This window comes from Bacillus sp. 491mf, from assembly GCF_900112415.1.
GTDB lineage: Bacteria > Bacillota > Bacilli > Bacillales > Bacillaceae_G > Bacillus_A.
In genome coordinates, this window is sequence record NZ_FOLV01000003.1 from 173,014 (window position 1) to 230,684 (window position 57,671).

At 34.8% G+C, this 57,671-nt stretch carries 51 protein-coding genes, 1 pseudogene and 1 other annotated feature (2 of these 53 only partly in view); of the genes and pseudogenes, 28 read left to right on the forward strand and 24 right to left on the reverse strand.

The genetic code is table 11. The features are described 5' to 3' along the window. Positions 1 to 99 (reverse strand) — a binding site (T-box leader); it reaches 118 nt to the left of the window's first position. A 45-nt stretch (positions 100 to 144) separates the two neighbouring features. Continuing rightward, positions 145 to 414: a DUF3899 domain-containing protein gene (locus BM211_RS05400; protein ID WP_081904981.1), complete on the reverse strand. Its 270-nt coding sequence runs from the start codon at positions 412 to 414 to the stop codon at positions 145 to 147. Positions 415 to 997: 583 nt separating this feature from the next. On the opposite strand from BM211_RS05400, the gene opp3b reads away from it, so the two are divergent. From opp3b to BM211_RS05425, 5 genes are all read left to right on the forward strand, one after another. Next, positions 998 to 1,927 (forward strand): oligopeptide ABC transporter permease, encoded by a 930-nt coding sequence (gene opp3b / locus BM211_RS05405; RefSeq protein WP_035437241.1) that lies wholly within the window; start codon positions 998 to 1,000, stop codon positions 1,925 to 1,927. Next, complete coding sequence (gene opp3C, locus BM211_RS05410; protein WP_035437238.1) at positions 1,924 to 2,940, forward strand: oligopeptide ABC transporter permease; 1,017 nt, start codon at positions 1,924 to 1,926, stop codon at positions 2,938 to 2,940. The genes opp3b and opp3C overlap by 4 nt, the downstream gene beginning before the upstream one ends. A gap of 21 nt (positions 2,941 to 2,961) precedes the next feature. Next, on the forward strand, positions 2,962 to 4,008 hold the full coding sequence (locus BM211_RS05415) for an ABC transporter ATP-binding protein (RefSeq protein WP_035437235.1): 1,047 nt from the start codon (positions 2,962 to 2,964) through the stop codon (positions 4,006 to 4,008). After that, positions 3,998 to 4,933: an ABC transporter ATP-binding protein gene (locus BM211_RS05420; RefSeq protein WP_035437234.1), complete on the forward strand. Its 936-nt coding sequence runs from the start codon at positions 3,998 to 4,000 to the stop codon at positions 4,931 to 4,933. The genes BM211_RS05415 and BM211_RS05420 overlap by 11 nt, the downstream gene beginning before the upstream one ends. A gap of 317 nt (positions 4,934 to 5,250) precedes the next feature. Beyond that, positions 5,251 to 6,891: a peptide ABC transporter substrate-binding protein gene (locus BM211_RS05425; RefSeq protein WP_035437232.1), complete on the forward strand. Its 1,641-nt coding sequence runs from the start codon at positions 5,251 to 5,253 to the stop codon at positions 6,889 to 6,891. 41 nt (positions 6,892 to 6,932) lie between these two features. Here BM211_RS05425 and BM211_RS05430 read toward each other — a convergent pair whose 3' ends face one another. Continuing rightward, positions 6,933 to 7,136 carry a hypothetical protein gene (locus tag BM211_RS05430; RefSeq protein ID WP_035437230.1) on the reverse strand — a complete coding sequence of 68 codons (204 nt, stop codon included), beginning with the start codon at positions 7,134 to 7,136 and terminating at the stop codon, positions 6,933 to 6,935. A gap of 420 nt (positions 7,137 to 7,556) precedes the next feature. Between BM211_RS05430 and spx the strand changes: the two genes are divergently transcribed. After that, positions 7,557 to 7,952: a transcriptional regulator Spx gene (gene spx / locus BM211_RS05435; RefSeq protein ID WP_035437228.1), complete on the forward strand. Its 396-nt coding sequence runs from the start codon at positions 7,557 to 7,559 to the stop codon at positions 7,950 to 7,952. Positions 7,953 to 8,282: 330 nt separating this feature from the next. Here spx and BM211_RS05440 read toward each other — a convergent pair whose 3' ends face one another. Next, the gene (locus BM211_RS05440) at positions 8,283 to 8,951 is read right to left on the reverse strand and encodes a TerC family protein (protein ID WP_035437225.1); all 669 of its coding nucleotides are present in this window, start codon (positions 8,949 to 8,951) and stop codon (positions 8,283 to 8,285) included. A gap of 581 nt (positions 8,952 to 9,532) precedes the next feature. Between BM211_RS05440 and mecA the strand changes: the two genes are divergently transcribed. From mecA to pepF, 4 genes are all read left to right on the forward strand, one after another. Next, positions 9,533 to 10,201 carry an adaptor protein MecA gene (gene mecA / locus BM211_RS05445; RefSeq protein ID WP_035437223.1) on the forward strand — a complete coding sequence of 223 codons (669 nt, stop codon included), beginning with the start codon at positions 9,533 to 9,535 and terminating at the stop codon, positions 10,199 to 10,201. A 75-nt stretch (positions 10,202 to 10,276) separates the two neighbouring features. After that, on the forward strand, positions 10,277 to 11,821 hold the full coding sequence (gene cls / locus BM211_RS05450) for a cardiolipin synthase (protein WP_035437220.1): 1,545 nt from the start codon (positions 10,277 to 10,279) through the stop codon (positions 11,819 to 11,821). A gap of 185 nt (positions 11,822 to 12,006) precedes the next feature. Then, on the forward strand, positions 12,007 to 13,248 hold the full coding sequence (locus BM211_RS05455) for a competence protein CoiA (protein WP_090995530.1): 1,242 nt from the start codon (positions 12,007 to 12,009) through the stop codon (positions 13,246 to 13,248). A gap of 242 nt (positions 13,249 to 13,490) precedes the next feature. Next, positions 13,491 to 15,317 carry an oligoendopeptidase F gene (gene pepF, locus BM211_RS05460; protein WP_035437216.1) on the forward strand — a complete coding sequence of 609 codons (1,827 nt, stop codon included), beginning with the start codon at positions 13,491 to 13,493 and terminating at the stop codon, positions 15,315 to 15,317. A gap of 312 nt (positions 15,318 to 15,629) precedes the next feature. Here pepF and BM211_RS26350 read toward each other — a convergent pair whose 3' ends face one another. The 4 genes from BM211_RS26350 to BM211_RS05480 form a co-directional block, all read right to left on the reverse strand. Beyond that, the gene (locus tag BM211_RS26350; protein ID WP_090995533.1) at positions 15,630 to 15,803 is read right to left on the reverse strand and encodes a hypothetical protein; all 174 of its coding nucleotides are present in this window, start codon (positions 15,801 to 15,803) and stop codon (positions 15,630 to 15,632) included. Between the two features lie 230 nt (positions 15,804 to 16,033). Continuing rightward, the gene (locus BM211_RS05470; protein ID WP_090995536.1) at positions 16,034 to 16,927 is read right to left on the reverse strand and encodes a ClpXP adapter SpxH family protein; all 894 of its coding nucleotides are present in this window, start codon (positions 16,925 to 16,927) and stop codon (positions 16,034 to 16,036) included. Continuing rightward, complete coding sequence (locus BM211_RS05475; RefSeq protein ID WP_035437210.1) at positions 16,927 to 17,322, reverse strand: globin domain-containing protein; 396 nt, start codon at positions 17,320 to 17,322, stop codon at positions 16,927 to 16,929. The genes BM211_RS05470 and BM211_RS05475 overlap by 1 nt, the downstream gene beginning before the upstream one ends. A 330-nt stretch (positions 17,323 to 17,652) precedes the next feature. Then, positions 17,653 to 18,231, reverse strand: a complete 579-nt coding sequence (locus BM211_RS05480; protein WP_090995539.1) for a CYTH domain-containing protein — start codon at positions 18,229 to 18,231, stop codon at positions 17,653 to 17,655. A gap of 143 nt (positions 18,232 to 18,374) precedes the next feature. Between BM211_RS05480 and BM211_RS05485 the strand changes: the two genes are divergently transcribed. The 4 genes from BM211_RS05485 to BM211_RS05505 all read left to right on the forward strand — a co-directional run bounded on the left by BM211_RS05485 (position 18,375) and on the right by BM211_RS05505 (position 21,558). Further along, the gene (locus BM211_RS05485) at positions 18,375 to 18,746 is read left to right on the forward strand and encodes a UPF0738 family protein (protein WP_090995542.1); all 372 of its coding nucleotides are present in this window, start codon (positions 18,375 to 18,377) and stop codon (positions 18,744 to 18,746) included. Positions 18,747 to 18,946: 200 nt separating this feature from the next. Then, complete coding sequence (locus tag BM211_RS05490) at positions 18,947 to 19,582, forward strand: GTP diphosphokinase (protein WP_035437198.1); 636 nt, start codon at positions 18,947 to 18,949, stop codon at positions 19,580 to 19,582. 21 nt (positions 19,583 to 19,603) lie between these two features. After that, positions 19,604 to 20,401: an NAD kinase gene (locus tag BM211_RS05495; RefSeq protein WP_035437195.1), complete on the forward strand. Its 798-nt coding sequence runs from the start codon at positions 19,604 to 19,606 to the stop codon at positions 20,399 to 20,401. 269 nt (positions 20,402 to 20,670) lie between these two features. Continuing rightward, on the forward strand, positions 20,671 to 21,558 hold the full coding sequence (locus BM211_RS05505) for an RluA family pseudouridine synthase (RefSeq protein ID WP_090995546.1): 888 nt from the start codon (positions 20,671 to 20,673) through the stop codon (positions 21,556 to 21,558). An 18-nt stretch (positions 21,559 to 21,576) separates the two neighbouring features. On the opposite strand, the gene prpE is transcribed toward BM211_RS05505, so the two are convergent. Together prpE and BM211_RS05515 are read right to left on the reverse strand one after the other, a co-directional pair. After that, entirely contained in the window at positions 21,577 to 22,317 is a 741-nt protein-coding gene (prpE, locus tag BM211_RS05510) for a bis(5'-nucleosyl)-tetraphosphatase PrpE (RefSeq protein WP_090995549.1), read from the reverse strand. 75 nt (positions 22,318 to 22,392) lie between these two features. Then, positions 22,393 to 23,556 (reverse strand): FtsW/RodA/SpoVE family cell cycle protein, encoded by a 1,164-nt coding sequence (locus BM211_RS05515; protein ID WP_090995551.1) that lies wholly within the window; start codon positions 23,554 to 23,556, stop codon positions 22,393 to 22,395. 432 nt (positions 23,557 to 23,988) lie between these two features. Here BM211_RS05515 and BM211_RS05520 point away from each other — a divergent pair, with 432 nt between their 5' ends. The 8 genes and pseudogenes from BM211_RS05520 (at position 23,989) to fabI (ending at position 29,188) form a co-directional block, all read left to right on the forward strand. Then, positions 23,989 to 24,324, forward strand: coding sequence for a hypothetical protein (locus BM211_RS05520; protein ID WP_141771588.1), 336 nt, complete (start codon positions 23,989 to 23,991; stop codon positions 24,322 to 24,324). Positions 24,325 to 24,358: 34 nt separating this feature from the next. After that, positions 24,359 to 24,481 carry a hypothetical protein gene (locus tag BM211_RS26935; RefSeq protein ID WP_256216863.1) on the forward strand — a complete coding sequence of 41 codons (123 nt, stop codon included), beginning with the start codon at positions 24,359 to 24,361 and terminating at the stop codon, positions 24,479 to 24,481. 39 nt (positions 24,482 to 24,520) lie between these two features. Further along, a pseudogene (locus BM211_RS05525) lies at positions 24,521 to 25,113 on the forward strand (glycosyltransferase family protein). Positions 25,114 to 25,156: 43 nt separating this feature from the next. Then, a complete protein-coding gene (locus BM211_RS05530) occupies positions 25,157 to 25,894 on the forward strand; it encodes a sugar phosphate nucleotidyltransferase (protein ID WP_090995557.1) in 738 nt (245 codons plus the stop codon). A gap of 8 nt (positions 25,895 to 25,902) precedes the next feature. Continuing rightward, positions 25,903 to 26,448 (forward strand): dTDP-4-dehydrorhamnose 3,5-epimerase, encoded by a 546-nt coding sequence (rfbC, locus tag BM211_RS05535; protein ID WP_090995559.1) that lies wholly within the window; start codon positions 25,903 to 25,905, stop codon positions 26,446 to 26,448. Between the two features lie 15 nt (positions 26,449 to 26,463). Beyond that, the gene (gene rfbB / locus BM211_RS05540) at positions 26,464 to 27,435 is read left to right on the forward strand and encodes a dTDP-glucose 4,6-dehydratase (RefSeq protein ID WP_090995562.1); all 972 of its coding nucleotides are present in this window, start codon (positions 26,464 to 26,466) and stop codon (positions 27,433 to 27,435) included. Positions 27,436 to 27,446: 11 nt separating this feature from the next. Further along, on the forward strand, positions 27,447 to 28,301 hold the full coding sequence (rfbD, locus tag BM211_RS05545) for a dTDP-4-dehydrorhamnose reductase (RefSeq protein WP_090995564.1): 855 nt from the start codon (positions 27,447 to 27,449) through the stop codon (positions 28,299 to 28,301). A gap of 110 nt (positions 28,302 to 28,411) precedes the next feature. Continuing rightward, positions 28,412 to 29,188 (forward strand): enoyl-ACP reductase FabI, encoded by a 777-nt coding sequence (gene fabI, locus BM211_RS05550; RefSeq protein ID WP_090995569.1) that lies wholly within the window; start codon positions 28,412 to 28,414, stop codon positions 29,186 to 29,188. Between the two features lie 272 nt (positions 29,189 to 29,460). Here fabI and BM211_RS05555 read toward each other — a convergent pair whose 3' ends face one another. The 3 genes from BM211_RS05555 to BM211_RS05565 all read right to left on the reverse strand — a co-directional run bounded on the left by BM211_RS05555 (position 29,461) and on the right by BM211_RS05565 (position 35,002). Beyond that, complete coding sequence (locus BM211_RS05555) at positions 29,461 to 30,837, reverse strand: sugar phosphate nucleotidyltransferase (protein WP_090995573.1); 1,377 nt, start codon at positions 30,835 to 30,837, stop codon at positions 29,461 to 29,463. Between the two features lie 667 nt (positions 30,838 to 31,504). After that, a complete protein-coding gene (locus tag BM211_RS05560; RefSeq protein WP_141771589.1) occupies positions 31,505 to 33,022 on the reverse strand; it encodes a hypothetical protein in 1,518 nt (505 codons plus the stop codon). 279 nt (positions 33,023 to 33,301) lie between these two features. Then, positions 33,302 to 35,002, reverse strand: a complete 1,701-nt coding sequence (locus tag BM211_RS05565; protein ID WP_090995581.1) for a DUF4214 domain-containing protein — start codon at positions 35,000 to 35,002, stop codon at positions 33,302 to 33,304. A 775-nt stretch (positions 35,003 to 35,777) separates the two neighbouring features. Between BM211_RS05565 and BM211_RS05570 the strand changes: the two genes are divergently transcribed. Continuing rightward, entirely contained in the window at positions 35,778 to 36,524 is a 747-nt protein-coding gene (locus BM211_RS05570; RefSeq protein WP_090995584.1) for a sulfotransferase family 2 domain-containing protein, read from the forward strand. Between the two features lie 520 nt (positions 36,525 to 37,044). Here the strand turns inward: BM211_RS05570 and BM211_RS05575 are convergent. From BM211_RS05575 to BM211_RS05605, 7 genes are all read right to left on the reverse strand, one after another. Next, positions 37,045 to 38,778 carry a DUF4214 domain-containing protein gene (locus BM211_RS05575; RefSeq protein WP_177206882.1) on the reverse strand — a complete coding sequence of 578 codons (1,734 nt, stop codon included), beginning with the start codon at positions 38,776 to 38,778 and terminating at the stop codon, positions 37,045 to 37,047. A gap of 132 nt (positions 38,779 to 38,910) precedes the next feature. Then, complete coding sequence (locus BM211_RS05580; protein WP_177206883.1) at positions 38,911 to 40,038, reverse strand: DegT/DnrJ/EryC1/StrS family aminotransferase; 1,128 nt, start codon at positions 40,036 to 40,038, stop codon at positions 38,911 to 38,913. Between the two features lie 83 nt (positions 40,039 to 40,121). Next, positions 40,122 to 41,096: a GDP-mannose 4,6-dehydratase gene (gene gmd, locus BM211_RS05585; RefSeq protein ID WP_090995595.1), complete on the reverse strand. Its 975-nt coding sequence runs from the start codon at positions 41,094 to 41,096 to the stop codon at positions 40,122 to 40,124. A gap of 207 nt (positions 41,097 to 41,303) precedes the next feature. Continuing rightward, positions 41,304 to 42,431 (reverse strand): glycosyltransferase, encoded by a 1,128-nt coding sequence (locus BM211_RS05590; RefSeq protein WP_090995597.1) that lies wholly within the window; start codon positions 42,429 to 42,431, stop codon positions 41,304 to 41,306. After that, positions 42,418 to 43,599, reverse strand: coding sequence for a sulfate adenylyltransferase (sat, locus tag BM211_RS05595; protein WP_256216868.1), 1,182 nt, complete (start codon positions 43,597 to 43,599; stop codon positions 42,418 to 42,420). The genes BM211_RS05590 and sat overlap by 14 nt, the downstream gene beginning before the upstream one ends. Positions 43,600 to 43,610: 11 nt before the next feature. Then, complete coding sequence (cysC, locus tag BM211_RS05600) at positions 43,611 to 44,216, reverse strand: adenylyl-sulfate kinase (RefSeq protein WP_090995603.1); 606 nt, start codon at positions 44,214 to 44,216, stop codon at positions 43,611 to 43,613. An 88-nt stretch (positions 44,217 to 44,304) separates the two neighbouring features. Next, positions 44,305 to 46,098 (reverse strand): SLC13 family permease, encoded by a 1,794-nt coding sequence (locus tag BM211_RS05605; protein ID WP_090995604.1) that lies wholly within the window; start codon positions 46,096 to 46,098, stop codon positions 44,305 to 44,307. 676 nt (positions 46,099 to 46,774) lie between these two features. On the opposite strand from BM211_RS05605, the gene BM211_RS05610 reads away from it, so the two are divergent. Next, positions 46,775 to 48,049, forward strand: a complete 1,275-nt coding sequence (locus BM211_RS05610) for a glycosyltransferase family 2 protein (RefSeq protein ID WP_090995607.1) — start codon at positions 46,775 to 46,777, stop codon at positions 48,047 to 48,049. A 364-nt stretch (positions 48,050 to 48,413) separates the two neighbouring features. Here the strand turns inward: BM211_RS05610 and BM211_RS05615 are convergent, their stop codons facing one another. The 4 genes from BM211_RS05615 to BM211_RS05630 all read right to left on the reverse strand — a co-directional run bounded on the left by BM211_RS05615 (position 48,414) and on the right by BM211_RS05630 (position 52,078). Then, positions 48,414 to 49,385, reverse strand: coding sequence for a CgeB family protein (locus BM211_RS05615; RefSeq protein ID WP_090995610.1), 972 nt, complete (start codon positions 49,383 to 49,385; stop codon positions 48,414 to 48,416). A 66-nt stretch (positions 49,386 to 49,451) separates the two neighbouring features. Beyond that, positions 49,452 to 49,757 carry a CGEA protein gene (locus BM211_RS05620; RefSeq protein WP_371261855.1) on the reverse strand — a complete coding sequence of 102 codons (306 nt, stop codon included), beginning with the start codon at positions 49,755 to 49,757 and terminating at the stop codon, positions 49,452 to 49,454. Positions 49,758 to 50,046: 289 nt separating this feature from the next. Continuing rightward, positions 50,047 to 50,571, reverse strand: a complete 525-nt coding sequence (locus tag BM211_RS05625) for a hypothetical protein (protein ID WP_090995612.1) — start codon at positions 50,569 to 50,571, stop codon at positions 50,047 to 50,049. A gap of 235 nt (positions 50,572 to 50,806) precedes the next feature. Continuing rightward, complete coding sequence (locus BM211_RS05630) at positions 50,807 to 52,078, reverse strand: glycosyltransferase (protein WP_090995615.1); 1,272 nt, start codon at positions 52,076 to 52,078, stop codon at positions 50,807 to 50,809. Between the two features lie 451 nt (positions 52,079 to 52,529). On the opposite strand from BM211_RS05630, the gene BM211_RS05635 reads away from it, so the two are divergent. From BM211_RS05635 to BM211_RS05650, 4 genes are all read left to right on the forward strand, one after another. Next, positions 52,530 to 53,186 (forward strand): acetyltransferase, encoded by a 657-nt coding sequence (locus BM211_RS05635; RefSeq protein WP_090995622.1) that lies wholly within the window; start codon positions 52,530 to 52,532, stop codon positions 53,184 to 53,186. A gap of 381 nt (positions 53,187 to 53,567) precedes the next feature. Next, positions 53,568 to 54,758 (forward strand): DegT/DnrJ/EryC1/StrS family aminotransferase, encoded by a 1,191-nt coding sequence (locus BM211_RS05640; protein WP_090995625.1) that lies wholly within the window; start codon positions 53,568 to 53,570, stop codon positions 54,756 to 54,758. A gap of 39 nt (positions 54,759 to 54,797) precedes the next feature. Beyond that, the gene (locus tag BM211_RS05645; RefSeq protein WP_141771591.1) at positions 54,798 to 55,763 is read left to right on the forward strand and encodes a glycosyltransferase family 2 protein; all 966 of its coding nucleotides are present in this window, start codon (positions 54,798 to 54,800) and stop codon (positions 55,761 to 55,763) included. 73 nt (positions 55,764 to 55,836) lie between these two features. Further along, on the forward strand, positions 55,837 to 56,772 hold the full coding sequence (locus tag BM211_RS05650) for a glycosyltransferase family protein (RefSeq protein ID WP_090995631.1): 936 nt from the start codon (positions 55,837 to 55,839) through the stop codon (positions 56,770 to 56,772). A gap of 447 nt (positions 56,773 to 57,219) precedes the next feature. Here the strand turns inward: BM211_RS05650 and BM211_RS05655 are convergent. Then, on the reverse strand, positions 57,220 to 57,671 hold part of the coding region annotated (locus BM211_RS05655; protein WP_305728495.1) for an exosporium glycoprotein BclB-related protein (this coding region is incomplete at its 5' end). Its footprint extends 175 nt past the window's final position; 452 of 627 annotated nt are visible.

Sequence of the window (57,671 nt, forward strand, 5' to 3'; positions counted from 1 at the left end):
CTCAAAAGCCCATTCCATATTGGACAATTACTTGTTCGCACCAAACACAAGCTCTCTGAAATTGCTTCAATATGTACTCTTCTTTCTCATTGCATACGTATAAAATTTTTGTACTATTATAACACATAATAAATAGTTTGCAAATTACTTAAGAACGGTGTAACTAATAATTGTTGATAATGTTCCTAATATGATACCAGTAATCACGATAGGGTATGTCCATACAAAGGAATAAGTTCGATATAATAGTTCTTTCGGATCGCGTTTTTCTTCTTCTTCAATTAAAGATTCAAACTTTTTATTGGACCGACCTAATTTTTTAAAAGCATATATTGTTACATTGAAAAAGCCGCGTTGAAATAGAAATACAAATCCTCCGATAATAATGAAGAGTAAAGCGATATAAAACATCATATTGACAAAATTTAATAAAAAAGAATTAGAAAATATAACAGCATATGCGCCAGAAATCGCAATTGTACTTCCTGTTAATATACTAATACGTGAAAAAAATGTATTCAAATGCTTCCCCTCCGCAAAAATATTACTAGAATTATTATACTATAAAAGTTATAATATGTACTATAAAGAATTTTTAGAAAAAAAATACGATTGCGCATTTTCCTTTAATTAGATAACTTCAATGTTAAGTCTTGTCTTTACAAAAAATATATAAAATACACTGTAAATTAAAAATTTTAACAAAAAAACAAAAAATTATATTCACAATCGTCTCATTCTATGTATAATGAAAATTGTAGAAACTTGGAGATTATTCTTTTAATTCTAAATCTTTACAGGTGAAGCTACATAATGCGCAATTGGAGAATTTCAAGATTTAATCTCATAAGTAAATAGTTTTTAGTAATAATGTGATTTATTCCATCGGTTTCAAGGGTATATGCCTATGATGGGCGTATGCTCTTATTTTTAAAGATAATAGTAAGAATATTTAAAACTATCTTATTGCTTTTGAAAAAATGGGGAGGTGCTATTTATGGGACGTTATACACTACAACGTTTCGTGTACATGGTCATTACATTATTTTTAATCACAACTTTAACATTCTTTTTAATGAAGTTGTTGCCGGGTTCTCCGCTTAAAAATCAGGAGAAGTTATCACCAGCACAAAAAGAAATCATTTTAGACAAATATGGATTAAATGATCCGCTACCAGTGCAATATGCACGCTACATGGGGAATTTAGCTAAAGGGGACTTAGGGGTATCATTCCAATATGATAACCGTCCGGTAACAGAGATGATTGTTGACCGCATTGGTCCATCTGCACAATTAGGCTTTCAAGCAATTGTTTTAGGAACTTTTATTGGATTATTACTAGGTATTGTTGCAGCGTTACGTACGAATACATGGGCCGATTACGGGGCGACCTTTATATCGGTACTCGGGATGTCGGTACCGGGATTCGTTTTTGCGGCACTACTACAATATTATGTAGCGGTAAAATTAGGTTGGTTACCAGTAGCATTCTGGAAAGGATTTGAATACACAATCCTACCAACGATTGCATTATCAGTAGGTGTAACAGCAACAATTGCTCGTTTTGCACGTACAGAATTAATTGAGGTTATGCAAGCAGATTACATTTTAACAGCGAAAGCAAAAGGGATTAGTCAAAGTGTAATTATTGTAAAACATGCATTGCGAAATGCTCTTATTCCAATCATTACGGTTTTAGGTCCGATGGTCGCTGGTATAATGACAGGAACCCTTGTTATTGAGCAAGTATTTGCTGTACCAGGTTTAGGGGAACAGTTCGTTAAGTCTATTCCATTAAACGACTATACAATTATCATGGGTACAACAATGTTCTATAGTGCAATTTTCATTCTTGTTATCTTTATAGTCGATGTACTATACGGTGTAGTTGATCCTCGTATTCGTTTAGCGGGAGGGAAAAAATGATGAAAGATGTACAAAAAATATCGCCAGATTTATTTCAACCAGCAAATCGCAGCCATACGGATAATGAAGTTATTGCCCGCCCAAGTGTAAAGTTTTGGGAAGATGTAAGAAGACGCTTGTTTCAACATAAAGGCGCAGTTTTTGGGATGGTTATACTCGCTCTCATTACACTGTTAGCGATTTTTGGTCCAATGATGAGTAAATATTCTTATAAAGATCAAGATTTAAACCGTGCGAAAATACCACCGAAAATACCAGTTTTAGAGAACATTCACTGGTTGCCTTTTGATGGTGTAGACCAATATGGTGTAGACCAGTATGAGAAACGTGATATTAAAGATTATTTCTGGTTTGGTACAGATGATCTTGGTCGTGACATTTGGACAAGAACGTGGGATGGAACACGAGTATCTTTATATATCGCATTATTAGCAGCAGCAATCGATTTAATTATTGGGGTTGCATATGGTGGTATCTCAGCATTCTACGGAGGCCGTGTTGATAACTACATGCAACGTTTCGTTGAAGTATTAAATGGTATTCCGTACTTAATTATTGTAATATTAATGGTAATTGTAATGGATCCTGGTATTCTATCAATTACATTTGCGATGGCTCTTACAGGATGGATTGGAATGTCACGTGTTGTGCGTGGACAAGTATTGAAAATGAAAAATCATGAGTATGTATTGGCATCACGTACACTTGGAGCAACAAATACACAATTAATTGTAAGACATTTAGTACCAAACTTAATGGGTTCTATCATTGTTATGACGATGTTCACAATTCCAAGTGCAGTGTTTGGAGAAGCTTTCTTAAGTTTCATCGGTCTAGGAATTCAGCCACCGTTAGCATCATTAGGTTCTTTAGTAAGTGATGGATATAAATCAATTCAAACATATCCACATATGATGTTTATTCCAGCGTTTGTAATTAGTATGTTGATTTTAGCATTTAACTTATTAGCAGATGGTTTACGTGATGCATTAGATCCAAAAATGCGTAAATAAAGCGGGGAAGGAGATGGAATGATGAAAACTTTGTTAGAAGTAAAAGATTTACAAGTTTCGTTCGACACACATGCTGGTGAAGTACAAGCAGTGCGCGGAGTTACTTTTGATCTGAAAAAAGGAGAAACGCTAGCAATTGTGGGGGAATCTGGTTCTGGTAAGTCCGTTACGTCTAAAGCGCTAATGGACTTAATTCCAAAGCCACCAGGACGCATTAAGAATGGGGAAATTATTTTTGACGGCCGTGATTTAACGAAGTTGTCTGAAAAAGAAATGCAACAAATTCGCGGAAAAGAGATTGCGATGATTTTCCAAGATCCAATGACATCTTTAAATCCAACGATGACAATTGGTAATCAAATTATGGAAGGTCTTATTAAGCATCAAGGAATGAGTAAAGCTGATGCTCGTAAAGTTGCGTTAGAGCTGATCGACCTTGTAGGGATTCCGAATCCAGAAGCACGTCTTAAGCAATATCCGCACCAATTTTCAGGTGGTATGAGACAGCGTGTTGTTATTGCGATGGCGCTTGCTTGTAATCCGAAATTATTAATTGCCGATGAGCCAACAACTGCGCTTGACGTAACAATTCAAGCACAAATTTTAGAGTTGATGAAAGACATTCAGCAAAAAACAGAAGCGGCTATCATTTTTATTACGCATGATTTAGGTGTTGTTGCCAATGTAGCGGACCGCGTAGCTGTTATGTATGCAGGGAAAGTTGTAGAGATTGGAACAGTGGATGAAATTTTCTATAATCCGAAACATCCGTATACATGGGGATTATTAGCTTCTATGCCAAGCCTAGAAGGTGGGGAAGATGAATTATATGCAATTCCGGGAACGCCGCCAGACTTATTAAAGCCGCCAAAAGGTGATGCATTTGCAGCGCGTAATCCACAAGCGTTAAAGATTGACTTTGAAATGGAACCACCTTTATTCAAAATAAGTGATACGCATTATGCAGCAACGTGGCTGCTTCATGAACAAGCTCCGAAAGTGGAGCCGCCTGAAATTGTCCAAAGACGTATTCGACAAATGAAAGCGGGTGAACAGCATGACAAATAATCGTGAAAAATTAATTGAAGTGAAAAATGTAAAGCAATATTTTAACGTGAACGGCGGAGTTGTTAAAGCAATTGATGATGTGACATTCGACATTTACCGCGGAGAAACATTCGGCCTTGTAGGTGAGTCTGGTTCTGGTAAATCAACAACGGGAAGAACAATCATTCGTTTATATGACGCAACGGCGGGCGAAGTGTTGTTTGATGGGAATAATGTACACGGTAAAAAATCACGTGCGGAATTAAAGAAATTTAACCGTAAAATGCAAATGATTTTCCAAGATCCATACGCATCGTTAAATCCGCGTATGAGCGTTGGTGATATTATTGCAGAAGGAATTGATATTCACGGTCTTGCTAAAAACAAAGAAGATCGTATGAAGCGTGTGTATGAATTACTTGAAACAGTTGGTTTGAACCGTGAGCATGCAAGTCGTTTCCCGCATGAATTCTCTGGTGGACAACGTCAGCGTATTGGGATTGCAAGAGCGTTAGCAGTAGAACCGGACTTTATTATTGCCGATGAGCCGATTTCAGCACTTGACGTGTCAATTCAGGCGCAAGTAGTTAACTTATTGAAAAATCTACAAAAAGAAAAAGGCTTAACATACTTATTTATTGCCCATGATTTATCGATGGTAAAATATATTAGTGATCGCATCGGTGTTATGCATCACGGGAAAATCGTGGAACTTGCAACAAGTGAAGAGTTATACGAGCATCCAATTCATCCGTATACAAAATCACTACTATCAGCAATTCCGCTTCCAGATCCAGATTATGAGCGCAATCGTAAACGTATCGTGTACGATCCATCTCAGCATCAATATGGAAATGAAGAACCGCAAATGCGCGAAGTTCGTCCAGGACATTTCGTTCTTTGCTCAGAAGCTGAGTATAAGAAGTATAAAGAAATCTATCAATAAGAGAAACCGAGCACGTGGAAAATGTGCTCGGTTTTTCGTTGTTTAAAAAAATGAAAGTATTTTGTACAAAATATATATTATAAAAATCTTTAGATTATATTCAGATAATTTAAATTAATTTAAAAATAACAAAAAATCGATGAAAATATTGATATTAAAGCAAAGTAGAATAATGGGATGTTAACAGAAAATTTTTATAAAATAGAAAAATAAATATACAAATAATCAATTTGTATGTATAATATGAATTATTAGAACTTAATTACTTTTTATTATTTTCAATGAAAGAGCTAACATTTTGGAGGAGGGTATAATACATGAAGAAAAAGGTGCCGATGCTACTTGCATCAACATTGACAGTCAGCATGATTTTAGGGGGATGCGGATCTTCAAAAGATGATTCGAAGGCGAAAGCAAAAGGGGACACAAGTAATGCGAAGCAGGTAATCAATATGATTGAAACAGCTGAGCTTCCGACGATGGATACAACATTAACAACAGACTCAGCATCTTCAAGCGTAATGAACAATGCAATGGAAGGATTATATCGTCTTGGAAAAGATCAAAAGGTAGTTCCAGGTGTAGCTGAGTCGTATCAAAAATCAGAAGATGGAAAGAAATATACGTTTAAATTACGCAAAGATGCAAAATGGTCAAATGGCGACCCTGTAACAGCAAAAGATTTTGTGTACGCTTGGCAACGAGCAGTAAATCCAGATACAGCTGCAAAGTCTGCTTACATTATGTTTGATGTGAAGAATGCAGAAAAAATTAATATGAAACAATTGCCAGTAGACCAATTAGGTGTAAAAGCAGTTGATGATTATACATTCGAAGTAGAACTAGATAATCCGGTTCCGTATTTTGTGAATTTAACAGTATATCCACTGTTCTTCCCACTTAATGAAAAATTCGTAAAAGAACAAGGGCAAAAACATGGATTAGAAGCGAATACAACATTATATAATGGTCCATTTGTATTAAGTGAATGGAAACATGAGCAAAGCTACCAATTAAAGAAAAATCCATCTTATTGGGATAATAAAGCAGTTAAATTAGAAGAAGTAAACTTTAATATCGTAAAAGAAACAGGAACAGCAATAAATTTATATGAAACAAAAGCAGTTGACCGTGTTCTTTTATCGGCAGAATTTGTAGATAAATATAGAAAAGATAGCGGTTTTAAAACGACAAGTGATCCAACAGTATTCTTCTTACGTTTAAATGAAAAGAATCCTGCTTTAGCAAATAAAAATATTCGTAAAGCGATTTCTTTAGGGTTTGAGCGTAAAGGTATGATCAATACATTGTTAAATAACGGTTCAAAAGCAGCTGGCGGCTTAGTTCCGGAAGACTTTGTTAAGAGTTCTGACGGGAAGGACTTCCGTAAAGAAAATGGAAATCTTGCAAAAGTGGATCTAAAAGAAGCGAAAAAGTATTGGGAAGCTGGTAAAAAAGAACTTGGAAAAGACACAATTGAATTAACGCTATTAAACTCTGATACAGAATTAGCGAAGAAAATTAGTGAGTTTTTAAAGGGTGAATTAGAAAAGAATTTACCAGGCTTAAAACTAAATGTGAAAGTACAACCTTTTGCACAATTATTAAAATTAGAGAGCAGCGGTGATTACGATATTTCATATAGCGGCTGGGGACCAGACTACCCAGATGCAATGACATTCCTTGATTTATTTGTAACAAACGGTGCACAAAATAAAATGGGTTATTCAAATGCTAAGTATGATGAGTTGATTACAAAGGCTAAGAAAGAAGGATCTGATGTAAAAGGACGTTGGAATGACCTGTCGAAAGCAGAAAAAATCCTATTCGATGAAGCGGCGATTGCACCAATCTATCAACGTGGAAGAGCATTCTTAGAGCGTGAAACAATAAAAGATCTTTATGTCAATAAATATGGCCCAGAGTTAAGCTTTAAGTGGACTTCTGTAGGAAAATAGTACGTATGAAAAAGAAGCAGGATTCGAATCCTGCTTCTTTTTTAATACGTATGTTTTTTATAAATCCCTTTACCACCAACTTGATTCCAGCCCGTTTGCACTTCTGCAGATTTATTTACGAATTTCATTTTGTCTTTACGACCAAACAATTTTTCGCCAATCCCATTTGTAATAATTCCAATAGTTGCGGTGATCCCAATGACTAATGCTGCAACGATTACAAAATCAAGAAAAAAAGCTCCCATATGTAATCCCCCTTTGCACAAGTATATTTCTATTGTATGTCGAAAAAGACGAAAAATAAAGAATTGTTCAACAAAAAGAATGTGTTTGTAAAATTTGTATAGACAGCAGGAAAGTAGTTTGATAAAATAAATTGAGAACAGGTGTTCTTTTGTTTTGTACATATTTTTCTTACAAAATGCACATCTTTTGCATAACTTTTATGTATATTATGAATAAAAATTGTTGTATATTTCTGTTCTGTTCTATTGTATAATGATTATAGAAGTTACTTATTTAAAATAATTATTTTTTTAGAGAAGTTCGTTTATAAGTTTTGAAGTTCTTTATTTTTAGATGAGTAATACAAAATTTGTTTGAGTATCATTATAAAAATGTGAAATAGTACAGAATTTGTACTTTTTAAGGAGAGTGAGTAATGTATGGTAACACTATATAGTTCTCCAAGTTGTACGTCTTGTAGAAAAGCGAAATTATGGTTAGAGGAAAACCATATTCCTTATACAGAACGTAATATTTTCTCAGATCCATTATCGATCGAGGAAATTAAAGAGATTTTACGTATGACGGAAAGTGGAACAGATGAGATTATTTCGACTCGTTCTAAAGTTTTTCAGGAATTAAATATTAATTTAGAGTCTTTACCTCTTCAAGATTTATATAATCTTATTCGTGATTACCCAGGCATTCTTCGTCGTCCTATTATCATTGATGAAAAACGCCTACAAGTTGGTTATAACGAAGATGAAATTCGTCGTTTCTTACCACGAACAGTGAGAACGTTCCAATTACGAGAAGCGCAGCGCCTTGTAAATTAATATAATATGACAAAAGAACTGATTCCTAATCCTGATTGAGCAGAATGTGTGAATCAGTTCTTTTTTATTTTGTGCAAAGCAGATACTGTATATTTCGTCAAACGACCGATATTGTATGTAAATCCATTCCGATTTTTTCAGCACTACAAGTTGGTGCTATGAAAAAACAACATACCCACCCCTTGCATTCTCCCTATGTTTAAAAGCCAGCCCGTGGCAGAAAAAAGCTCTGACCGTTACTGCGCAAGGCCAGCAGCTCACGCCCCCCTTAAAAAAGAGTTTTTTAGGTTTTTTCTTTATATTTACTAACCCTGTTCAGTGATAAATCGCTCAAGTATTCCGCAGCTTTACCTGGTTTACAACAACTCCAACTAGTAACACTGTAATCATAAAAAGAAAAGGAATGCTTGCTGTGAAAAGTGGTTTTGCCTCGAAAAATGTTCTAAGATTCTCTTCATGCATTACCATGCGACCGGCTGTGTAAGCTAAGATTGAAGCGCCGATATAAACGAGAAGAGGGAATCTTTCCATGCATAATAAAATAAGTTTACTTCCCCAAATAATAATAGGAATAGAAATGAGTAATCCGATAATAACTAATGTAATATCTCCATGAGAAGCTCCTGCGATTGCTAGTACATTATCAAATCCCATAACAAGATCTGCAAAAACGATTGTTCGTACAGCTTGGAATAATGTTGTCTTTGCCTTAATATTAGACATATTATGGCTATTATCTGTAAGAAGATTGATTGCAATGAAAGAAAGTAAAATGCCACCTGCTAATTGCAAAAAGGGAATATTAAGTAAATAAACGGCCATTATTGTGAGTAGGATCCGTAATACGATGGCTAAACCAGTTCCTAAAATAATTGCTTTATTCCGTTCTGCTTCTGGCAAGTTTCGGCTAGCGAGTGCAATGACAATGGCGTTATCGCCGCCTAATACAACATCGATACCAACGATGATAAAGATGGATGTGAGAAAGTCTAAATCCATTCAAATTGCCTCCATTTACTCAGTCCTAATAGGAAGAAATATCGTCTATTAGGAGCGGATTTGTTTTCATTCACGTCATATGTAACAGAAGGATTTTATTTAAGCATCGTAAGCTTGTTTCGTTTACATCATATGCAGGAAAAAAGAATATAGGACAATCAATTCCAGCGAAAGCATGTCCAATGTTTTTGGAAGGGAGAAGAGAGCGTAATAATTGGAATCCATTTTAATTTTTCAATATTAATAGTTGTTGCTATGAAGAAACAGCAAGCTCACTACTTGCATTCTCCTTATGTTTAAAATCCCGCCCAGGCAGAAATAGGTCCTGACCGCTACTATGCATGGTCAGATGTACTGGCCCACCTAAAAAAAGTGGGCTTTTCATTCAGTTTTCAATTCATACTTGCTGCTATGTTAACTCAAAAATTAGGTAAATAACTGTTTTTTTAGCAAATAAGGTGATTTTATTTCCATTCTGGCGCATCTTATCATAAAATGAGAGTACAAGATTCTAACTTTTTTTGTAATATGATTGGGGAGTCCCTTCATAACCATTCCAAATAGGAAGGGAGAGGTGCATTATGGATATTGAAAGAGTTAATGATCATACGATGAAATTTTATATCTCGTACATTGATATAGAAGACCGCGGATTTGACCGCGAAGACATTTGGTATAATCGCGATAAAAGTGAACAATTGTTTTGGGAAATGATGGATGAAGTGCGTGACCATGATGACTTTTTTATAGATGGGCCACTTTGGATTCAAGTGCAGGCGCTTGAAAAGGGAATTGAAGTACTTGTAACGAAAGCGCAGCTTTCAAAAGACGGGCAAAAACTAGAGTTACCAATTGGTCTTGATAAGATTATTGATATTCCTTTAGATGAGCAAATTGAATCGTTATTTGAACAGGAATTAGAAGAGGTAGGAGCCATTTTTAATGAAGATGGCACATTCGGTTTTTTAATTAAATTTGACGATTTTGAGCACGTTATTTCATTAAGTCATCGACTTATATTTGAAGAGGTAAAAGATGAGTTATATTCATTTGAAGACCGCTATTATGTATATGTCGAGTTTGATGAGGTAGTGCACGATGAAGAGGAGATTGACCGTATCTTAAGTGTGATCTTAGAATATGGAGAGGAATCTGCTTTAACAATTTATCGTGTTCGTGAATATGGAAAGCAAATTGTTGCTGAACGTGCACTTGAAACAATTCGTCAGCATTTTTCTCTTGGAATGTAGGCCGATTTCCTTATAATGAAATCGGCTTTTTAAATGCGTATATACGAACAGTGATTGTAAGTAAGGGGGGCGGATATGAAAAATACGTTGAAGCTATTGTTCTTTTTAATTGGTTTATTTATGGTATTTATTTCGTTGCGTTTATTTATTGATGTAACATTTTATTCAGATGTAATTGGCATTAAAGATATTTCGTTTTTAGGAATTATAAGTATTTTATTTACAATATCAGGGTTTTTAATTGGCTTTGTCATTTTTTTAGAAAATCGCCAGCCCTCGAAAACATTAACTTGGTTAATTGTACTTGGAATTTTTCCGGTAATTGGATTTTTTGCATATCTTCTGTTTGGACAAAATTTTCGAAGGAAACGAATGTTTCAAAAGAAAGCACTTCTAGACGAACAAGCATTTTTACAATATAAAGGGCATGAGTACGATCAAAATCGTATATTGAAAAAGCATGGACATCAAGAATTGTTATTTCGGTTAGCTGATCGGCTAGGGGCATTAAATATTTCGTTTCATACGGAAACGAAAGTATTAACAAATGGAAAAGAGACATTTCAAGCAATTTTAGATGGATTGAAAAAGGCAAAGCATCATATTCATATGGAATATTATATTGTGCGTGATGATAAAATTGGCACAAAAATTAAGGATATCCTTATCGAAAAAGCAAAAGAAGGTGTGGTCGTTCGATTTTTATATGATGCGGTAGGAAGTTTTAAACTTTCAAACACATATATTGAGGAATTGAACAATGCCGGCGTGGAAATGGTTCCGTTTTTTCCAGTACGGTTTCCGATTTTAAATGACAAAATTAACTATCGAAATCACCGGAAAATTATTGTTGTTGACGGAAATGAAGGATTTGTTGGTGGTTTAAATATCGGTGACGAGTATTTAGGAGAAAATAAATATTTTGGTTTTTGGCGAGACACGCATTTATATTTACGAGGCGAAGCAGTGCGAAGTTTACAACTTATCTTTTTACAAGACTGGTTTTATATGACGGGAGAAGCGGTATTAACTCCTGATTATTTACAGGTGGATGTTGTAAAAGGAGAAGGACAGGGAGGCGTGCAGCTCGTTGCAGGCGGACCTGATAATAAGTGGGAAACGATTAAACATTTATACTTTGCGATGATTGCTTCAGCGCGAAAATCGATTTGGATCGCAACGCCATATTTTATTCCCGATGATGATATTTTGTCAGCGTTAAAAGTAGCAGCTTTAGCAGGGATTGATGTTCGCTTGTTAATGCCGAGTAAACCAGATAAGAGGACTGTATTTTATGCGTCTCGCTCCTATTTTCCCGAATTGTTAGAGGCAGGCGTTAAAGTATATGAATATGAAAAAGGATTTTTACACAGTAAAGTTGTAATTGTTGATTCTGATATCGCATCAATTGGAACGGCAAATATGGATATGAGAAGTTTTCATTTGAATTTTGAAGTGAATGCCTTTTTATATGATACAAACAGTATTCGCAAACTTGTGACCGATTTTGAAGAGGACTTACAGGTGTCGAATGAAATTCATGTTGATCGTTTTAATAACCGTCGCCTTGTGATGCGAATTGTGGAATCGACATATCGTTTATTATCTCCGTTACTTTAAAGGCTCATGAAAATGAGTCTTTTTTTGTCCCGCTAATTTAGGGTAGTATATTTAAGCACTTCACGGCCCGATTGGTGGGAGCTTTCCTTCAGAAAAAAACCTAACTGAAGGAAGCTTCACTTTATTTCAGCAGGAACTTTTTCGTTGGTGTCGAATAGTCTAGTGCGGAAGAAAGGAATGATGTTATGTTTGTTGCAAAGAGAGAAAATGGAGAAGAAATTCATCTTCTTCATGGCTGGAAGGAAAAGCAACTAATGATGTTGCGGAAGAATGAGCGCTTTTTCTGTCCCATTTGTCACTTCGAAGTCCAGCTGAAATTAGGAAAACAAAAACAATGGCATTTTGCTCATAAGAAATCACATAACTGTAAAATTGAGTTTGAAAATGAATCGGCGTATCATATGCGGGGGAAAGAGCAGTTATATAGGTGGTTTCAGTCACAAGTTTGTTCGGTAAAATTAGAGCACTATTTACCAGCAATTCAGCAACGACCTGATTTGTTTGTCACAATTGATAATCGGCAAATTGCGATTGAATATCAATGTGCTACTTTATCAGAGCAGCAGTTGTTAAAACGAACAGAAGGGTATTGGAAAGAAGGGATTCAAATATTATGGATTTTAGGAGGGAATCAACTCAAACGTCACGGAGCATATTGGCTGTCACTTTCCTCTTTTCATTCCTGCTGTGTGCAATATCATCCCAATCCATATCTCCTCTATTTTTGCCCCGATGCAAAAGCTTTTTTCAAATGTAATCTTCTTTTACCTTTTTCCTCGTCTATCGTTTTTTCACATGCAATTTATTTTCCTCTTTCTATCACTACATTCAAAAACCTTCTTACAACATCACCTATTTCCATTGAACGTTTAGAAAAAGAGTGGATGAATAAAAAACAGCGCTTTAGGGCGAATAGCATTCATATGTGGAAACGGGGCGAGCGTTCTTTTTTAGAGCTTCTTTATGAGCATCGCATATCCCTTTCTTGTTTTCCTGCTGAGGTCGGTGTTCCAGTACCGTCGCTTTTGGCATTTCGTACCCATCCTTTCATATGGCAAGCTTATATTTTAATTGAGCTATTAGGAAAATTTGCGGTAGGAGACTATTTTTCGTTGCATACTGTTTTTCAGTATGTTGACCGGCACATAGGGATTCGGAGGCGCTTTTTGCCATATTTCCCGCAAATATTTTGGCAGCAGGCAGTGAGAGAGTATATGCAATTTTTATGTGTAATTGGGGAAATTGAGCAAGTAGATGTTTACAAATATCGAAAACTGCGTTGTTTTATTGTTCCTAAAACAGAAGAGGAAGTGAGGAGATTTGATCGTTTATTTTTAACAGAATCTCTTATGCTTCTGAAAGCAAAATACAACATGAGTGAAGGGAAAACGGATATAATAGAAAAGTACCCAGAAGGAATTACATAAGAAGAATCGAATTGTACTATATAAATACGAATTGAAAAAATAACATAAAACCCTTTCCTTTTTTAGGTAGGCGGGAGCCTCTGGCCATGCATAGCAGCGGTCAAGACCTTTTTCTGCCACAGGCGTGATTGTAAACAAAAGGAGAATGCAAGTAGCGGGTATGTTGTTTCTGCATAGCAGCGACTTATATGTTGAAGAATCAAAACGGATTTATGTAGGATCTGATTAAGGAGGGTTTATAAATGAATGAACAAAAAACAGCAAAGGCATTGCCGGCGCGTAGTGAAATTGAAGTAGAAAATACGTGGCGCTTAGAAGATATTTTTCAAACAGATGCAGAGTGGGAAACAGAATTTCAAGCGGTGAAAGAGCTATTACCAAAGCTGACGGAATTTAAAGGAAAACTTGGCGAATCAGCAGATGCATTGTTAGAGACGCTGCAGTATGAAGATGAAATATCAATGCGTCTTGGTAAGCTGTATACATACGCACATATGCGCTATGACCAAGATACAACAAATTCAGCTTATCAAGCGTTGAATGACCGCGCGACAAGTTTGTATTCACAAGTATCAAGTAGCATGGCGTACATTCTGCCAGAAATTTTAACAATCGCAGAAGAGACACTGCAATCATTTTTACAAGAAAATAAAGAACTAAAGGTATACGAGCATGCATTAGAAGAAATTACGCGTCAACGTCCTCACGTATTATCAGAGGCGGAAGAAGCGTTATTAGCTCAAGCTTCTGAGGTGATGAGTGCATCTAGTAAGACATTTGGTATACTTAATAACGCAGACTTGAAATTCCCATCTATTCAAGATGAAAATGGGGAAGATGTAGAAGTGACGCACGGACGTTATATTCAGTTTTTAGAAAGTGATGATCCGCGTGTTCGTCATGATGCGTTTCATGCAGTATATGAAACGTATGGAAAATATAAGAATACATTTGCGAGCACATTAAACGGTGCAATTAAACGAAATAATTTTTATTCTAAAGTCCGTAAATATGATTCTGCTCGCCAATCGGCGCTCAGCAATAATAATATTCCAGAGTCTGTGTATGATCAGCTTGTGGAAACAGTAAATGAAAACTTACATTTATTACATCGTTACATTGATATTCGAAAACGAGCACTTGGATCAGAAGAATTGCACATGTATGATCTATACACACCGCTTGTACCAGAAGTGAAAATGAACGTCACATATAAAGAAGCGCAAGATATTCTTTTACAATCATTACATGTACTTGGGGAAGAGTATGTAGAGATTTTAAAAGAAGCGTATGAAAATCGCTGGGTAGATGTATATGAAAATAAAGGGAAGCGAAGCGGTGCTTATTCATCTGGTGCATATGGAACAAATCCATATGTGTTAATGAACTGGCATGACAATGTAAATAATTTATTTACGCTGGCGCATGAGTTTGGCCATTCTGTGCATAGTTACTATACAAGAAAAACACAGCCTTACGTGTATGGCGATTATTCGATTTTCGTCGCGGAGGTAGCGTCTACATGTAATGAAGCACTTCTTAATGATTATTTATTAAAAACGACAGATGATAAGAAGAAACGTCTATATTTATTAAATCATTATTTAGAAGGTTTCCGTGGTACGGTATTCCGTCAAACTATGTTTGCTGAGTTTGAACATGTGATTCATCAAAAAGTGCAAGAAGGTCATGCTGTAACGCCAGATATGTTAACGGATATTTACTATGAGCTAAATAAAAAGTATTTCGGCGATAGCTTAGTGATCGATAAAGAAATTGGTTTAGAGTGGTCCCGTATTCCACATTTCTATTACAATTATTATGTATATCAATATGCAACGGGCTTCAGTGCAGCAACTGCTTTATCAAAACAAATTTTAGAAGAAGGTAAGCCGGCTGTAGAACGTTACATTAATGAGTTCTTAAAAGCAGGAAGCTCTGACTATCCAATTGAAGTATTGAAAAAAGCTGGTGTTGATATGACGTCATCAGAGCCTGTGAAGGAAGCAATGCAAGTATTTGAAGAGAAATTAAATGAATTAGAAGCACTTCTATTTGAAGAGAAGTAGACAGAAAACGAGAGTCGCATGACTCTCGTTTTTTTATCCCGCTATTCGTGGGCAGTAATACTCCCACCTCAAAATTCAGCGAAAGCATTGTCCAGCTCCAGCGGCTAGAATCTCCGGTCGTTTCGCCCCCTCGGACGAGGCAAAAAGCGCCTCTCTATCAGGGGCTCCAACGTCCTGCGATTCTGAGCGAGCCGCTTCCGCTTTTCTTAAGAAGTTAGGTGGGAGATAAACTGCCCGTAAAAGCCCGATTGGTTCAACTAATAATCAGTGGGGGATGAAGAAAACCCCCCACTGATTAAAGTTTCACTTTATTTAGAATCCTTTAAAACGTTTGTGGTTATTAAAATAAGATACAGTGAATATAATTGCTCCAAATAAAAGTGGAATTGCTAAAATAAGCGGAAACACTTGTAATAATGAGAGAACGTATAAACAAAAAAACAAAAAAATAATACAAAGGAGTAAGACAAGATAGGATTTTTTCAATGAAAACCCTCCTAAAAAGACTCTTTATATATTGTATTCTAAAATGAAAACGTTTAGAATGTGACAGAAATGTGAAATTAGACAAAAGAGGTTGTCAATTAACGTCGAATCTTGTAATATAATAAACGTGAACGAATTCACATACAAACATATACCCCTTTGTTTGAACGTGAAATTTCTCCCATCCCCTTTAATATTTTTATAAGCCGTAAAGAAAACGACCTAGTGTTTTACACTAGGTCGTTTTCCTTTGTAATCCATTTCCAATACCGTTCACGTTTTCTATCAATCATGCGCACTTTCCTCTTCAATAACAATTTTTTCATTTCTCGTTCAGCTTCGTTTTCAGAGTAATTATAAATAAAGGCAATTTCTTTTGTTGACATAAACTGAACGTGCTCTAGGAATAGTTCTAGAGGAGGAAGAGGTTGCGGTTCGATGTTTTCTTTTACAATTTCTTTTAATACTTGTACGTATACATCGTAATGATAAATACCGCCAACTTTAATTCCTTCTTCGTTTGAATTTGCATGAAAGAACACGAGAGAAGGAATTTCGGTAATGTGCATTTCATTCGTAAATTTTAGATCACATTGAAATGCTTTTGTCGCACTTACAGAATGTAAATCTTGTTTAAATTCTTCCGCATCAATTCCACTTTGCTTTGCACAAGTAAGCAGCGTATCTATAGTTGGTTTCGCCATATTTTCAAGTAAAATAGACTCTTGTAGTTTTCGTAAAAATTTCGAACCTGCTTTTCGACCTTGTAGTTCTGCTGCTTTAATTGCAATTGAAGTGATATATGGAGTTGATGCACCGCCGTGTGTATATACTTTTCCATCGCAAGAAAACCCTTGTAAACTTGTTGTTCTCTCCCACACAAATCGAATATTAGCAGGTTTATTCCATTTGTGTGATGGGGAAATAGCCCCTTCTACTTTACCAGTAACGATGTGACGGAGTGAAAAGTATTTTCCATATTCGAGCCATAATTTAATTATGATTGGCTCAATTTCCCAACAATCTTTACAGAGTGGATCAATAAATAAATATGCTTCTACAGACTTTGGTTCACATCTTGAAAGAGAGATTGGTACAGTATGTCTTGTTTCCTGTTTATCCATTAAGCTTCACCTGTTTCAGGAGTATTAACCATGTGCTGTGCAGTTAATGTCAAACGCTCAAATACAAACTCACGAATCGGTCCATGTACATCAGTATCATCCATCGCTTGCTCCATACATGAGAGCCAGGCTTTTGCCCGCTTTGGGGTAATTTCAAATGGCAAATGACGAGCTCGTAGCATTGGATGACCATGCTCTTCTGTATAGAGGCTTGGTCCTCCTAAATATTGCGTTAAAAATTGTTTTTGCTTCCTAGCAGTTTCCGTTAAATCGTCTGGGAAGATGGGAGATAAGTCAGGGTGTTTACTGACATAGGAATAAAATGTATCAACTAATTTTGCAATGCCTTGTTCACCGCCAATTGCTTCAAATGGTGTCGTTGGTTGCTTGTTCATCCTTGTGACTCCTTTTTCCATCAAATATATATCTATCTCCGCTATTATTTGTAGTAAGACAAAGAGATAGGCAAGAGATAATGTAAGGTTTAATTGGTGAGAGATTTCCTTTTGTGAGGAAAAGCACCTCACAAAAGGAAGTTTCACTTTACCCCGCTCAAACGGACAGTATCTTCAAGTGTTTCAAGATGAAAACTGTCCGTAAGAGCCCGATTGGTTCAACTAACCTTTTGTGAGGAAAAGCGTCTCACAAAAGGAAGTTTCACTTTATTGTAGCAACGGATTGTTATGAAGGGCAAATAAATAGCTCTCAATCAATCCTTTGCTAGTTTATTGCTCTTTTTGTTCTTTGGCAAGAAAAAAGCGTTGCACTTTATTTTTTGTATGTCGAACTGGAATATTATGCTTCTCTAAGAAAGAAGAAAATGCTGCTTGTCCAGCCTGCTCATCGCTTACTTCATATTCGATTTCGTAATCATCATGCTCGTAATAAAAACTATGATCGAATACGAGTGTACCGCATTCGAATGTTGTTTCTGCTCGTTCAGTTGTTAAGCTTCCCATATATTGTAGTGAAGAAACAGGGATTTGGAGGTTTTCTAATTGCTTAGAAACGGCACCCTTGATTAATGTATTTGTTTCAATCATATTGTTTGCTTCTTCTTTTGTTAAAGTTTGATGTGTCTCTAACAAGCCAATTTCTGCTGGCTGTTTTAGTGTTAGCGTAAAGGTGTTGTTTTTATAGCGAATACGAAGGGCAGCACCTGCGTTTTTTAATGAAAATGCTGGCGTTTCGAAATAATGATTCACTTGTTTTGCAAATGTTGTAATGGAAAATGTGTGACATAAAGAATGGAATTCCTCTTTTGTAACCATATTTTTAAATTCAATCTCAATTTCTTGTTTCATATGTACGCTCCTTTTATGAAATATCTGTTAATCATTATCGCTTTTTCCTAAATTTCAATCAATGTTTTATTTGTTTCAGTGTATGTTATGTTACAATGAAAATGTTGATAATGACAGGAAGTATAATATGGAGGAGTTAAAGTATGCAAAATAAAATTCAAGTTAAGAGCGTAGAAAAAAGAGAGAATGCTCTTATTTTTTGTGCAGAAAATACAGAGTTATGTGTAGAAAAATTGAAGGCGCGTAGCCACGTACTTGTGGATTCAGATAATTTATCATTTTTATATATTTTAGAGAATGAAACAACCTTTATTTACATAAGCATCCCACATACGTGTTGGGAAGAATTAAAAGACGCAATGAAGAACGATGATAAGATGTTTGTTCGTATTCAAGACGTTGAAATTGAGTTAGAACAAATGAAAGAAGAATTAGAGTATTTAATTGGAAATATTGAAGGAAATGCAAATTACGGTGAGGAACTCGTAAATGAAGTAGAAAAAGTGTTTCTATAAAGTGAAACTTTAATCAGTGGGGGGGTCATCCCCCAGTGATTATTAGTTGAACTAATCGGGCTTTTACGGGCAGTTTACCTCCGCCTAACCTCTTTGCTTTTGCTGAATTTTGAGGCGGGAGTATTACTGCCCGTTAATGCGGGATAAAAGAAAGCTTTCAGTGAGATAAAAGAAACTGATTTGTTTTGGTGGTGGTTACATTGGATCGAAATTGGGAAGAATTTTTAGCTCCTTATCATCAAGCTGTAGGAGAATTAAAAGTAAAATTAAAAGGAATGCGTTCTCAGTTTGAAATGTTGGCCGAACATTCGCCGATTGAGTTTGTAACAGGCAGAGTCAAATCTGTTGCAAGTATTATAGATAAAGCAGAAAAACGAGACATTTCGCTCAGTCGTTTGCAAGAAGAGATGCAAGACATTGCCGGGCTTCGGATGATGTGTCAATTTGTTGATGATATTAAGCCGGTTGTAGAGTTTTTACGACAACGTAACGATTTTGAAATTGTGGAAGAACGCGATTACGTGACGCAAAAGAAAGAAAGTGGATATCGCTCCTATCACGTTGTTATTAGTTACCCTGTGCAAACGATTCGCGGAGAGAAAAAAGTGTTAGTTGAAATTCAAATCCGCACGTTAGCAATGAATTTTTGGGCAACAATCGAGCATTCTTTAAATTATAAATATCGTGGACGCTTTCCAGAAGATATTAAAGTGCGTTTGCAGCGCGCAGCTGAAGCAGCTTACTTATTAGACGAAGAAATGTCTTCGATTCGTCTTGAAATTAAAGAGGCACAAAAGATTTTTTCACGCAAAAAAGAATCGAAGGAAACAGAATAATAAACTAAAGGGTGTTGAGCGATGAAGTTTGCAATTATGTCAAAGGGAGATCAATCATCAAATGCGCTTACGAGTACGATGACAGAGTACTTACGTGATTTTGAACTTACAATGGATGAAAATGAGCCGGATATTGTAATTTCCGTTGGGGGAGATGGAACGCTGCTGCATGCGTTTCATCGCTACCAGGATCGGTTAGATAAAACAGCATTTGTCGGGGTGCATACCGGGCATTTAGGATTTTATGCAGATTGGTTACCGACAGAAGTTGAGAAGCTTGTCATTGCGATTGCGAAAACGCCTTTTCAAGTTGTTGAATATCCATTATTAGAGGTCATCATTCGTTATATGAATGGGACTAAAGAATCACAATATTTAGCGCTAAATGAAGCAACCGTAAAAAGTAGTGAAGGAACGCTTGTTATGGATGTAGAAATTCGCGGTGAATATTTTGAAACATTCCGCGGCGATGGTCTCTGTATTTCAACACCTTCTGGTAGTACTGCGTATAATAAAGCGCTGGGCGGTGCAATTATTCACCCGTCTTTGGAAGCGATTCAAGTTACGGAAATGGCGTCTATTAATAATCGCGTTTTCCGTACGGTTGGATCTCCGCTCGTATTACCGAAGCATCATACATGTGTGTTAAAACCAGTTACTGGAATGAACTTGCAAATTACAATTGATCATTTAGCGATGGTTCATCAAGATGTCAAATCGATTCAATATCGAGTGGCAGATCAAAGAGTTCGGTTTGTTAGGTTTCGCCCATTTCCATTTTGGAAGCGAGTGCGTGATTCATTTGTCGCGGATCAGTAAGAGGGAACTTATAGCAGCGGGAAAAGCACTCGCTGCTATATAAATACGATTTGAAACAAGCCCTTTCTTTTTAGGGGGGCGAGAGCGTCTAGCCGTGCATAGTGACGGTCAGGGCCTTTTTCTGCCACGTGTAAGGGTTAAAACAAAGGAAGTAGAGGTTCGTTTGTTTCTGCGTGGCAGCGGCTTAGGTGTTGGAAAATCAAAATGGCTAATTATGTTCATACGGGCGATTTTCCATTGTGAACACATCATTAGAGAGGGTTATGCAATTGAAAAGGTTTACGTTAACTTGGTGTATAACAAAGGCTGATGAAGGAATGCTTATTCGAGAGTTTTTGAAAACGAAAGGTATTTCAAAGGCAGCGTTAACGGATATAAAGTTTCGTGGCGGTGCGATTGAAGTGAATGAACATCATGTAAATGTGCGTCATGTTTTGCAAGAAGGTGAAAAATTAGCAGTTTGTTTTCCACCTGAGCAAAGAAGTGAAGGGATGTTAAGTGAGAATATCCCTCTTTCTGTTGTGTATGAAGATGATTCGGTCCTTGTTATTAATAAAGAGCCTTATATGTCTACAATTCCGTCAAGAGAGCATCCGAGCGGGAGTGTAGCAAACGCTCTTTTGCATTATTATGATCAGCAAAGTCTTGCAAGTACAGTACATATCGTTACTAGGCTTGACCGGGATACATCTGGTTTAATGTTAATTGCCAAAAATCGTTTTATTCACCATTTGTTATCGAAGCAACATCAGCAAAAACAAGTGAAAAGAACATACGAAGCGATTGTTCATGGAATCGTCGCAGAGGATAGCGGAACAATTGATGCCCCAATTGCCCGAAAAGATGATAGTATTATTGAACGCATCGTGCGCGGGGATGGACAGCGAGCCGTGACTCATTTTCATGTGCAAAAAAGATGGAAAGATAAAACGCATGTAGCACTTCAATTAGAAACAGGGCGTACGCATCAAATTAGAGTGCATATGGCGCATCTTGGTCATGCGTTACTTGGTGATGATTTGTACGGCGGGAAAACAGATGAAATAAACAGGCAAGCACTGCATAGCACAAATTTAACATTTTATCACCCAATATTAGAAAAGCAACTGACATTTCATGCGGAGTTGCCTGAAGATATGAAAAAGCTGATGGAATAAGGGTTCCATCAGCTTTTTTTAGTCAATAGAGCGAAATTTCTCCGGTACAAACGGCATGGAAGAAGGAACTGAAACAGTCTCTATTTCTGGATAACGAAGCCCGGTTAATTTCCCGCCAAATACAGATCCCGTATCGATATTCACCGTATGATTGACGAATCGGGGTTCTTGTACAGGTGTATGCCCATATACAACCCAAGCCTCCCCAGTATAATGCTTCGCCCAGTCACGGCGGACAGGAGAACCGTCAGGGTGCTTTTCGCCTGTAATATCGCCGTATAAAACAAAAGTTTGTACTTTTTTATCGCTTCTGCCGATATAGTCTTGGCGAATACCGGCGTGACAAACAATGAGTTTGCCGTTATCTAGTACGTGATAGAGCGGGGATTGTTCGTACAGGTCAATAAACTTTTTCTGAATCATTTTTTGATCTCGTGTGTTTAATGCTTCGTATTCTGCAACGGTTGTTTCTAAGCCGTGTGTTACTTGTACCTTGCGCCCAAGAAAGTAACGATATAATTTATTGCAATGATTCCCCGGGGCATAATATGCTTCTTTTTTATGTATGACAAGTTCCCACACAATTTCAATCATTCGAAGAGAATGGGGACCGCGATCTGTAATATCGCCTACGAAAGCAAGCTGCCGTTTTTGTGGATGAACAGGTAACCCGCTATCCCATGTATAACCAAGCTGTTTTGTTAATGATGTAAATTCCTCTAAACAGCCGTGAATATCGCCAATCACATCATATTTCATATGAGATTACCTCCTCTTTTTTGATTAGTATACCGCTAAGAGGGTAAGAAAAAAACCATATCACTTGGATATGGTTTAATCAAACATAAATTTCTTCGTTCGTGACTGTACGTTTAGAATGAAGCCGATTGCAATTAGATAGGTGACTAAGGAACTACCACCGTAGCTTAAAAGCGGTAATGTAATACCGGTAATAGGAAGTAGTCCAATTGTCATACCGATATTTTGGAATACTTGGAATGTAAACATCCCGATTGTTCCGGCACATATATAACTGCCGTATGGATCGTTACTTTCTAATGCAATGTGAATCATACGATAAATCAGTAGGAAGAATAGTGAAATAACGACGCTTCCTCCTAAAAATCCAAACTTCTCAGCGATATTTGTAAAGATAAAGTCTGTATGAGGTTCAGGGAAATATACTTGTCCATTTTCCCAGCCTTTGCCGTACAATTCACCTGATCCAGTCGCTAAAACAGCTTGGGTTAACTGATAACCTTGTGTTGGGTATTCATAAGGTGCTAACCAGCCATAGAAACGATTTAATTGATATTCCTCTAAAATATGTGCTTTAAAGAATGCGGTGTGTGCAAAGTAAATATACACAAGTATCGCACCAACTCCAACAACAATACCAGCTAAACCGAAAATAAAGCGCCAGCGAACCCCAGATACTAAAATCATGGCAGCTAGCATTGCTGAAATTACCATCGTATTTCCTAAATCCGGTTCTTTTGCAATTAATAATAGCGGTGGTAAACTTGCGGCAAATATTTTTCCGAGTAAGAGTAAATCTTCTCGTGGTGTTCGAATTACATATTTTTCATTATGGTCTACAATAATACGGCCAACGACAAGAATTAAAAAGAGTTTCATGATTTCAGAAGGTTGGAAATTACCAAGTCCTGCCGGTAATTTATACCAAGCAGTTGCTCCTTTAATCGTTTGAGAACCAGGAATATGAAACTCAAGTCCAATAAGAAGAATCATTGCGAATCCGTATAAATACCAACAAATTTGCTTGTAACGGTCAAAGTCGATGACCATAACAGCAGCAATTGCGATCGCGCCAATTACATACCATTGGATTTGTTTAGCCACGAAGTTAACCTTTTGTAAACTTGGCGGTAAGGACGGCTGTGCACTTGCAATAGCAAAACAACTTACTGTAGCGATTGCTAGTACAATTAGAATTAAAACGTAATCTATTTGATATCGAGAATTTTTATCTTTCACCGTACTATATTCCTTTCTATTACTCATTGTTATTAAAAAAGACACTATTACCATCTTAGCTGATTTTTTGTTGTTTGCAAATATGTTGTTTAGATTTAGGGAGGCGAATGTCAGATGAGGGAAGGTTTAATTTGGTGTTGTTATATTGGGATGCATATATGAGTAGAGATAATGCGTTAATTCATAATCATAAAATAAAAATGAAAAACATAAATTTTCTTTAGGGTTTCTTTTGCAAAAATTGTATTATTGCTGCCGCTTTCATAAGTAGTAGAACTCTATAGGAACATCAAAAATAGACAAAATAAATTATTAATACATTGTTAGTGAATCATGGTTTGGAAAAAAAAGAATCTCCACTACTAGAAGTTGGAAGATAATTAGGGGAAGTTTCCAAATGGAAATTTTTCTATTATCCTTCTTTCATGCCCAGTGTACCGTGAACATATGGTAGCTGTCATAAGAGGTGTTTCTCGTTTATTACATCGAGATGGTGTTCTTATTATGTCGTTTCCTAATTCAAATTACTACACACGAATTGAACAACGATTTCAACTTCAAGGAGAGAATGAGGAAGGTGAACAGAGTTATAATTTGGCAGAAATCATGATTTTATTAGAAAAAGAACAATTAAAAGTGATTAAAATTCAAGAATTGGGAGGCGATTTAGGAAGATGGCATGAGCAATATGCCTCCTCTTGCAACTCACTTATTGGTAGAATAGATGCACATTTAGCAGGGTATAGTTTAATCGTTTCGCATGTATAACATAACGACAGCGTATGTATAGGAGGGGAATAAAGTGGAAACAGAAGACTCCTCTTTATATCGAGAAAAGCATGATGATTATTATGAAGGTGCAAATTCTTATTTATTAAAGCATATTAAAGATGAGCAGAGAAAACGTTATTTATTACATGTGTAAACAACCGCATTCACACACAGAAAAGAAAGGATTACCATGATGAAAGAAAAAACGATTTTGGTAGCCGGTTGTGTCAATAATGAAGAGCTCTTTACACAATGTGAAAGGCAAATTTAAAATATGTTTGTCCCGCCTGAATACCAAGTTTAAATATTGCCAATCTATCATGCTAAAAGTATGACAAGTGCATATAATCAAGTAGCTTCATATCCAGCAAAGTATAAGGTGTATTTGCATTAAATGAGAAACTGGGGATAATTGGGGGAGCAGGCTGCCAACGTATGCCTGAAAATGGTATATGGTGGGAAGGGGAAAAGTTAGCTGGGCAAGTTATTGAGGATCGAAAATGGAATTATTAATTATTAAGTTTTGAAACAGGTTTGTATGAACCGCAGCTTTTTACTCCTGTTCAAGCAATAGATGGCTTATTTATGGCGACACAATATGATTTGTCATGGAGAGTAGATTTATTTGACGGATTTCATTTTTATGATGTTTCACAGTCATTTGAATTTCGCAAAGCAGGTTACTTAGTAGGTGTTTTTAACCAAATGCAGCCGTGGTGTCTTCATTATAATGGGGATGATTTTGATGCATTGGCCTATGAAAAATATCGGCAAATCTTTTTGTAAAATTATATGAATAGTTCATTTCCAGCATAAGGGAGTGATTGTGATGAAGGGGGTTATTTTAGCAGGAGGAACGGGATCAAGACTATATCCGATTACGAAAGTAACCAATAAACATCTCCTTCCAGTCGGTCGATATCCGATGATTTATCATTCAGTTTACAAATTAAAACAATGTAAAATTACAGATATTATGGTCATTACGGGAAGAGAGCATATGGGGGCTGTTGTCGATTTTTTAGGAAGCGGGGATGAATTTGGTGTATCGTTTACTTATCGCGTGCAAGACCGTGCGGGAGGAATTGCAGAGGCTTTAGGATTATGCGAACATTTCGTTGATATGGATCGAATGCTAGTTATACTTGGAGATAATATTTTTTCAGACGATCTTCGTCCATATGTAGAAGAATATATGAAACAAGAACAAGGGGCAAAAGTATTACTAAAAGAGGTAGAAAACCCTACAAGATTTGGCGTACCGTCTATTAAAAATGGAAAAATTATTAGAATTGAAGAAAAACCGAAAGAACCGAAAAGTTCATATGCAGTTACAGGCATTTATATGTATGATACACAAGTCTTTTCATATGTAAAGCAGCTCAAGCCATCAGCAAGAGGTGAGCTTGAGGTTACAGATTTGAACAATTGGTATTTACAAAAGGGGCTGCTTACTTATAATACGTTAAGCGGCTGGTGGACTGATGCAGGAACTCACACTTCTCTTCAAAGAGCGAATACATTGGCAAGAAATATAGACTTTGGAAAACAGTTCAATGGAGAATAGGTGAATATATGAAAGTAATTGACACGTCTTTTCATGATGTGAAATTGTTAGAACTACATTTGATTAAAGACGACCGAGGTTTTTTTATGGAAAGTTACAACAAAAAAATGCTAGAGAAGATTGGTATTACCTATTCATTTGTACAAGATAATATCTCTTCTTCTGCGAAGGCAGGTACGATTCGTGGGTTGCATTTTCAAAAGGAACCGAAAGCGCAAACGAAACTAGTTCAAGTTATACAAGGTGCTATTTACGATGTCATTGTTGATTTACGTAAAGAATCCCCTACTTACAAACGATGGGAAGGTTATATTTTAAGTAAAGCAAATCGCCGGCAATTGCTCGTTCCAAAAGGTTTTGCTCATGGATTTTGTACGCTTGTTTCGCATACAGTTGTTATGTACAAAGTTGATGAGTATTATAGTGCTCTGCACGATAGCGGTGTATTTTGGAAAGATAAAGATTTGAACATTCCATGGCCGGTCAAAGAACCTACCTTATCAAAGAAAGATCAACTACTACCACCGCTTATTGAGTGCCAAGGTTGTTTTTAAATAGGAGAGTTGTCTATGAATATATTAGTAACAGGCGGGGCTGGATTTATTGGTAGTAATTTTGTTCATTATATATTGAAACAATACGATAATTATCATGTTATTAATTATGATGCATTAACATATAGTGGTAATCTTGAAAATTTACGTTCTATTGAGCGAAATCCTCGCTATATTTTCCAAAAAGGAATCATTCAAAATCGTGAGCTTTTAGAATATGTTGTTCAGAGGTACAAGGTAGATGCCATTGTTAACTTTGCAGCAGAGTCCCATGTTGATCGCAGTATTGAAAATCCTATGCCTTTCTACGATACAAATATAATTGGGACGGTAACGCTATTAGAGTTAGTCAAAAAATATTCTTATATTAAAATAGTGCAAGTCTCGACAGATGAGGTGTATGGTTCATTAGGGGAAGTAGGGAAATTTACAGAACAAACACCGTTAGATCCGAGCAGTCCATATTCTTCTAGTAAGGCGAGTGCAGATATGATTGCTTTATCATACTATAAAACGTATCAATTACCTATTATTGTCACGCGTTGCTCTAATAACTATGGACCATATCAATATCCGGAGAAATTAATTCCACTTATGATTACAAATGCACTAGAAGGGAAGAAATTGCCGTTATATGGAGATGGATTGAATATAAGAGATTGGCTTCATGTGAATGACCATTGTAGTGCAATTGATGTTGTACTGCATAAAGGGAAATTTGGAGAAGTATATAATATTGGCGGAAATAATGAGAAAACAAATATAGAAGTTGTGGAGCAGATTATGGCGATACTAAAAAGAGGAAGAGATGATATTCTTCATGTTAAGGATCGCTTAGGGCACGACCGCCGCTATGCAATTGATGCCAAAAAAATAAAACAAGAATTAGGATGGCAACCGACGTATACGTTTAAGAAAGGGATAGAAGAAACAGTCCATTGGTATGAACAAAACGAGCAGTGGTGGCGACCATTAAAAGAAAAGTAAGGGACTCGTAGATGAAAGAACGGATTATGATAACGGGAGCAAATGGGCAATTAGGGAAACAAATAGTAGAGGATTTTTGTTCAGAATTGTATGAAATATATCCATTTGACAAAAAATCGTTAAATATTACCGACATGTCACAAGTAGAGCATGTGATGAAAACGATAAAGCCTCATATCATTATACATTGTGCCGCTTATACAAAAGTAGATCAGGCAGAAGAGGAACAAGATTTAGCTTATGTAACAAACGCAATTGGAACAAGAAATGTCACGGTTATGGCGCAAAATTTAGGGGCAAAGCTTATTTATATTAGTACAGATTATGTATTTTCCGGTAGTAGAATAGAAGGGTATCATGAATTGCATATACCAGAACCAGTAAATGTATACGGTCTTTCTAAATATGCAGGAGAGGAATTTGTAAAAAGTTTTCATGATCAATACTTTATTATACGTACGTCATGGCTTTACGGAAAGAACGGAAATAACTTTGTGAAAACGATGTTACGGATTAGTGAAGAAAAAGAGCATATAGCTATTGTTTCTGATCAAATCGGATCTCCTACCTATGTAAAAGACTTAGTTCACGTGATAAAAAAACTCATGAATACATCATTATATGGAATATATCATGTATCAAATAGCGGATCATGTTCTTGGTATGAATTTGCTAAGCAAATTTTTTCTTATGCAAATAAAAAAGTAAACGTCGTACCTATTTCAACCGAAGAGTTTGGGGCAAAAGCACCGAGGCCGAAATATTCAATTTTACAGCACAAAATGTTAAAATTAAATGGTTTTTCGCAAATGCCAACTTGGGAAGAAGGATTAGAGGGCTTTTTTAGCGAAACAAAGAATCACTAGTGAAGGTAAGCTAGTGATTTTTGTTTGCCTTTACAGTATTTTATGTTAATATAAAAATAGTACCAGGTTCTAATAACAACTATAATGTATAAATATAGGAGGATAAATATATGGATCTTCTCAATGTAAAAGGAAAAAATATTGTTGTAATGGGTGTTGCGAACCAACGAAGCATCGCTTGGGGTATTGCTCGTTCATTACATAACGCTGGAGCAAACTTAATTTTCACATATGCTGGTGAACGCTTAGAAAAGAATGTACGTGATTTAGCAGAATCATTAGAAGGACAAAAATCACTTGTATTGCCATGTGATGTAACAAATGATGAAGATATCGCAAGCTGCTTTCAAACGATTAAGGAAGAGGTTGGAGTTATTCATGGACTGGCTCATTGTATTGCATTCGCAGAACGTGATGATTTAAAAGGTGAGTTCGTTGATACATCTCGTAATGGCTTCTTATTAGCTCAAAATATTAGCTCATTCTCTTTAACAGCTGTGTCAAGAGCAGCGAAAGAAGTGATGACAGAAGGCGGAAGCATTGTTACATTAACATACCTTGGCGGAGAACGCGTTGTATCAAACTACAACGTAATGGGTATTGCAAAAGCATCATTAGAAGCGAGCGTAAAATATTTAGCAAATGACTTAGGAAAGCATAACATCCGCGTAAACGCAGTATCTGCAGGACCAATTCGCACATTATCTGCAAAAGGTGTTGGCGACTTCAACAGTATCTTAAAACAAATTGAAGAACGTGCGCCAATGCGTCGCAATGTAACACAGGAAGAAGTAGGAAACACAGCGTTATTCTTATTTAGTGACCTAGCAAGCGGTGTGACTGGTGAGAATATTCATGTGGATTCTGGCTATCATATTTTAGGATAAGGTGTATGTTTTTCTGTAAGAAGAAAATAGAATTGATTTTTCGGAAGACAGGACATAAGTAAAAAACGGTAAGAGTTCTATTCTTAGAACTTTTACCGTTTTTTTATTGAAACTGATTAGTGTGAGTTTGTGCAGTATCTAAATGCTTACAATCTTTCTAATCCTATCAATGTTAGAGTTAGTTAATTGTTATACCTACGCTTGCAAACCCTGCGATAGTAGTAGCAAGACTAACTAAGGAATATACCTAATAATAGGCGTGTATGGAACCTTTATCTGAAATCGCGTTCGATTTCTTCCCATGTCATATGAGTACGTAAAATATCATCTTCTATTAGCGTAATTCCCATTTGGACTTCAATGAATTCTAAGTCAGTAATAGCACGTGCTCCATGCATTGTTCCAACTGGAATGTAAATAACATCGCCAGGTTTGATCATTTTGAACTTTCCGTCTATAATAAGTTCGCCTTCTCCTGCAATAATTGTCCAAACTTCTTCGCGCTTAAAATGCATTTGATAACTGAGATTTTTTCCAGCTAAAATTTTAAGCTTTTTGGTTAAAACTTCATTCCCATCTTTAAGTTTCTCGTAATCTAAAACACGGTAATTTCCCCAACGCTTTTCTTCATACATAGGTCTTGAATTCTCGTGATTAATAAGTTCTTTAATTTTTCCACTTTCCTGTTTATCAGCTATCAAAATACCTTCAGGACTTGCTATTATAATTCCATTGCAGATATTTGCTACAACAAGAGGAAGATTTAGTTCATTGATGATATGAGTATTAAGGGTATTTTCACTTAAAATCCCATTTCCAATAATTTGTGTATCCATAATCTCTGTAAGAGTACTCCAAGTTCCTAAGTCACGCCATGCTCCCTCATAGGGCATTACCACAATATCATCGCATTTTTCTACAACTTCATAGTCAAAGCTTCTTTGGGGAAGGGCGGAATATTGTTGCATAAGTTCTTCATACTGAACGGGTATTTTCATAGAAGTTAGGTATTGAATTAAAAAACCTAATTTAAAGGCGAATACGCCGCAATTCCAAAGAGCTTCTTGTTGAATAAGTTCCTTTGCCTTGCTTTGTAGTGGTTTTTCAATAAACTGGTTAACTTTCATATATGGAGGTATTTGTGCTGATGAAGAATGGCTAGGGGGAGTCGTAATATAACCATACTGTTCAGAAGGATGTGAAGGTCGAACGCCCATAAGTGCAAGTGATGCGTTTGAGTCTGTCAAAATTTGCTCAAGTTTCAGTAAGGATTCAAAGAAAGAATTTTCTACATACGCATCAACAGGCATGATACAAATAGTCTCATTACCATCAACATTTAGGACAGAGTGGAGATAGGCTGATGCTAGAGCAATAGCGGGGAAGGTATCTCGTCGATCTGGTTCGACGATAAGAGGAAGTTGATTGTCAATCTGATTTTGAATAATATCAGTTTGTGATTTGCAAGTCGCGATATAAGTAGAGTTTGTTAAACCGATAGATTGAACTTGTCCTACAATTCTTTGAACCATGGACTCCTGAACACCATGCTCGTTACGAAGTATTTTTAAAAATTGTTTGGATCTAGAGTCATTTGATAGTGGCCATAAACGTTTTCCTGATCCTCCAGATAGTAAAATAAGTTTCATATTCTCCCAACTTTCTAGTGATATTAAATCTCGACGTTATGGGGTGTAGCAAGTAAAGTAAGTAGGGATTTTTATGCCTATCTGATTTTTTTAGTACTCGCTCATCTTAAAAGATGAATTTTTCTTTGTAATAGTATAATCTTACTTCCAATCATATCTTTCTATTTATAAAACTCATTTTCGAAAATTTGTATTGTTCATATTTCTTTTTCTGTGTTAATTCATGGTCAAAGCAGTTCTTCATACTTAAGGATTAAACGTTGTTTTAAAAAATTGAGCTTTACATTCCCTGTACTTACTATTTAAGTTTACAAAATATAAAAATTTAACTTAATAAAATTATATGTTGCTTGTAGTTAATAGGTGATAATTTGTCCATAAAATAGTCATATTATCCCGGTACTTTTGAGCGATTGTCCTCCATCTTAAGAAGGGAAAAAGATAGGATGGGAATAACTGCTGGCATGTGCACGGTTAGTTTAACTAATCATCAATGGGGGATCCCCCCATTGATGGAAGTTGTACTTTATCTATGTTTATTTGACAAAGTGCATGTATAACGTTTTCGTTCTATTGTTAGTTTTATTCAACTTTCATTATATTGCTATTTATTCTTACAGAGAATGTATTTGAATTATTCAAGCTGAAATTTTAAGTTGTGGTTAAATTAGGTTAATTTTTCAACAATAAGGTTTGGTATTTCACACGTATGAGTTCCATTCCATAATAAACGTATTTCTTTTAGGAGATCTGCATTTTCTGGAGATATTTGTAAGCTTAAGTTTATGAAATTTTTTCCGGCTTTTACTTTAGAAATATCCTGTGAAGTTAATATAATAAACTGTGGACTCCATACTCCTATTGCAAAAGTGCCAATGGCTGAATCGTAATTTGTAGAGGAATTTAGTTCAAAAGAGAATAAATATTCACCTGGATGCATTTTCCCAATATATTGCCCAATAAACATTCCAGGAGAGTCGATTCCTTGTTCCACTCTACGAGTTATAAATTGTCTTGTGTGGTCGTATACTAATTTTCCTGTAAACGAATTGATTTTTTCTGTGCTGAAGATAATTCGCTGTCCTGAAGCTATAGGTAAGTCTGTTTGAATGGAGTTGTCGCGAAAACAATCCTCCTGAGTAAGGTTTAAAGAGATTTCATGATTGTACTGTTGTTTTCTGTGAGCTATAATGTATGGTTGAATGTTTTTTAAGAAGTTTTTGGTTCTTACTAAAGCTGCTTCTCTTTTGAATATATTTCCTAATATATTTGATTGATTATGAGCAAGTTTTTCTAATTCGGTAAAGTTATTCATTGTTTTAAGAACAAATTCTTTCATCTCTTCTGTGTCAGAACACATACCTATTGTTTTAAGGGCGGAATTGCTTACGCCATTGTCCCTTGCTTCTTGAGCAAGACCTGATTTTTCTAAAAATACTGTGGGAACTCCCATACTTAAAGCTTCGATAGGAGTGTAGTGCACATGATAGTTAGAACCGAGACCAAAGTAAACAAACATTCTACTTTCAGCAATCTTTGAATAAAAAAGATTGTCTTCTGTATGTCCGACTACTTTCTCCGAAATATCTTTGACTATATTCCTTGAGTTTTTTCCTAACACAATAAAAGGGATATCTGAAAATTTTTCGTTAAAATCTTTGAATATCTTATTAGCTGCTGGATTACCGTCCAAATATGAGATTGTAGTACTAATAAAGTGTTTAGAGTTTCTTCCTTTCCATTTGAATCCTAACCTTTCATTGGAAACAAATGCATTTAGATAAAACTTATTTTTAGTAATTCTAGGATCTTCAGGAACGTCCAAGCTCTTTAGTATTGGGCACCATACATATTTATCTGTTTCTACTATCTTATCTATATTAATGTTTAATCTAGCCATTTCGTTTGTATAGGTAGTATAATCACCGTGACCAAATACTCTAAATATGATATATCCTTGATACCATTTTGTGATGTTTTCTAAAATATCTGGGTAGTTGGAAATAAATATTATATCGAGCCATTGATTAATAAGTTTAGCCTCATCTGGATTTAATTTCCCCTTTTTTTCAAGTATGTTAATTCTTCTAATTTTTTCAACGATATTGGTAGGTAAGGTACAAGATTTTCGCCAATGAGGATACAATCTGTCACTTTCATTGTCATAATTACTATCATACTTCAACCAAAAGGGGTCTCCTAAGCATGGGATTACCTCTGCTCCTGCTTCTATTAACAATGGAACTTCTTCGTATCTCAAAGTTTGATGAGTACACAACCAATACACTCTTGGGGAAAGCATATAAATAAGCACCACCTTAAAGATGTTTTTATTATAAGATTTTTTATATTTTGTACTATTTCATTTAAAACTTAATTTACTGCTGAAAAGGAAATTTAATTTTACAGGAATATTTTTATATTTCGATATAAATTAAATGTTTTGGTTTTCTTATTTTTGCTTTTAATTGATAATTAATTTGGTCATTAGCGTATAATATTCTTGTGCAATATCGATCCAATTTCTCCTAAGTATGTGTTGAATTGCACTTTTTTGTTGTTCTAATAAATTGTTATCGTGTCGCCAAAGTTTTTGGATTGCGAGCATAATTTCATCTGTAGAGTAGGGGTTAAATGTTATAAATTTTTCGATATCTGTTATAACCTCTTCAACAACTTCAATCCTGCTCACTGCTACAGGAGTATCCATAATTAAAGACTCTAATAGCTGAAAAGGACAACTCCCTTCAAAAAGTGTTGGAACAATGGTTCCTATCGCATATTTATATAGAAGTGGAATATCATTTGGTTCAATCCTACCTAAAAAAATGACACTATCTTGTATATTTACATTATTACAATTGTTAAGTAGCGATATAATTTCTTTCTCTTTAGGACCATAGCGGAAGTGATCAGTCAGAACTAGACTAAGGTTGGATGAAGAACCTTCAGTGATTTGTCGGAAGTTCAAAAAGGCTTCAATAAGTCGATCATGATTTTTATGTAGACGAATAACGGAAGGGTAAACAATATAGTTGTTATATAAATTATATTTATCCCTAAATAAAACTTCATTATCTGAATCTATGACATTGTATTCCTCAACTGGAGGTGCCAATCTAATGACATGAGTTTTTTCCTTGGGTAATTTCAAGAACTTCAATCCTTCATGATTTCTCGTAAAGATAGAATTAAAAACCACTTTTTTAGCTTTTTTAGCCACTTTTTTAGCGTTATCTGTAAATTTATCGTAGAAGTCTGGCTGCCTTGTATATATATCTTTAAAATGCATATAAACTAAATCATGTAAACAAGCGATAAAGGGTTTGTTTAAATTTAGCGCCAAATCCATACCTATATAAGGAACGATCCAAATATCCACATCAATATTTTCATTTACCCAGTCTACAGTTTCGAACTTTTGGACAGATAATCTGTTAGGAAAAGATAAAAAGGTCTTTTTAAACCCATTGTTAATATCTATATAGTTTTGTTTAGTAGTTACAACAGTTATAGTTACATTTTCGTCATGACAAAGTAAACCTTCTGTTAACCGGATAATAAATCGTCCGATACCTTCTCCATCAAAATGTTTACCTACTTTCACTGAATATCCAAGAAAAAACCCAATTTTTACAGAAGGGACTTGGGAAGGTTGTTTAGTGTTTGGGGATATTAAAGTGTTGAACGTTACAATATCAGATTCTAAAAGCAGACGGCATTCTTTAGATAATAGAAAGTTTACCATTAAATTTTTTCTTTGAACGCCAGAAACTAAGTTATTCACATGAATTTGAATTTCCTTTAAATCTGGGGTTCGATTTAGGAATTGTTGGTATAATGAATAGGTAAATTCCATATCATCCAAATTGTAAAACCTATAAATTAAATCGGAAATTAACCCTGGTTTCGTTGTCTCTGTTTTTTCTGATTGGGTGTGTTGTGTATACAGATTAAGTGCTTCTTTTGTTAGCATGATTTCTTTAATGATTTCTATTCTTTGTGTGTGGGTTAGTTTTTTTCTATAGTAATTTAGCTCCTCATGCTGGGGCTTCCTGTATAAAATTTGCCTAAAAAGTTCATGAATAAAAGCTTCTTCTGATAATCTAACTGCTTTTCGTAAAATATTAATGAGTGTATCTGAAGGTGAAGTAGGATTATTCATCGTAGTCACTCCTTTATGACTTGAAAATTGAGTGATATATAAAGAATAATTTTTTATTCTTTAAAAGAGTTATCATTTTTAGTAGAAATCTATAATTCATATTTCTTGTAGGTAGAAAAGATATATGAATTATATATAAATACAACTTGAAAAACCAACATAAAAGCCACTTTTTTTCGATGGGCGAGAGTGTCTGGTCATGCTTGGAGCGGTCAGGGCCCTTTTCTGCCACAGGTAATGTGAAAACAAAGGGAGCAAACAAGTAGCATATCACTTTTTGTTTTACATAACAGCAATTTAGATGTTAAAAAATCAAAGTGGATATATATTATCAATAAATAGGAATAGAATATTAGTAAACTACAAGTATTATTTTAAATGTATTTAGTCAGTATTGATCACCGGGATAAATACAGTCTAATAGTTAGGTAATAATTATTTGATTTGTAGGTACAGTGTATTTGCAATTGTGAAGATCTGGTGACTGGAATTATCAAGATCTTTGTAAGATATAGCAGTTTATAATAATTAAGCTAAGGAACATAAAAGACATACTGTCTAATTATATGTTTTTTATTACCATCAACATTTACTTAATTACTAAAATGCATCGGGGGATTTTTTATTTGATAGTACACTTGACGTTTTATTATATTCTTCTACAGCATTATTATGCGTTTTTTTTGAATGTACAAATTTCACTTTTTAGATAGTACTTATAGAAAGTTATGAGGCATATACTAAAAAAAATTAAACGTAAGGAGATGATTTTTAGATGAATGAAGGACAGTCTAGCAAGAAAAGAAGTCCTTTATTATTATTTCTTCATATCCCTAAAGCTGGGGGAACTACATTGACAGATTTGATTTGTAGACAATATTCAAATAATATACATTATGATGTGAATATACACGGAATACTTCCTCAAGGGGTACTTTCTTATAAAGAGCAATTAACAACTGCTGACACTTTATGTGGCCACTTTTTGTTTGGCATTCATCGTTACCTTTCTAGGCCCTTTACCTATATTACAATGTTGAGACATCCGGTTGAACAAGTAATCTCATGGTTTTATTTTGCTCATAAGAATTCAAACCAGTATAAAGAATTGTTTTTTGAAGAGACGATTGATGAGTATGTAAGCAATCCAAAATTTAATTATTCTACAGTCAATCTTCAAACTCGCTGTGTTACAGGTAATGATGTTGCTGATTTGCAGGTGGCGAAAGAGCATATTGAAAAATATTTTTCTGTGGTAGGGATTACTGAGTTATTTTCTGAATCTTTATATATTATGAAAAAGGAATTTGGATGGAGGAATATTAATTATAAAAAGTTAAATGTTAATACAGAAAGACCTTTAAGAGAAGAAATTCCGCAGAAAGTGATTGATAAGATACTGGAAAAAAACGAGGTAGATGTGCAATTATATGATTATGCTAGAAAAAAATTAGAAAATAAGATTGCTTCCCTAGATACAAACTCAATTAGAGAATTAAGTTTGTTTAAAAGGGAACATTAACTTGTCCTTTTTTTAGGCTATAAAAATATAGAAATTCAAGTTGAAAAACGACATAAAACCATTCTTTTTCGATGGGCGAGAGCATCTGGCCATGCATAGAAGCGGTCAGGGCCCTTTTTTGCTACATGCAAAATGAAACAAAGAGAGAAAGCAAGCGTAGCCGCCTTTTATTTCTATAGCCGCAATTTATGTATTGGAAAATTAAAATGGATTTATATAGATATGCTTCTTTTTGTATAAGAACTTGGTGAAAGACTAGATTATTAATACACAGAAGGAGGCATTTTTTATAATAAAAAAGAACATAAAGTAAAAGTTCAATTCGTGGGAGATTTACTCTAAAAGTTTATAAAATCAGTGGTGAAAATATGAATGGTATACCTATAAAAAAGCTAATTTCGGATAAAAAGATAAGAGTATGTCATATTATTTGAGAGTTTAAAGCAGCATAGGATGATATGTAAGAATACTTGACTCAGTAAAGTATCCTTACATACATTTCAAATATAAAAACAAAAGGTTACGTACAAATAGTTTTATTAAGAATGTCATAGTATTCCTTTGCGACATCGACCCATCTTCGATTTAAAGCAGTGCTGATAGCAGACTTTTGCTGGATTAACATTTGTTTTCCGTTTTTGTTTAACTCATATATTGCTTTTGATATTTCTTCAACTGAGTACGGATTAAATGAGAAAAAAGCAGACATGTTTGTAACTACTTCACTTGTAACTTCTATTCGGCTAGCGGCAATCGGGGTATCAAGTATAAGTGATTCGAGAATAGGGAAAGGGCAGCTTCCTTCAAAAAGTGTGGGAACGATTGTCCCTAAAGCATATTTGTATAAGGAAGGCATGGTGTCTGACGGAACCCTATTAAGAAAGACAATACTGTTTTTTATTTGTTCATTAGTACAATGCAGATAAACATCTGAAAGATGAATTGGTCTATTACGATAGTGGTCTGTAAACACTAATTTTAAATTAGAAGGTGGCTTCTCAAGGGATTGCTTGAATTTTATAAATGCCTCAATAAGAAGAGAATGATTTTTATGCGGACGAATAACCGATGGATAGACAATGTAATCGCCATATAATTTGTATTTATTTCTAAATGAGCTTTCATCATATATATGATACGCAGTGTATTCTTCTACAGGAGCTGCCAATCTAACAACATGAGTTTTTTCGATAGGTAGCTTTAAAAATTGTAACCCTTCATGGTTTCGTGTAAAGTTAGAAGAGAATACGATGGCAGAAGCTTTATCGACTAATCTGTGGATAAAACGATCCAGACGGTAACAAAACTCATCCGTATTTCCTTGATAATATAATTCTTGAAAGTGTAAGTGGACTAAGTCGTGTAAACAAAGAATAATAGGTTTATCTAAATACATAGCTAATTCTAAGCCGACATATGGCACAATCCATACATCTACAGGTAATTCGGTATTAATGAATTCCATACTGTCAGATGCATAAAAGATAAGTCGCTCAGGGTATAAAAGCACGAGTTGTGAAAATAGATTACGAAGATTACGAAGATTTATTTTATTTGTTACAACATAAATTTTTATGGTTGGATCATACTTAAATAGTCCCTCTGCTAATCTTGTACTAAATCGACCAATTCCTTCCCCTTCTAAATTGGCGGGATAAGCCAATCCTAGGAAAATTCCAATGTTTTTTATACTTTTGTTTTGATCTCGTTCTCTACTTTTTATATGCAAGTTATTGATAGAATTAGCGTCGGTTAGTATTTTTTGAAATTCATTTGTTGTTAGTATTTTCTTTATTATCTCTATTCTTGATTGTTTTGTTTTTAAGCAAACTGATAACTGTTGGACTTCTGTTTTTATTGGGTTACGAGCTAAAAATTCATTGTATAAAGCATGGATAAAGTGTAATGCATTTGATAGGAAGAATGAATGAATGAAGCTACTTATCGTTTTGGAAGCATTAGGAGGAGGAGAGGGAGGGGTTTTTTGGCTGTATAAACCTATCGCCTCTCTGCTTGTCAGGATTGCGATTAAAATTTGTTTTTTGGCTACACCTTTCGCAAGTGTAGTAAAAAAATGAAAGAAACCTTTTTCGTCTGGTTCACGATGCAGTATTTGTCTATATAATTCCCATACAAAATCTTCATGATTAAGGGTCCATATTTGATGCAATAATTCAATAATATTTTTACTATTCGTTTGATTAAGTATGTTGCTGAAATCATTGTTTCTATTTCTTAATCTTACTATGTCCATCGTTCCCATCTCTTTTCATCGTGGTGTATTTATATGAAAGATAGCTGTAGCAAGGAGGTATTTCTATAGCTATTAATGGGATATGTTGTTTTTAAACAAAGGCTCATTATAAGTTTAAGAGAGGGGCATATATCATTTTTTCATGCTTACCTCGCTTAATGCTTCTTTTATTTTTAAGCTAATATATCGAATGTCATCATCTGTTAGGCTTCCGTAACTTGGAACATTAATACCCTGAGTAGAAATACGATTTATTATAGGGAATTCTGATGTTTCCTGTAAATTTTGGTAAGGAGGCAATGCATGCATAGGATAGAAAAAAGGTCTAGTTTCGATTCCTTTATCTTGTAAGCGATCCATTAACAAATTCCGTTCGTTTTCAGTAAAATCTTTACATATTATGCTGAACATCCAGTATACATTTTTAGCCCATTCTTTTTCGATAGGTAATATGAGACGTTGATCATCTTTTAGATTTTGTATATATTGATTAGCGATTCTAATTCGTTGTTGAATATGCCAGTCAATGTTCTCGAGTTGTGCGCAGCCGATTGCTGCCTGAATGTTGGTCATACGATAGTTATATCCTATAACTGGAAACCAATATTTACGTTTTAAGTCTATTCCTTGTGACTTTAAAATTCGAATCTTTTCAGCTATGTGGTCATCATTAGTAGTAATCATTCCACCTTCACCGGTTGTAATAATTTTATTGCCAAACAAACTAAAAGTAGCGCAATTACCAATTGCTCCTGTCATTTTTCCTTTGTATTGCGCTCCTACAGCCTGAGCAGCATCTTCTATAACAAATAAATTATATTTCCTTGCCAATTCTTTAAGAGGGTCCATATCAGCTGGATGACCATAGATGTGAACGGGAATAATTCCTTTTGTATGCGGTGTGATTTTTTCTTCTATCTTCGCAGGATCAATATTCCATGTTGTTGAATCAGAATCAATAAATATAGGAGTTCCTCCACAATAGACGACTGCATTTGCTGTTGCAACGAATGTAAAAGTCGGAATAATCACTTCATCACCTTCTTTAATGCCATATGCTAAAAGAGCAAGATGTAAAGCGGTTGTTCCGTTACTACAAGAAATAGCATGTTTCACGCCGCAATACTGTGCAAATTGTTCTTCAAACTTTTGAATATATGACCCGTTTGAAGATATCCAATTAGAATCGAGGCAGTCTATGACATATTGTTTTTCATTTCCATTTAATATAGGACTAGCGATAGGATAAAATTTTGTCATCAAAATGTCCTCCTTACATAAAAATAAAGTTAAAGTACAAGTCAAGAGGGATAGGTAATATAAAAAGGTTATAAAATCAAATCTCATAATCCTTTTCTTTGCTGTTGTTGTCGTTCTAAGTCGCTATCGACCATCATTGTAATTAGTTCTTTAAAATTCACTTCTGGTTTCCAGCCTAATGCTTTTTTCGCTTTTGCTGGATTTCCTAATAGAAGATCTACTTCAGCGGGTCTCATAAACTTTGAATCTTGAATGACATGATCTTCCCAGTTTAATCCGACGTAATTAAAGGCAGTCTCAACTAATTCTTGGACAGTATGAGTTTCTCCAGTAGCGATAACATAGTCATCTGCATTATCTTGTTGAAGCATGAGCCACATCGCCTTAACGTAATCTCCTGCATAGCCCCAATCCCGCTTCGCATCTAAGTTGCCTAAATGGAGTTTATCTTGCAGTCCCAATTGAATTTTAGCAACTCCATCTGTTACTTTTCTTGTAACGAACTCTAAACCGCGGCGAGGAGATTCATGATTAAATAAAATTCCTGAACATGCGAAAATATCATAGCTTTCTCGATAGTTCACAGTAATCCAATGTCCGTATACTTTAGCCACTCCATAAGGGCTTCTTGGATAAAATGGAGTTGTTTCTTTCTGGGGAGTTTCCACTACTTTTCCGAACATTTCACTACTAGATGCTTGATAAAATTTAGCATCTGGTTTGGTAAGCCGAATTGCTTCAAGCATATTTGTAACTCCAAGGGCAGTTATTTCCCCTGTATAAATAGGTTGAAGCCAAGAGGTTGCGACAAAAGATTGGGCGGCCAAATTATATACTTCATCTGGATTGGAAACTTTAATAGCTTGAATTAAGGAAGCTAAATCACGTAAATCTCCTGAAAGAAATTCAATCTCGTCTTTTAGGTGCTTAATGTTTTCATCGTTTTCTGTTGCAGTTCGTCTTTTTAATCCATAAACTTTATAGCCTTTATTTAACAATAATTCTGCTAAATAAGAACCGTCCTGGCCTGTAATTCCAGTAATGAATGCTTGTTTCATATTTTCACCCCATGCTGTATATAATCAAAACTTTTATCTCCTTTAATCATATGTTTCATATACCTTGACTGCTACTGAAACACCGTTTATTTTCATCATTACATGAATAGGATAGGGAGTACGGAAGAACTCAGTAAAATAGAGAGGCGAAACAATTTTACAATTATTGTTTCGTCTCTCTAGAATAATGAATAGATGATTTATACATTAAATAAATTTTAATTCTGTCAATCGTTTTTCAATCATGTTTCCAATCAGATTTGGTGAAAAATAGGTCATTATGGTCTCTTGTCCTTTCCTTGCGATAAGATTACATTGTGTTTGATTGAAGATAAGTTGACGCATCAAATAAACAGCATGCTCAATATCTGGCTCAGCCCATATTTGATAATGTTTGTAAGGACCGTAATTTCGTTTTATTGGAACGAGGGTATAATTGACAGGATAAGAATTATCTGCGTTCATAAAATCAGTATTACCAGACCAATTTGTACCAATGACTGGTTTTCCTAAATACATTGCTTCTGCTAGTACAAGTCCAAATCCTTCAGAACGGTGTAAAGAGACAACACAGTCAACCGATTGAATTAAGGCATTTACTTCTCCGCGATTTAATGATTGATTAATGAGATAAATATTACGATTATCTCGAATTAGATGCTGAATCTGATTCACTTCTGCAAGATTATAATTTGAATTATTGATTTTTAAAACAAGCCCAACGGAAGAATCATCCTTAGAAAACGCTTTTTGAAATGCTTGAATAGACGCAACTGGATTTTTACGTTGTTGTATACTTCTAGGATCATACATGGAAAGAAATAAAAAGCGATCTGTCGGTAAATTAAAGTATTCACGACTTATACCTTCAGGGCATTCTACTTGGATGCAATGCGGGATACGAGTTACAGGAAGATTTGTTTTTTTGGATACAGATTCTAGTACAAAAGATGAGGGAACCCATACTTCATCGACAAGTTTGAAGCTAGTATACCATTCCCTAGGAAGCTCCGGAAGCTCCCAATGCCAATAACCAATATTGTAGCGACCGTTAAAAAATTGATGTCCGAGCTGCTTATGAGCGGTTGGAAATACATCTGGATTTATATGAAAGATATTCACATCGTGGATAGGAGCGGTTATTTCTTTATGTTTCCAAGAGAAATCTAATGATTTTACATGTGGAAGCGAATAATTAATAATGCCAAATGGAATATTTGTACTTTGAATGGACTTTGCTGCTAGGCGACAAGATTCTCCTAGTCCAAATTCGGCACGTGCATATCCTACTAAATTAATGCCTTTTTTTAATGGCGTTGCTTCAGTTTTTTGCATTGCTTCGCTTCATTCCTTTCATCAACACCTCCGCCACTTCAGGACGAGTAAACTCAGATGGCAAAATTTGTCCGCTACGAAGTATTTCTCTAACTTGGGTACCACTTAAAATAACACGATCAGTATTAGAGTGTGGACATGTTTTGACAGAAGCCATGTTCATACACTTTTTGCAATAAAAACTATGTTCGAAAAATAGTGGTTGAATTCCAATTGCAATGGGATCAAAATTACGAAAGATTTTTTGGGCATCGTATGTTCCGTAATAATTTCCTACTCCTGCATGATCACGGCCGACAATGAAGTGTGTACAACCGTAATTTTTTCTTACAAGCGCATGCATAATAGCTTCACGAGGACCTGCGTAACGCATAGCGGCAGGATAGATAACGAGGCGGGTGCGATTAGCTGGATAATAGTTCTTCAGTAATACTTTATAGCTTTCCATTCGAATATCTGCAGGGATGTCATCTTTTTTTGTTTCTCCGACAAGTGGATTCAATAATAACCCGTCAACGATTTCAAGTGCTGTTTTTTGTAGGTATTCATGTGCACGATGCACAGGATTTCGTGTTTGAAACCCTACGATAGTTTTCCAACCTAAATCGTAAAACATATTTCTTGTTTCTTTTGGATCCATATAAAAATCTTGAAAATTTTTGTGTGAAGGTTTATTTAACAAAGAAATAGGTCCGGCTATATATATATCACCTTGTTCATATAATTTTTTTACACCTGGATGAGCAACTTCTGTTGTACCAAATACGAGTTGTGCTTCTTTTTGTTTATCATAATGAAACATATCTGTTATTTGTATAAATGCATAAGGAATCTTATCTTCTCCGTAAAGAATCACTTCGGTTCCAATACGTAAATCTTTTGCTTCATCTTGTGTGATAGGTAAAGTGATAGGAATTGTCCATGGTGGTCCATTTTTTAAATGCATAGTCATTAAGACGCTTTCATAATCATTTCTATCCATAAAACCGATGAGCGGACTAAAGCCGCCGTTTGCGATTAGTTCAATGTCAGAAATACTCCAAGCAGAGATAGTTAAAGAGGGAAGTTCGTTTACTTTATTTAAATATTCTTCACGCTCCGCTCCTTGTAACTCACGGTTAATTAGTATACCCCCATGAGGCAAAATTGTATCTGTTGGACAGTCCATCATAATCCTCCTTAAATTGATAAGTAGTGATGTTTTTTGAGAAAATCTACGACTTGTATGGCGCATGCTTCAGCTGAGCAATGATTAGAATCAAGAGTAATTTCTGGATTAAGTGGTTTTTCATAAGGGGAGGAAATTCCGGTAAATTCGATAATCTCTCCATTTCTAGCTTTTTTATATAATCCTTTTGGATCTCTGTTTTCGCAATTTTCTAGAGAGCAGTCGATATAAACTTCAATAAACTCGTCAGGATGTACATTATTTCTAACCGCTTCACGCTCGTTGCGGTACGGTGAAATGAATGTTGCCAACACGATAATGCCACAGTCTACAAACAATTTTGATACCTCACCTACGCGGCGGATATTTTCTTTACGATCTGTTACTGAAAAACTAAGATCTTGGTTTAATCCTTTTCGGAGATTATCTCCATCAAGAATATAAGTGGAAATTCCTAATTGATGTAGCTTGCTTTCAACAATATTGGCAATTGTGGATTTTCCAGATCCTGATAAACCTGTAAACCAAACAATGCAGCTTTTATGTTTATGCAAATTTTGTCGATCCTTTTTTGTAATTGAAAAGTGATGATAATATAAATTTGTTTGTTTTTCCAAAAAAATTTCTCCTTTCATATAAAGTAAAAAATGACTTAGTAATCAAGAACGTTTTTATCAATACAAAGTTAGTTTGTGTTTGTTTTATTTACATATAAAACGGCCAAAAGTATGGGATGAGTAGGACAGAAATAATCATGAAAAGGAAACCCAGTGGGAGACCTATTTTAAGAAAATCTACGAATTTATAGCCACCTGCTTGATAAACGATTAAATTTGCTTGATATCCTGTAGGTGTAGCGAAACTAGCAGAGGCAGCGATTGTAATAGCTATAATAAAAGGTTCGGGACTTAAAGACAGTTGTGTAGCAACGGAATAAGCAATAGGGAAAATGAAGGCAGCCGCCGCCGTGTTTGATAAAAATTCGGTACTAATCCATGTAAGTAAATAAATGATAGCAAGTATTGCTGTTGGACTAAATGTTGTGGTTTCGCCTACGAGTATGTTAGCGAGGTAATTAGCGATTCCTGTTTTCTCCAAAGCGCTTGCCATTCCAAGAGATGATCCAATCATGATAAGTAAGCGTAAATCTACATATTTTCTTGCTTCTTGTACTGAAATGGACTTTGTAATGAATAATAAGATAACACTTAAAAAAGAAGCAGTTAAAATCGGTAGAACTCCTATTCCTGCACATAGTATCATAAGAAGGAAGATAAGAAGCGGCATAAAGGAGATCATCTTTTGTTTTCTAGAAGGATTTTTAGGGGAACCAGTTTCGTGGGAAAGAAAGTAAAAATCATTAGAGTATTGGTTCTCTATGAAAAATTTGTTTTCTGATAAAACATATAAAATATCTCCTGTTTTTAACCGAATAGATCCTATTTTAGAGAGGATTCTTTTACCGTTCCGAAAAACAGCAATTACAACAGCGTTGTATTTTGAGCGAAACTGAATTTCTTTAACGGTTCGATTGGATAAATAAGATTGTTTGGATATTACTATTTCTGAAAGAGTGATGACATTATTGGAGGAGTTTTCGAGACTTATTCTAGAACTGAGGTGTAATGTAAAACCCTCAACTTTTTCTAAGTCGGAAATAGTAGAAATGTCTCCTGTAAATAACAAGTAGTCATTTTTATTTAGTATATAATCGCTAGAAATTGGGAGTATTATGTCGTCGCCTCTCATAACTCCAATTAAATATAAGCTTGCAAGGTTACGTAAGTTCGCTTGCTTTATTGTTTTTCCTATAAGTGGGCAACCTAATTCAACTTGAACTTCTGCTAAAAATGCACTTTTATTCTCTTCATCTATTTTGCCGCCTTTTTTGTACTCCGGAAGGAGTTTGCTTCCTATAAATACCATGAATAGAATTCCGATCACAGTACATGGGATACCGATGATTCCTAATTCGAACATAGAAAGTCCATGATTACCTTGTTTTTTTAGTAATGAGTTTACAACAATATTTGTAGATGTACCGAGCAATGTACACATCCCGCCCATACTAGCTGCATATGCTAAGGGAATTAACAGTTTAGAAGGAGCTAGGCCGATTTTTTGCGCCCAATTTTTTATTATTGGTGTAAGAATTACTATAATCGGTGTATTGTTAATAAATGCGGAGAGACTAGCTACAGGTATCATCAACTTAAGAATTGCTTTTTTATGACTTCTCTCATGACCGATTATTAACCGTGGAATTTGTTTGATAAACTCGTTCTTATTAACGGAAGAAGCTATAATTAATAAGGCTCCAATTGTTAATGTTCCTTCATTTGAGAACCCATCTAAAGCCTCAGAGGGAGCTAGAACTCCAAACATCATTAAAGAAACTAGTCCGCTGAACATAACGATATCAGCTGGAAACTTCTCGCACATCAAAACTATAAATGTAATAAAAATAATGAGGAGTGTAATTATACCGTGAATGGTCATATGATTCACCTATTCATAAGTTGTTTTAACTGAGGAATATTGAACATGTAAAAGATATAACAATGACATCTTGGTTAAATCACTTAAAGGAGAGTAGCTTAGAGTAGTGCCTTAATACTTTATCGTACCTTTACTTTCGTTATAGAATACGTAGATGAAAAAAACGTAACTATATCCCAATGTTTTATCAATTCCATTATATAAAACAGTCATTATCTTTATATGTTATTTTTAGTGAATTGACACTGTTTTTGTGAACTTATACATTTGCAAGCTAGATTTGTAGAAAAGAAGTTAGTATTTCTTATTAAGTATGAAGGAGTTGAATTTAATTGAGGAATTTTTGAAAACTTATTTCAATGATAATTTTGTATAAATTATATCAATACTTGAAAATGGTGAGTATGCATCCTTAAACTTTATTTTTTAGTTCTTCTTTCTTGAAATTCCACATAGCTATTGCTGAAAAGGTTTTATTCTTACGTCGAAACATTAGAAAAGCTGTGGAATTTATATAAGTATGTAGTCTACTGGAAAGTAACAAATAGTATGGTGATTAAAAGGTGACAAGTGTATAAAGTATCTGCTAGTTCTATTTAATTAAGAATATTTTTGATTGAGTGAACACATGAATAAATTATGAGTAAAACGATTGACTGTAGAGGAGGGATAATTTTTGAATCCAAAAGTGTCAATCATTCTTACTAGTTATAATAAACCTGCATTAGTAGGAAAAGCGATTGAAAGCGTGTTAAGACAAACTTTAGATGAATGGGAACTTTTTATAATGGATGATCATTCGAATGAAGAAACAGTAAATGTTATTAAACAATATTTAAATGACCCAAGAATCACTTATATAAATAGCTGCATAGAGGACGAGGAACGCTATAAAAAGACGAGGTATGCTGTACTTATCAATAAAGCTATTCCGTTAACAAAAGGAATGTATATTTCTTATTTAACAGACGATACGGTCTATGTTCCGACGAGGTTAGAAGAAATGGTATCTTTTTTCAACATGCACTCTAAGGTAGATATTATTTATTCATCTCAACAAGTGAAAGTTGTAAACAACCAAGTGAAGCTGCTTTCTGAAAGAGTAAGAAGAGCTGAACGTATATTATATCAAGCAGCCAACGTTGTTGATCACTGTTCTGTTATGCATACGCGTGCAATTTTAGAAAAAGTTCAGGAGAAGTATGGGGAGTATTGGGATGAAAGCCCTGTTCATTGGTATAATGGAGATGCGGCTTTTTGGGAGAGATTAAACACCTTTCAGCCATTTCACCCTGTCGATAAAGTACTTGATATAACATATAAAACGCCTTACTCTTTTCAAAATCTATATAGTAATTTACCTATAAAAATTCCGAATGGGACTTTAATAATGGGAGGGAAAGAAGAGATTTTTTTGATTGATCAGCAGCAAAGAAGGGTCATTACAAATGAGATGTTTACGTATTTTAAGTACAAATTAAAGAAGGTTGTTATGATACCTGATCCTTTTTTATATAGCTATGTAGAAGGGACTCCTATTGATGATCCAACTATTATTCCCAATTTGCGTATCGTTCAAAATGAACAAAATAAATTTTTTTATCTCGAAAATAATAAAAAAAGACCAATAGTTAATACTTTTGCTTTTCGTAAATTTAAATTTTCTTTCTATGAAGTTATTAAAATAAACTCAACTTTACTAGACCATATACCTCAAGGATTACCAATCTATCCTATTTTATCGCAGAATACTTGCTTGCCGGAAAATAAGGTATTTATATATAATAATCAATGTTCCATTACAATGAATTGTAAGCTTCATCTTATCGATAAAAAAATATTGAAAAAGCTTAATCTTTTAAATGATTGCATATATGTTTCAAGAACTGAGATGGAGGGGTTTGAAAAGGGCGAATCCATTAGTTTGTATTTTAAAAGATTTCTTAAATAGCACCAGCAGTTTTTCTTTTTATAAAATTGTTAATTCCTTCTCTTACTCTCAATTTTGATTTCGCAGTTGTACAATATCTTTAGCTTCTTACAAACACCGGATTTTTATCCCGCTATTCGTGGGCAGTAAGACCACCACCTCAAGATTCGGAGAAAAGCGAAGAAGATAGGTGGGGGCTAAATGCTGGCATGTGCCCGATTGGTGAAACTTCTATCAGTGGGGGATGAAGAAACCCCCACTGATAGAAGTTTCACTTTATAGAAAATGAAAAATCATCGGTAATACAACCGATGATTTGAAGCTAAATAAATTAGTTATGCTATGGGCATGAATAACTATATGCACATAGAAGGAAGGAAAGTTATCAAACCGTTTTTGAAGCAATCTTAATCATGTTCCTAACTCGATGACCAAATGTATGTTGTTCTATCACTATTTTTCGACCTTTTTGGGCGATAGTCTTCCTTTGCTCTTCGTCATCCATATAGATACCTAATTTGTGTAAGCAATCCTCGTAATCTAGATAAGATATCATTTCTTCTTCGGTAAAGAAGAAACGGAGATCGGACTTTTCTTCTATTAGTTGAAAAGCCTCACAGGATGCAATATCAAATGTTCGGTTATTTATACTTTCGCTAATAACTCCATGCGTATTTTGGTTAAGCCAAAAATTATGAGTTCGATGAGGATTTAACACAATTTTAGCTCCATTATAATAGTAAGAGATCTTTTGTGGTTCAATCCATGTATCTTTAATGATAACTCTCGGGTTGTCTCTCCATTTTTTTTGTAGTCTGTTATACCAACCTTTTCCAACGAGTGTAATTTGATATTTAGTATTTTCTAAAAGAAAATGAATAAAATTTACCCTTGTAGGATATGGATATCCTACAAGAAGTAAATCACTTTTGTATATATTTTCAACAGGAAGAGGCTTAAAGATTGTTGCATTTGTTCCTAATGGCAAATGGAAGACATTTGGATGAATAGATTGATAGTGCTTGAGAGCACCATTATCAATGGTAAAAATATAATCAAACCTATGAATCATTTGAATAGTTTTATCAATATAAAAAGGATCCTCGGTCAGCCAGCATGCCAGTTTGATATCATTTTCTTTTAAATATTGAATAGCTGATAAGGAGAGATGATCTCCTAATATTGTTAAAACCAGCTGTGGCTGAAAATTAGCAACAATCATCTTTAACTTCTCTATACTCTCTAATGGATGAAAGTGAAGCCATTCATAATCACTATTACTTAGCCCAGCTTTTATACTTTGATCAAAATATTCGTAAATTCTTGGGTAGCCGGAAGAGATATATAATAATTTCACCATGCACCACCAATTAGAGTTTTATTGCATAAAAATCTCTTGAGCAGTTGTTACTGAAAAATTAGATTAAAAGCGATCTTCTTGTTCTCCAAAAACTAATGTTGAGGCTGTTGGACGATCTCCACCGCCTCCTGGAATTTCTGGACTGTACGAGACACTTTCAATATCGTTGCATCCGAGTTGCAGAATAATAGTAGAAATAGGAGTCGTCATGTCTTCCTCTAGTAATGTAACTACACAACTTTGTGGGTCAAAGAATGCAAAAGTAGCAGGTCCATACATATGACCTGATTTACCTACAATGGTTACAACAGTTCCTGGGAGTAATGTAGACAATATAAAGCATGCGCTTCCATCACATTTTTGTGCCATAGATAAATATTTCCTCCTTTTAATTCATATAATGTTTTAGGGTCCATGATGAAAGTTGTACAATTTTATTAGCTGATAGAACAATTGTCTCTCCAAATAAGAAAACTCGTGGAAAGAGGATATTTTCTATAAACCCTTTGAAACGATTGATAGAGAAATCTAGGCTTCAGAAGCCTAGACCGATGATATATTGAATTGTAACAGACATAGCTGAACCCACTATATTCAGAATAATAAATGTAGTGAAATAATGAGAAATGGGAAGTTAGTATTTTCTCTGTATAAGTAGTTAAACAACTTGTATTGCTCGTAGAGAAGCGAATTGAACCTGTGCAGAATCTAAATCTAGTTTGTCCCAGATAACATCAACGCCAATGATAGTACCAGTAGTTGCTTGGAAAAGAACGGAGCCAGTTAATATATCAGCAAATCGACCTGTAAATCCACTGCCGCCGGTACCTGGAATCGCTTCAACAGTTGAATCTGCCACCCTAGAGAATGAACCAGGAATTTGAGCAGAATCGGTAGTAGAGGTTAATACACCAGTGAAGTCGACTAAGTCAGGGGGAATAATTGAAAAAGGAATATTGAAAGTTACAGTATAGTCAATTTGATATACACCAGGTACGTTAATCAATAATCCATTCGTTGTATTTACTGTATTATTAAGTGGACCGCTTGAAGGAAAAGTTATAGTATTTGTGCCATTAGCCAATGTTTGTGCTGCTTCAGTAAATATAAATCCATATGCTGGGGGAGGCGGTGTGGGGAAGTCAACGGGAAATGCCGGAGGGCAATTGAAATGGTTACTCATTTTTTCACCTCTTTTAAGTTTCTTAATACATTTAATGAAATAACAAGCTAAATTGTTATGGATAAGTCCCTATTTTTTTGAAAATAGAGACTTATTTGTTGCTGTAGACGTAGCAAGGATTGTATGAATTTAGAGGGGAATAGTATAAGGGTGCTGGAGAATTTATAAAAATATCCATGTTGCACTAATGTACGATCAATTTTAAGAAGCGCTTAATTGCCTAATTTTTCATATATTATTCATAAAACTTTGCATTTTGTTCTACATATGAAGCTATATTCGGAGGTAATTGTTTTATTTTGGCTTCAAGACATTTCTGAGCAGTGCGGCCTAATTTGCGTTTACTTTCGTTATAATAGGCACATATAGAAATTTCATAATCAAAAAGATAATCATAGACGTGATAATCTACAAATAGAATATCGTCTTTCGGAAAAGGGATTTCTTTCCCTTGTAATGAATACATCAAACTGACGTTATTTTTAGATTTATATCGATATAGTTTTGCAAGATGGTATAAAGGCTCAGCCCTGCTAGGTCTGTATTCCCAGGAATCTTGAAGATAAATAGTCGCAAGGGCAAAAAACTGTTCTTCCTGGTCAACGAGGTTAGTTATTATGGATTGATTAAGAACTGAATTCTCTTTTATGGATTCTTGGATTAATTGTTCGCGTTTAAAAGAACATTGATCAGCTAAGCGTTCGTAACAGAGACCTATTTTAAATAAGGAGTAAAATACTTCTTCTCCCCAACCACCGGCATCCACTCTTTTTTTATACCATATGATAGCTTCCTCTAATTCATTGAGAATAGATAATGTTTGTGCTAAGTAGAACATGTATCTAATTTTTAAATGGATTGGTGTTGTTTGATTATTAATCCCTTCTAAAAGTAAACGTTTATCCCGTTCAAATTTATCACTTCTACTGCCGCCGTCTGCTTGATCATAGATAATTAAGCTATCAAGCTTTCCGGTTGTATAAGAGGAAGCCCCTCGATTAGCCCCTAATTTAGAATAATCTATATCCCAATATTCATGTGTAACCCCAACAGATGTCCAAGGTAAAGATGTCTTGAGTAGGCGACTCAGCCAATATTTAATGTTGCTATCATATTGCATAGTAAGGTAATGATCCTTATTTAAGGTACACTTATCAAAGTGAGACTGAACCTCTAAGATCATATCAGCATCAAGCAGCAATAAATAATCAGCCTCTGGATACGTTGCTTGAGCTAACTGTACAGCTAAAGTTCGATTATATCCAAAGTTTTTAAAAGGTTCATGATGCACAGTACCAAGTATTTTATTTTTGTTGCACCAATTTTTAATGATTTCTGGTGTGTTATCAGTCGAACCTGTATCACAAATCGAAACAAAATCAATAATTGATTTCGCAGAATCTAAACATCTTTCTATAATTTTTGATTCATTTTTTACAATCATACAAAGGCATAATTTCTTTTCTGATTTTTTATGTTGAAGTGTTTTTGATATGTCTTTTACCATTATCTTTTCTCCTCTCTATCGTGCTGATAAAGATTGTATTAGCACATGTAGATATGAGTGTAGATTATTCGAGCGAATAATAGAGGTACGTTAGATTTATCATATGCTGTAAACATAATCTATGTGAAGGGAGGGGGCAGTTCATTTCCATTGTTAAGTATTCATAATAAAGAAACGAAAAGCATAAATAATTATTATAAGTATGTATATAAACCCAAATTAAAAACCTGACATAAACTCTTTTTCTTTTTAGATGGTCGAGAGCGTCTGGCCATGCATAGAAGCGGTCAGGGCCTTTTTCTTCCACGTGCGAAGTTCAAACAAAGAAAGTAGCCAGTTATTTTTTGTTCAGCATGGCGGCAACTGGTGTGTTGGAAAGTCAATTTATATATATAAATTAAATTGTGAAATATGTTAATTATCTTTAGTGACATATGAGGAAGTGAAGAACGTGAAGAAAATTGTTGTTTTTGGTTCAGGAGGTCATGCTAAGGTTGTTATTGATGTTATTCGACGAGCTGGAGATTATGAGATTTATGGAATAGTTGACGGTTTTCGTTCACAAAATGAAATGATTTACGGTTGTGAAGTAATAGGTGATGAATCCAGTCTATTCCCTATTAAAGATCATATCCATGGGGGAATTGTAGCTGTAGGAGATAATTGGATAAGAAGAAAGATAGTGGAGCAAGTAAAGGCTATTATTCCAGATTTTTTGTTTATTTGTGCTATTCATCCATCCGCTATTATTAGTGAAGATGTAATTATTAGTGAAGGAACGGTAGTAGCAGGCGGATCTGTAATTAATAGTAACGTGCGTATAGGAGAACACTGCATTGTTAATACAAACTCTAGTATAGATCATGACTGTGTAATTGATAATTATGCGACTATCGCACCAGGTGCTACTTTGGGAGGGAACGTTAAGATTGGGGATTATTCTGTTGTTTCTTTAGGAGCAAATGTAATTCATTCCATTACAATAGGAGAGCATACTGTAATTGGTGCCGGCGCTACGGTTGTAAAAGATATCGGCTCTTATGTACTTGCGGTTGGCGTACCAGCAACAAAAATAAAATCTAGAGAAAAGGGAGATAAGTATCTATAAATTCATAGAGAAGTCAGGTTGTTTTCTAGTTTTCACTTTTTAAAGCTTCCGTCATAATTGTTTGTTCGCACTGTGAGAAAGTATTTTTAATTAAATGGAAACATAATTGTTAAGGGACATGGTAAGTGACTATATATGAATTATGACTTTGTTGTGGCAAAACATGTATAGTGCAAATAAATTGTAACAACATTATTTTTAGTGAAAACTGTATTTAGGAGGTAGTGGTTGTGTGATAAGAGGGTGTCATAATTACAATATGATTTATGATCGTACATGAAATGATTCCAAAAACCTAAATATTTTACTTAAAGTAGAATTAGAGCGAAATTACATATGTATAAAAGGGAGAATTGATAATAGTGGTAGTATAGAGCTATTATGAATGAACGTTCAAATTATGAAAGGAGGCTGAATATTATCGAAATTAAAAAGTTCTCTAAACCAATTTATGTTACTTCCCCTTTTCTTCCTCCATTTCAAGAGTTTTCTCGTTTAATAGAACAAATTTGGGAAAATCGATATTTAACAAACAATGGACTGCTGCATCAACAATTTGAAATGGAAGCAGGGAAATATTTGGGTGTTGAAAAGAATACACTATTTGTAAATGGGCATATGGCACTTGATATTGCAATTAAATCTTTGCGGTTAACAGGAGAGGTGATTACAACACCTTTTACATTTGCCTCAACAACCCACGCCATTTCCATGAATGGATTAACTCCAGTATTTTGTGATGTAAATAAACATGATTATAATTTAGATGTTTCAAAAGTTGAATCGTTAATTACTGAACATACTTCGGCAATTATACCCGTACATGTTTTTGGCACTCCTTGCGATGTTTATGAAATTGAAAGAATAGCAAAAAAATATAATTTAAAGATTATATATGATGCAGCCCATGCTTTTGGTGTAAAAGTAGACGGAAAAGGAATTGGCGTATTTGGCGATATATCTATGTTTAGTATGCATGCAACAAAGGTTTTTCATTCTATTGAAGGTGGAATACTTACTTATCATGATGAAATATTATCAGAAGCATTAAATCAGCATAAAAATTTTGGGTATAAAAGTTCGGGAGAGGTTAGCTTAGTCGGTTTAAATGCTAAAATGAACGAATTTCAAGCGGCGATGGGTATTTTGAATCTCCGACATATAAGCGAAGAAATGAATAGAAGAAAAAAAATAACAAGTATGTATCGTAATCAATTAAAAAGTATTCCTGGTATTCGCTTTATAGAAGAAATGGAGAATGTCCAATATAATTATTCGTATTTTTCCATAGAGGTTGATGAAGCGAGCTATGGATTAGATCGTAATCAATTATATGAACGTTTAATGTCGTATAACGTATTTACAAGGAAATATTTTTCACCATTAACGAGTGATTTTATCTGTTATAAAGATCAATATGACTCAGGGAAAACACCAGTTGCGAAAGAGATAACAAATAAAGTTTTAGTATTACCACTATACGGAGAATTAAAAATTGGAGATGTAGAAAAAATTTGTATGATAATTAAAACAATCCCGGAACTAGTTGAGTTGGAACGGGAGAAGAATTAGGAGGAAGTAAGAAAAAATGTTTAGGAAGGAATCGTGATTATGAGCAATTTAGATAGTAATAAACAAATAGATAAGGTAATAAATTATGCCAATTCTCTTCCAAAAGTAAATGTTATTATTGCAGCTTACAATATGAAAGAGTATTTAAAAGAAACTGTCGATAGTGTGTTACGTCAAGATTATCCCAATTTAGAAATTATTGTTGCTGATGATTGTTCAATTGATGGTACACAAGATATGATGAAACGGTATGACGAGAATCCGAAAGTTAGATATATTCGAAATGAAGTGAATTTAGGTTCGAGGATGAACGGCCGAAAATTACTTCATGAACATGCAGATGGTAAATATATATTGTGTATTAATCACGATGATTATCTTACGCAAAATAATTATATTAGTAAGGCTGTAGCTTTGCTTGAAGAAAACCCTAATGTCTCGCTTGTTTTTGCTAATTTGCATTTTTTGGATGTTGATTCAGGAGATCTCAGACCAATTACACAAGATATACCTACGATTACAAAAGGTAGTGATTACTTTTTAAACTATGAAACTGGTAGTTATCCTCATATAACAAGTATATTAACATCGGTATTTAGAAGAGAAGATGCTATTCGCATGCGCTGCTTCATGGAAAAATCAGAATGCCAAGATCTATTTTTGTATTTGAAATTAATGCTAATTGGTGATGTTGGATTTATTACAGATCATGTTGGTGTGTATCGTTTCCATAAAAATAGTTTAAGTTTTAACATGCCAACTGAGGGGGATTATGGAACGATTGAAGATTTTGAAGAATTATATGTTTATGCATTAGAGCTAGGTTTAGAGAAAAGTCAATTAGCTGAGTGGTTAACTATACGAGTATATAAATATGTGAATTGGCGCTTTGAAATAATGTGGTTCAATAATCAAAAAAGTAATGCATTACAACTGCTAACGAGCATTTCAGAAAAGCAGCCCCTTGTATTTTATTGGATTACAAATCGTCTACATTGGGAATAGAAGTATAACGCTTAATTTTTAATGGAAGAAAGTACAATCTACATGAAAAATAGATATAAGGTGGAGATAATAAGTGGAAAAATTTAACTTATTATTAATTATTAGAAACTATAGTAGGTGGATTCACACGGCGCCTTTTTATCTTCAAGAAGAACTTTCAAAAATTACAAATTTATTTGTGTGGAATGAAGATGGCGACATTTCTAATATTCTTAATACTATTCATTTTAATCCTGATTTTATATTCATCTACTTATTTGATACAGAAGCAAATGCTCCAAAAATTACGGGACTCCGTAATTTAAAAATTCCATATGGAATATATATAGAAGATTTACATCACAATCCTGCTAAAACATATGCCGCAATAAAACATGAAAACGTTGAGCATATATTTACATGTTATAGAGATGCTTTTCATAAATTTTATCCCGATTTTTCTGATAAAATCAAATGGTTTCCTCATCATGTCAATATTGAAATCTTTAAGGACTATGGTCAAAAAAAGGATATTGATATGCTATTAATGGGAGCAGTCATTCCGTATTATTATCCGCTAAGATGTAAAATCCTCGAAACTTATCAAAATGAAGCAAATTTTCTATATCATGGACATCCAGGCTATAGAAATATTGATAATGAAGAATTTCAAAACGTATTTGTTCGCGAAAGTTATGCAAAGGAAATAAATAGGGCAAAATTATTTTTTACTTGTAATTCAATATATGGATATACAATTCTAAAATACTTTGAAGTACTAGCATGTAACACTTTATTACTTGCCCCAAGTTCAGATGAGATTTTAGATTTAGGTTTAAAGCCAGGGGTGCATTTTGTTGAAATAGATGAAAATAATTTTATAGAAAAGGCGAATTATTATTTAGCACATGACGAAGAACGGGAAGAAATTAGTAAGAATGGATTTGAACTTGTACGAGAAAAGCACTCAACTACTCAACGGGCTCAACAACTAAAAGAGATGATTCATGAAATATTAAAAGGAGGATAACCATTTGAGGCCTTAGTTACAGGCGGAGCGGGAGTAATTTCTACTTATGTTTCGGAAAATTAAAATGAATATATATATAAATCCAAATTAAAACCCTGACATAAACCCCTTTTCTTTTTAGATGGTCGAGAGCGTCTGGCCATGCGTAGAAGCGGTTAGGCCCTTTTTCTGCCACGTGCGAAGTTCAAACAAAGAGAGACAGAAAGTTGCAGGTTATTTTTTGCTTGACATGGCGACGACTTGTATGTTGGAAAGTCAAGGTGGATTTATATATAATTTATTTCATGATTCCTTAATATTGCGAAATGAGCTCTCATTCTCATAAGAAATGTTACATCCTCATCATAATGTTCAAGATTAGTATTGAAAGATAGAAAAGGCTTAGAAATAAAAACAGGCTGTGGAGAAGGATTATCCACAGCCTACTTTTGTTGAGGCATTATAGCTTTAGTAGTCAATTGTAATGCCGGCACTTGCATAACCTGTCACAGTCGTAACAAGACCCAACGTACTGACTGAAGTTACAGTGAAGACCATTAATAAACGATCTCCAGCATTTACAGATGCAGTCAATCCAGTAAGAGAATTAAAGAGATTTTGGAAAGTTCCAATTGGTCCTGTAATGTTTGGATTTAAAGTGACAAGAGTAGAAGGAATTGCATCGAAATCATTGTCGTTAGGATTTGTATTTCTATATACCTGCGCTCGAACTGTTGCACTAGTGCCAAGGTTGACAATTGCTATAGCAGAAAGGTGTGCATAGACTGATGTGATTGTGCCATTACGTGGAACCACAAATGATTCATTTGCTATCCCAGCAAGTGGTAGCGTTAAAGTAGTATTCGGATCCGCTCCTAAAATACTTACACCAGGTACAAAAGATCCAAAGCCAATTAGAC

Excerpts from the sequence above, each read along its gene's own strand:
- opp3C (WP_035437238.1), top strand. The coding sequence starts at position 1,924 with ATGATGAAAGATGTACAAAAAATATCGCCAGATTTATTTCAACCAGCA.
- BM211_RS05475 (WP_035437210.1), bottom strand. The coding sequence starts at position 17,322 with ATGAACAAGCAACCAACGACACCATTTGAAGCAATTGGCGGTGAACAA.
- BM211_RS05425 (WP_035437232.1), top strand. The coding sequence starts at position 5,251 with ATGAAGAAAAAGGTGCCGATGCTACTTGCATCAACATTGACAGTCAGC.
- BM211_RS05565 (WP_090995581.1), bottom strand. The coding sequence starts at position 35,002 with ATGAATAATCCTACTTCACCTTCAGATACACTCATTAATATTTTACGA.
- BM211_RS05630 (WP_090995615.1), bottom strand. The coding sequence starts at position 52,078 with ATGGTAAAAGACATATCAAAAACACTTCAACATAAAAAATCAGAAAAG.
- BM211_RS05620 (WP_371261855.1), bottom strand. The coding sequence starts at position 49,757 with ATGGCACAAAAATGTGATGGAAGCGCATGCTTTATATTGTCTACATTA.
- BM211_RS05580 (WP_177206883.1), bottom strand. The coding sequence starts at position 40,038 with ATGACAAAATTTTATCCTATCGCTAGTCCTATATTAAATGGAAATGAA.
- pepF (WP_035437216.1), top strand. The coding sequence starts at position 13,491 with ATGAATGAACAAAAAACAGCAAAGGCATTGCCGGCGCGTAGTGAAATT.
- BM211_RS05625 (WP_090995612.1), bottom strand. The coding sequence starts at position 50,571 with ATGAGTAACCATTTCAATTGCCCTCCGGCATTTCCCGTTGACTTCCCC.
- rfbB (WP_090995562.1), top strand. The coding sequence starts at position 26,464 with ATGAATATATTAGTAACAGGCGGGGCTGGATTTATTGGTAGTAATTTT.
- BM211_RS05440 (WP_035437225.1), bottom strand. The coding sequence starts at position 8,951 with ATGGATTTAGACTTTCTCACATCCATCTTTATCATCGTTGGTATCGAT.
- BM211_RS05530 (WP_090995557.1), top strand. The coding sequence starts at position 25,157 with ATGAAGGGGGTTATTTTAGCAGGAGGAACGGGATCAAGACTATATCCG.
- BM211_RS05495 (WP_035437195.1), top strand. The coding sequence starts at position 19,604 with ATGAAGTTTGCAATTATGTCAAAGGGAGATCAATCATCAAATGCGCTT.
- rfbC (WP_090995559.1), top strand. The coding sequence starts at position 25,903 with ATGAAAGTAATTGACACGTCTTTTCATGATGTGAAATTGTTAGAACTA.
- BM211_RS05470 (WP_090995536.1), bottom strand. The coding sequence starts at position 16,927 with ATGGATAAACAGGAAACAAGACATACTGTACCAATCTCTCTTTCAAGA.
- spx (WP_035437228.1), top strand. The coding sequence starts at position 7,557 with ATGGTAACACTATATAGTTCTCCAAGTTGTACGTCTTGTAGAAAAGCG.
- BM211_RS05570 (WP_090995584.1), top strand. The coding sequence starts at position 35,778 with ATGAATGAAGGACAGTCTAGCAAGAAAAGAAGTCCTTTATTATTATTT.
- BM211_RS05555 (WP_090995573.1), bottom strand. The coding sequence starts at position 30,837 with ATGAAACTTATTTTACTATCTGGAGGATCAGGAAAACGTTTATGGCCA.
- fabI (WP_090995569.1), top strand. The coding sequence starts at position 28,412 with ATGGATCTTCTCAATGTAAAAGGAAAAAATATTGTTGTAATGGGTGTT.
- BM211_RS05605 (WP_090995604.1), bottom strand. The coding sequence starts at position 46,098 with ATGACCATTCACGGTATAATTACACTCCTCATTATTTTTATTACATTT.
- sat (WP_256216868.1), bottom strand. The coding sequence starts at position 43,599 with ATGGACTGTCCAACAGATACAATTTTGCCTCATGGGGGTATACTAATT.
- opp3b (WP_035437241.1), top strand. The coding sequence starts at position 998 with ATGGGACGTTATACACTACAACGTTTCGTGTACATGGTCATTACATTA.
- BM211_RS05480 (WP_090995539.1), bottom strand. The coding sequence starts at position 18,231 with ATGAAACAAGAAATTGAGATTGAATTTAAAAATATGGTTACAAAAGAG.
- prpE (WP_090995549.1), bottom strand. The coding sequence starts at position 22,317 with ATGAAATATGATGTGATTGGCGATATTCACGGCTGTTTAGAGGAATTT.
- gmd (WP_090995595.1), bottom strand. The coding sequence starts at position 41,096 with ATGAAACAAGCATTCATTACTGGAATTACAGGCCAGGACGGTTCTTAT.
- BM211_RS05640 (WP_090995625.1), top strand. The coding sequence starts at position 53,568 with ATGAATGAACGTTCAAATTATGAAAGGAGGCTGAATATTATCGAAATT.
- rfbD (WP_090995564.1), top strand. The coding sequence starts at position 27,447 with ATGAAAGAACGGATTATGATAACGGGAGCAAATGGGCAATTAGGGAAA.
- BM211_RS05415 (WP_035437235.1), top strand. The coding sequence starts at position 2,962 with ATGAAAACTTTGTTAGAAGTAAAAGATTTACAAGTTTCGTTCGACACA.
- cls (WP_035437220.1), top strand. The coding sequence starts at position 10,277 with ATGAAAAATACGTTGAAGCTATTGTTCTTTTTAATTGGTTTATTTATG.
- BM211_RS05575 (WP_177206882.1), bottom strand. The coding sequence starts at position 38,778 with ATGGACATAGTAAGATTAAGAAATAGAAACAATGATTTCAGCAACATA.
- BM211_RS05645 (WP_141771591.1), top strand. The coding sequence starts at position 54,798 with ATGAGCAATTTAGATAGTAATAAACAAATAGATAAGGTAATAAATTAT.
- BM211_RS05485 (WP_090995542.1), top strand. The coding sequence starts at position 18,375 with ATGCAAAATAAAATTCAAGTTAAGAGCGTAGAAAAAAGAGAGAATGCT.
- BM211_RS05590 (WP_090995597.1), bottom strand. The coding sequence starts at position 42,431 with ATGCAAAAAACTGAAGCAACGCCATTAAAAAAAGGCATTAATTTAGTA.
- BM211_RS05400 (WP_081904981.1), bottom strand. The coding sequence starts at position 414 with ATGATGTTTTATATCGCTTTACTCTTCATTATTATCGGAGGATTTGTA.
- BM211_RS05420 (WP_035437234.1), top strand. The coding sequence starts at position 3,998 with ATGACAAATAATCGTGAAAAATTAATTGAAGTGAAAAATGTAAAGCAA.
- BM211_RS05455 (WP_090995530.1), top strand. The coding sequence starts at position 12,007 with ATGTTTGTTGCAAAGAGAGAAAATGGAGAAGAAATTCATCTTCTTCAT.
- mecA (WP_035437223.1), top strand. The coding sequence starts at position 9,533 with ATGGATATTGAAAGAGTTAATGATCATACGATGAAATTTTATATCTCG.
- BM211_RS05430 (WP_035437230.1), bottom strand. The coding sequence starts at position 7,136 with ATGGGAGCTTTTTTTCTTGATTTTGTAATCGTTGCAGCATTAGTCATT.